This is a genomic window from Pseudomonas sp. BBP2017, assembly GCF_003024385.1.
Lineage (GTDB): Bacteria > Pseudomonadota > Gammaproteobacteria > Pseudomonadales > Pseudomonadaceae > Aquipseudomonas.
The window spans coordinates 115344-171711 of record NZ_PVZN01000007.1 but is presented as its reverse complement, the minus strand read 5'-3'; the positions used below and the strand labels follow the sequence as shown (position 1 = coordinate 171711).

56 protein-coding genes and 2 pseudogenes (2 of these 58 only partly in view) are annotated in these 56368 nt (G+C 60.1%); 38 read left to right on the top strand and 20 right to left on the bottom strand.

Annotated elements, in window-relative coordinates; genetic code table 11:
• A protein-coding gene (gene nhaA / locus C6382_RS11765) for a Na+/H+ antiporter NhaA (protein WP_107024649.1) crosses the window boundary here: on the top strand, nucleotides 1–1124 show its 3' portion. Its footprint begins 55 nt before the window's first position; only the last 1124 of its 1179 coding nucleotides appear in the window; its start codon lies off the left edge, out of view; its stop codon occupies nucleotides 1122–1124.
• Nucleotides 1125–1192: 68 nt separating this feature from the next.
• Here nhaA and C6382_RS11760 read toward each other — a convergent pair whose 3' ends face one another.
• Nucleotides 1193–1657 carry a glycine zipper 2TM domain-containing protein gene (locus tag C6382_RS11760; RefSeq protein ID WP_107024648.1) on the bottom strand — a complete coding sequence of 155 codons (465 nt, stop codon included), beginning with the start codon at nucleotides 1655–1657 and terminating at the stop codon, nucleotides 1193–1195.
• Nucleotides 1658–1802: 145 nt separating this feature from the next.
• Here C6382_RS11760 and C6382_RS11755 point away from each other — a divergent pair, with 145 nt between their 5' ends.
• Nucleotides 1803–2039: a hypothetical protein gene (locus C6382_RS11755; RefSeq protein ID WP_107024647.1), complete on the top strand. Its 237-nt coding sequence runs from the start codon at nucleotides 1803–1805 to the stop codon at nucleotides 2037–2039.
• Here C6382_RS11755 and pdxH read toward each other — a convergent pair.
• From pdxH to dinG, 5 genes are all read right to left on the bottom strand, one after another.
• Entirely contained in the window at nucleotides 2036–2683 is a 648-nt protein-coding gene (gene pdxH / locus C6382_RS11750; protein ID WP_107024646.1) for a pyridoxamine 5'-phosphate oxidase, read from the bottom strand. The two genes, C6382_RS11755 and pdxH, sit on opposite strands and share 4 nt — an antisense overlap.
• A gap of 18 nt (nucleotides 2684–2701) precedes the next feature.
• The gene (locus C6382_RS11745) at nucleotides 2702–3673 is read right to left on the bottom strand and encodes an OmpA family protein (RefSeq protein ID WP_107024645.1); all 972 of its coding nucleotides are present in this window, start codon (nucleotides 3671–3673) and stop codon (nucleotides 2702–2704) included.
• A 99-nt stretch (nucleotides 3674–3772) separates the two neighbouring features.
• Nucleotides 3773–4918 (bottom strand): serine hydrolase domain-containing protein, encoded by a 1146-nt coding sequence (locus C6382_RS11740; protein ID WP_107024644.1) that lies wholly within the window; start codon nucleotides 4916–4918, stop codon nucleotides 3773–3775.
• A gap of 138 nt (nucleotides 4919–5056) precedes the next feature.
• Nucleotides 5057–7312 (bottom strand): beta-agarase, encoded by a 2256-nt coding sequence (locus C6382_RS11735; RefSeq protein WP_107024643.1) that lies wholly within the window; start codon nucleotides 7310–7312, stop codon nucleotides 5057–5059.
• 80 nt (nucleotides 7313–7392) lie between these two features.
• A complete protein-coding gene (dinG, locus tag C6382_RS11730) occupies nucleotides 7393–9537 on the bottom strand; it encodes an ATP-dependent DNA helicase DinG (RefSeq protein WP_107024642.1) in 2145 nt (714 codons plus the stop codon).
• Nucleotides 9538–9634: 97 nt separating this feature from the next.
• Here dinG and C6382_RS11725 point away from each other — a divergent pair, with 97 nt between their 5' ends.
• The gene (locus C6382_RS11725; protein WP_107024641.1) at nucleotides 9635–10099 is read left to right on the top strand and encodes a CopD family protein; all 465 of its coding nucleotides are present in this window, start codon (nucleotides 9635–9637) and stop codon (nucleotides 10097–10099) included.
• A gap of 59 nt (nucleotides 10100–10158) precedes the next feature.
• Here the strand turns inward: C6382_RS11725 and C6382_RS11720 are convergent, their stop codons facing one another.
• The 3 genes from C6382_RS11720 to C6382_RS11710 form a co-directional block, all read right to left on the bottom strand.
• Nucleotides 10159–10434: a DUF1145 domain-containing protein gene (locus tag C6382_RS11720; protein WP_107024640.1), complete on the bottom strand. Its 276-nt coding sequence runs from the start codon at nucleotides 10432–10434 to the stop codon at nucleotides 10159–10161.
• Between the two features lie 94 nt (nucleotides 10435–10528).
• Nucleotides 10529–11239, bottom strand: coding sequence for an OmpA family protein (locus C6382_RS11715; RefSeq protein WP_107024639.1), 711 nt, complete (start codon nucleotides 11237–11239; stop codon nucleotides 10529–10531).
• Between the two features lie 90 nt (nucleotides 11240–11329).
• Entirely contained in the window at nucleotides 11330–12016 is a 687-nt protein-coding gene (locus C6382_RS11710) for an OmpA family protein (protein WP_107024638.1), read from the bottom strand.
• A gap of 160 nt (nucleotides 12017–12176) precedes the next feature.
• On the opposite strand from C6382_RS11710, the gene C6382_RS11705 reads away from it, so the two are divergent.
• The 8 genes and pseudogenes from C6382_RS11705 to C6382_RS11670 all read left to right on the top strand — a co-directional run bounded on the left by C6382_RS11705 (nucleotide 12177) and on the right by C6382_RS11670 (nucleotide 20287).
• The gene (locus tag C6382_RS11705; RefSeq protein ID WP_107024637.1) at nucleotides 12177–12671 is read left to right on the top strand and encodes a DUF6231 family protein; all 495 of its coding nucleotides are present in this window, start codon (nucleotides 12177–12179) and stop codon (nucleotides 12669–12671) included.
• A 4-nt stretch (nucleotides 12672–12675) separates the two neighbouring features.
• Nucleotides 12676–13152, top strand: a complete 477-nt coding sequence (locus C6382_RS11700) for a YchJ family protein (RefSeq protein WP_107024636.1) — start codon at nucleotides 12676–12678, stop codon at nucleotides 13150–13152.
• A 5-nt stretch (nucleotides 13153–13157) separates the two neighbouring features.
• Nucleotides 13158–13628, top strand: a complete 471-nt coding sequence (locus tag C6382_RS11695; protein ID WP_107024635.1) for an LEA type 2 family protein — start codon at nucleotides 13158–13160, stop codon at nucleotides 13626–13628.
• Nucleotides 13629–13634: 6 nt separating this feature from the next.
• Nucleotides 13635–13835, top strand: coding sequence for an SEC-C metal-binding domain-containing protein (locus C6382_RS11690; RefSeq protein ID WP_107024634.1), 201 nt, complete (start codon nucleotides 13635–13637; stop codon nucleotides 13833–13835).
• Nucleotides 13836–13945: 110 nt separating this feature from the next.
• Entirely contained in the window at nucleotides 13946–16387 is a 2442-nt protein-coding gene (locus C6382_RS11685; RefSeq protein WP_107024633.1) for a penicillin acylase family protein, read from the top strand.
• A gap of 186 nt (nucleotides 16388–16573) precedes the next feature.
• Nucleotides 16574–18622 carry a c-type cytochrome gene (locus tag C6382_RS11680; protein WP_107024632.1) on the top strand — a complete coding sequence of 683 codons (2049 nt, stop codon included), beginning with the start codon at nucleotides 16574–16576 and terminating at the stop codon, nucleotides 18620–18622.
• Nucleotides 18623–18696: 74 nt separating this feature from the next.
• A pseudogene (locus tag C6382_RS11675) lies at nucleotides 18697–19164 on the top strand (ABC transporter permease subunit); the annotation flags it as partial.
• A 7-nt stretch (nucleotides 19165–19171) separates the two neighbouring features.
• Entirely contained in the window at nucleotides 19172–20287 is a 1116-nt protein-coding gene (locus C6382_RS11670) for a succinylglutamate desuccinylase/aspartoacylase family protein (RefSeq protein ID WP_107024631.1), read from the top strand.
• A 111-nt stretch (nucleotides 20288–20398) separates the two neighbouring features.
• Here C6382_RS11670 and C6382_RS11660 read toward each other — a convergent pair whose 3' ends face one another.
• Together C6382_RS11660 and dcd are read right to left on the bottom strand one after the other, a co-directional pair.
• Entirely contained in the window at nucleotides 20399–20632 is a 234-nt protein-coding gene (locus C6382_RS11660; RefSeq protein WP_107024630.1) for a hypothetical protein, read from the bottom strand.
• Between the two features lie 99 nt (nucleotides 20633–20731).
• Nucleotides 20732–21298, bottom strand: a complete 567-nt coding sequence (gene dcd, locus C6382_RS11655) for a dCTP deaminase (protein WP_028943496.1) — start codon at nucleotides 21296–21298, stop codon at nucleotides 20732–20734.
• 350 nt (nucleotides 21299–21648) lie between these two features.
• Here dcd and C6382_RS11650 point away from each other — a divergent pair, with 350 nt between their 5' ends.
• A complete protein-coding gene (locus tag C6382_RS11650) occupies nucleotides 21649–21858 on the top strand; it encodes a cold-shock protein (protein ID WP_010221054.1) in 210 nt (69 codons plus the stop codon).
• A 136-nt stretch (nucleotides 21859–21994) separates the two neighbouring features.
• On the opposite strand, the gene apbC is transcribed toward C6382_RS11650, so the two are convergent.
• Nucleotides 21995–23089: an iron-sulfur cluster carrier protein ApbC gene (apbC, locus tag C6382_RS11645; RefSeq protein ID WP_107024629.1), complete on the bottom strand. Its 1095-nt coding sequence runs from the start codon at nucleotides 23087–23089 to the stop codon at nucleotides 21995–21997.
• 154 nt (nucleotides 23090–23243) lie between these two features.
• On the opposite strand from apbC, the gene metG reads away from it, so the two are divergent.
• From metG to C6382_RS24145, 8 genes and pseudogenes are all read left to right on the top strand, one after another.
• Complete coding sequence (gene metG, locus C6382_RS11640) at nucleotides 23244–25283, top strand: methionine--tRNA ligase (RefSeq protein WP_107024628.1); 2040 nt, start codon at nucleotides 23244–23246, stop codon at nucleotides 25281–25283.
• 91 nt (nucleotides 25284–25374) lie between these two features.
• A complete protein-coding gene (locus tag C6382_RS11635; RefSeq protein WP_107024627.1) occupies nucleotides 25375–25956 on the top strand; it encodes an Rnf-Nqr domain containing protein in 582 nt (193 codons plus the stop codon).
• Nucleotides 25953–26798 (top strand): annotated as a pseudogene (gene rsxB / locus C6382_RS11630) (electron transport complex subunit RsxB); the annotation flags it as partial. The gene C6382_RS11635 and the pseudogene rsxB, both read left to right, overlap by 4 nt.
• Nucleotides 26794–27780, top strand: a complete 987-nt coding sequence (locus C6382_RS11625) for an RnfABCDGE type electron transport complex subunit D (protein ID WP_107024625.1) — start codon at nucleotides 26794–26796, stop codon at nucleotides 27778–27780. The pseudogene rsxB and the gene C6382_RS11625, both read left to right, overlap by 5 nt.
• Nucleotides 27777–28394: an RnfABCDGE type electron transport complex subunit G gene (locus tag C6382_RS11620; RefSeq protein ID WP_107024624.1), complete on the top strand. Its 618-nt coding sequence runs from the start codon at nucleotides 27777–27779 to the stop codon at nucleotides 28392–28394. Before C6382_RS11625 ends, C6382_RS11620 begins: the two co-directional genes overlap by 4 nt.
• Nucleotides 28387–28911 carry an Rnf-Nqr domain containing protein gene (locus C6382_RS11615; RefSeq protein WP_107024623.1) on the top strand — a complete coding sequence of 175 codons (525 nt, stop codon included), beginning with the start codon at nucleotides 28387–28389 and terminating at the stop codon, nucleotides 28909–28911. The genes C6382_RS11620 and C6382_RS11615 overlap by 8 nt, the downstream gene beginning before the upstream one ends.
• 4 nt (nucleotides 28912–28915) lie before the next feature.
• On the top strand, nucleotides 28916–29554 hold the full coding sequence (nth, locus tag C6382_RS11610; protein WP_107024622.1) for an endonuclease III: 639 nt from the start codon (nucleotides 28916–28918) through the stop codon (nucleotides 29552–29554).
• Nucleotides 29555–29659: 105 nt separating this feature from the next.
• Nucleotides 29660–29836: a PA3496 family putative envelope integrity protein gene (locus C6382_RS24145; protein WP_038607792.1), complete on the top strand. Its 177-nt coding sequence runs from the start codon at nucleotides 29660–29662 to the stop codon at nucleotides 29834–29836.
• A 95-nt stretch (nucleotides 29837–29931) separates the two neighbouring features.
• Here the strand turns inward: C6382_RS24145 and C6382_RS11605 are convergent, their stop codons facing one another.
• Nucleotides 29932–30558 (bottom strand): response regulator transcription factor, encoded by a 627-nt coding sequence (locus C6382_RS11605; RefSeq protein WP_107024621.1) that lies wholly within the window; start codon nucleotides 30556–30558, stop codon nucleotides 29932–29934.
• Between the two features lie 427 nt (nucleotides 30559–30985).
• Between C6382_RS11605 and C6382_RS24355 the strand changes: the two genes are divergently transcribed.
• Nucleotides 30986–31540: a hypothetical protein gene (locus C6382_RS24355; RefSeq protein WP_256589076.1), complete on the top strand. Its 555-nt coding sequence runs from the start codon at nucleotides 30986–30988 to the stop codon at nucleotides 31538–31540.
• A gap of 44 nt (nucleotides 31541–31584) precedes the next feature.
• On the opposite strand, the gene C6382_RS11595 is transcribed toward C6382_RS24355, so the two are convergent.
• Entirely contained in the window at nucleotides 31585–32802 is a 1218-nt protein-coding gene (locus C6382_RS11595) for an argininosuccinate synthase (protein ID WP_107024620.1), read from the bottom strand.
• A gap of 129 nt (nucleotides 32803–32931) precedes the next feature.
• Nucleotides 32932–33873, bottom strand: a complete 942-nt coding sequence (locus C6382_RS11590) for an OmpA family protein (protein WP_107024619.1) — start codon at nucleotides 33871–33873, stop codon at nucleotides 32932–32934.
• A gap of 130 nt (nucleotides 33874–34003) precedes the next feature.
• Between C6382_RS11590 and pyrC the strand changes: the two genes are divergently transcribed.
• Nucleotides 34004–35050, top strand: a complete 1047-nt coding sequence (gene pyrC / locus C6382_RS11585; RefSeq protein WP_107024618.1) for a dihydroorotase — start codon at nucleotides 34004–34006, stop codon at nucleotides 35048–35050.
• Entirely contained in the window at nucleotides 35047–35715 is a 669-nt protein-coding gene (gene rnt / locus C6382_RS11580) for a ribonuclease T (RefSeq protein ID WP_107024617.1), read from the top strand. The genes pyrC and rnt overlap by 4 nt, the downstream gene beginning before the upstream one ends.
• 60 nt (nucleotides 35716–35775) lie before the next feature.
• Here rnt and C6382_RS11575 read toward each other — a convergent pair whose 3' ends face one another.
• Nucleotides 35776–36378, bottom strand: coding sequence for a peroxiredoxin (locus C6382_RS11575; RefSeq protein WP_107024616.1), 603 nt, complete (start codon nucleotides 36376–36378; stop codon nucleotides 35776–35778).
• A 233-nt stretch (nucleotides 36379–36611) separates the two neighbouring features.
• Between C6382_RS11575 and C6382_RS11570 the strand changes: the two genes are divergently transcribed.
• Complete coding sequence (locus tag C6382_RS11570) at nucleotides 36612–36830, top strand: bacterioferritin-associated ferredoxin (RefSeq protein ID WP_107024615.1); 219 nt, start codon at nucleotides 36612–36614, stop codon at nucleotides 36828–36830.
• Between the two features lie 199 nt (nucleotides 36831–37029).
• Nucleotides 37030–37500 carry a bacterioferritin gene (gene bfr, locus C6382_RS11565; RefSeq protein ID WP_107024614.1) on the top strand — a complete coding sequence of 157 codons (471 nt, stop codon included), beginning with the start codon at nucleotides 37030–37032 and terminating at the stop codon, nucleotides 37498–37500.
• A gap of 67 nt (nucleotides 37501–37567) precedes the next feature.
• Here the strand turns inward: bfr and grxD are convergent, their stop codons facing one another.
• Both grxD and C6382_RS11555 read right to left on the bottom strand, forming a co-directional pair.
• A complete protein-coding gene (gene grxD, locus C6382_RS11560; RefSeq protein ID WP_028943477.1) occupies nucleotides 37568–37903 on the bottom strand; it encodes a Grx4 family monothiol glutaredoxin in 336 nt (111 codons plus the stop codon).
• Between the two features lie 92 nt (nucleotides 37904–37995).
• The gene (locus tag C6382_RS11555; protein ID WP_107024613.1) at nucleotides 37996–40104 is read right to left on the bottom strand and encodes a molybdopterin oxidoreductase family protein; all 2109 of its coding nucleotides are present in this window, start codon (nucleotides 40102–40104) and stop codon (nucleotides 37996–37998) included.
• A 366-nt stretch (nucleotides 40105–40470) separates the two neighbouring features.
• Between C6382_RS11555 and argF the strand changes: the two genes are divergently transcribed.
• Nucleotides 40471–41391, top strand: coding sequence for an ornithine carbamoyltransferase (gene argF / locus C6382_RS11550; RefSeq protein WP_107024612.1), 921 nt, complete (start codon nucleotides 40471–40473; stop codon nucleotides 41389–41391).
• Entirely contained in the window at nucleotides 41388–42497 is a 1110-nt protein-coding gene (locus tag C6382_RS11545) for an ABC transporter ATP-binding protein (protein ID WP_107024611.1), read from the top strand. Before argF ends, C6382_RS11545 begins: the two co-directional genes overlap by 4 nt.
• 78 nt (nucleotides 42498–42575) lie before the next feature.
• Here C6382_RS11545 and C6382_RS11540 read toward each other — a convergent pair whose 3' ends face one another.
• Together C6382_RS11540 and ybaK are read right to left on the bottom strand one after the other, a co-directional pair.
• Complete coding sequence (locus tag C6382_RS11540) at nucleotides 42576–43355, bottom strand: PhzF family phenazine biosynthesis protein (RefSeq protein WP_107024610.1); 780 nt, start codon at nucleotides 43353–43355, stop codon at nucleotides 42576–42578.
• Between the two features lie 93 nt (nucleotides 43356–43448).
• A complete protein-coding gene (gene ybaK / locus C6382_RS11535; RefSeq protein WP_107024609.1) occupies nucleotides 43449–43919 on the bottom strand; it encodes a Cys-tRNA(Pro) deacylase in 471 nt (156 codons plus the stop codon).
• 326 nt (nucleotides 43920–44245) lie between these two features.
• Between ybaK and C6382_RS11530 the strand changes: the two genes are divergently transcribed.
• From C6382_RS11530 to C6382_RS11480, 11 genes are all read left to right on the top strand, one after another.
• The gene (locus C6382_RS11530) at nucleotides 44246–45097 is read left to right on the top strand and encodes an MIP/aquaporin family protein (protein WP_107024608.1); all 852 of its coding nucleotides are present in this window, start codon (nucleotides 44246–44248) and stop codon (nucleotides 45095–45097) included.
• Nucleotides 45098–45163: 66 nt separating this feature from the next.
• Entirely contained in the window at nucleotides 45164–46663 is a 1500-nt protein-coding gene (glpK, locus tag C6382_RS11525) for a glycerol kinase GlpK (protein WP_107024607.1), read from the top strand.
• 134 nt (nucleotides 46664–46797) lie between these two features.
• A complete protein-coding gene (locus C6382_RS11520; RefSeq protein WP_107024606.1) occupies nucleotides 46798–47553 on the top strand; it encodes a DeoR/GlpR family transcriptional regulator in 756 nt (251 codons plus the stop codon).
• 141 nt (nucleotides 47554–47694) lie between these two features.
• Nucleotides 47695–49275 carry a glycerol-3-phosphate dehydrogenase gene (gene glpD, locus C6382_RS11515; protein WP_371919605.1) on the top strand — a complete coding sequence of 527 codons (1581 nt, stop codon included), beginning with the start codon at nucleotides 47695–47697 and terminating at the stop codon, nucleotides 49273–49275.
• 326 nt (nucleotides 49276–49601) lie between these two features.
• Nucleotides 49602–50534 carry a glutamate/aspartate ABC transporter substrate-binding protein gene (locus C6382_RS11510; protein ID WP_107024605.1) on the top strand — a complete coding sequence of 311 codons (933 nt, stop codon included), beginning with the start codon at nucleotides 49602–49604 and terminating at the stop codon, nucleotides 50532–50534.
• A gap of 99 nt (nucleotides 50535–50633) precedes the next feature.
• Nucleotides 50634–51380 carry an amino acid ABC transporter permease gene (locus tag C6382_RS11505; protein ID WP_045185713.1) on the top strand — a complete coding sequence of 249 codons (747 nt, stop codon included), beginning with the start codon at nucleotides 50634–50636 and terminating at the stop codon, nucleotides 51378–51380.
• A complete protein-coding gene (locus C6382_RS11500; RefSeq protein WP_178082767.1) occupies nucleotides 51377–52045 on the top strand; it encodes an amino acid ABC transporter permease in 669 nt (222 codons plus the stop codon). The genes C6382_RS11505 and C6382_RS11500 overlap by 4 nt, the downstream gene beginning before the upstream one ends.
• A complete protein-coding gene (locus C6382_RS11495) occupies nucleotides 52042–52776 on the top strand; it encodes an amino acid ABC transporter ATP-binding protein (RefSeq protein WP_107024603.1) in 735 nt (244 codons plus the stop codon). The genes C6382_RS11500 and C6382_RS11495 overlap by 4 nt, the downstream gene beginning before the upstream one ends.
• Before the next feature lie 69 nt (nucleotides 52777–52845).
• Entirely contained in the window at nucleotides 52846–54753 is a 1908-nt protein-coding gene (locus tag C6382_RS11490; RefSeq protein ID WP_107024602.1) for an ATP-binding protein, read from the top strand.
• Nucleotides 54750–56075 (top strand): sigma-54 dependent transcriptional regulator, encoded by a 1326-nt coding sequence (locus C6382_RS11485; RefSeq protein ID WP_107024601.1) that lies wholly within the window; start codon nucleotides 54750–54752, stop codon nucleotides 56073–56075. The genes C6382_RS11490 and C6382_RS11485 overlap by 4 nt, the downstream gene beginning before the upstream one ends.
• 33 nt (nucleotides 56076–56108) lie before the next feature.
• Nucleotides 56109–56368, top strand: the 5' portion of a protein-coding gene (locus tag C6382_RS11480) for a GlpM family protein (RefSeq protein ID WP_167335138.1). It continues 67 nt past the right edge of the window; only the first 260 of its 327 coding nucleotides appear in the window; its start codon is at nucleotides 56109–56111; its stop codon lies beyond the right edge, outside the window.

Genomic DNA, 56368 nt, shown 5'->3' with positions numbered 1-56368 from the left:
TGCTGATTGCCGCAGCCGCCCTGGCCCTGATCATCAACAACTCGTCGTTGTCGTACCTGTACAACGGCCTGCTGGAAGTGCCAGTGGTCGCCCAGATTGGCGCGCTGAAAATTGCCAAACCCCTGCTGCTGTGGATCAACGACGGCCTGATGGCCCTGTTCTTCCTGCTGATTGGCCTTGAGGTCAAGCGCGAGATAATCGACGGGCATTTGTCCAAACCCTCGCAGATTGTCTTGCCAGGTGCTGCTGCCATCGGCGGCATGGTGGTACCGGCGCTGATCTACTGGTTCCTGAACAAGGACGACCCCGCCGCCGTTGCCGGCTGGGCCATCCCCATGGCCACCGACATCGCCTTTGCCCTGGGCGTATTGGCGCTGCTGGGCAAGCGCGTGCCGGTGTCACTCAAGTTGTTCCTGATGACTCTGGCGATCATTGATGACCTGGGTGCAATCATCGTTATTGCGCTGTTCTACTCGGGCGAGCTATCGAGCCTGTCGCTGATGCTGGCCGGCGCCTGCTTGCTGGCGCTGATCGCGATGAATCGGCTCGGGGTGGTCAAACTCGGGCCGTACATGGTGATCGGCTTGATCCTCTGGGTCTGCGTACTCAAGAGCGGTGTCCATGCCACCCTCGCCGGGGTCACCCTGGCCCTGTGCATTCCATTGCGTACACGCAACGCTGAACCTTCTCCGCTGCTGACGCTGGAGCATGCCCTGCATCCCTGGGTGGCTTACGGCATCCTGCCGTTGTTCGCGTTCGCCAACGCCGGGGTTTCGCTGGCCGGGGTCAGCCTGGAAAGCTTCACCCACTACGTGCCCATGGGGATTGCCATCGGCTTGTTGCTGGGCAAGACCGTAGGAGTGTTCGGCCTCACCTGGATCGCGGTCAAGCTGGGCATGGCCACCTTGCCTGGCGGGGCAAACTGGGGCCAGGTGCTGGGGGTGGCCATCCTTTGCGGCATCGGCTTTACCATGAGCCTGTTCGTCGGCTCGCTGGCCTTTGTTCCGGGCAGCAGCGAGTACGCCGGCATGGACCGTATGGGTATTCTTACCGGGTCCATCCTCGCCGCCCTGATCGGCTACGGCGTCACTGCACTGGCGAGCCGCAAGGCCGCCACCGCCTGACCCGGCCCAGGCAATAAAAAACCCCGACTGGCACTGCCGAGTCGGGGTTTTCTTTTATAGGTGAAGTATCAGTGGCTGACCCGGCTGGTACCGTCGACAGTCATGATCCGGACACGCTCACCAACGCGGAAAATCTCGTTTTCCTGGACTGCCTGTACATAGGCACGCATGCTGCCATCGTCTTCACGCACGGTGATCTCTACGCCCTGGGTACGGGTCAGGCCTTCTTCAGCGGCAGAACCCGCCAGACCACCGGCCACGGCACCAATGACCGCGGCAACAATGCTGCCACGTCCACCGCCGATGGCACTACCCGCTACACCACCGACAATGGCGCCAGCACCACCACCGATAGGCGTTTTGGTGCCTTCGATTTTCACCGGCCGCAGCGATTCGATGGTCCCCATGCGCACGGTTTGCACACGGCGAGCTTCATCGCGCGAGTAGGAGTCACCGGTCAGGCTCGAGGCACAACCGGTGAGCAGCAGCGACATAGTGGTGAAGCTGGCAACCAGCAAAACAGATTTACGCATAGGACGACCTCCATAAGACAGGTGTTCATTAGACTCCGCGCATTGACGACTGTCACGACCGATGCGGGGTAAAATTGCTTCCATTCAGCTTCCATACAGCCTGTGTCACCGATGCAGCCTGAAAACCTTTAGCGCAAGGATAGACATGGATTACTTCATCGTCGTCATCACGACTCTGGCAGGCCTGTATTTTCACTGGTGGCTGTACGTGCGCATCCGCCGCTGGGTGGACCGCGACCTGGCGCTGTCAATGGCGGGTACGGACGAAGGCAAGAAAGCCTACATGCTTGAATGCCTGGACAACGCCAAGGCACAGAAGATCAAACGCGCCGAGCTGGCGACCTGGCTGGAACGCGAGGCCGCCGCTTACCGCGCCGATTAGGGCGCCAGGCGCTCGCGCAGCCAGTTGCCTTGTTGCAGGCGGTAGTTGAGACGGTCGTGCAGGCGGCTGGCACGCCCTTGCCAGAACTCGATACGCTCTGGCAGCAAACGGTAACCGCCCCAGTGTTCCGGACAATGCGGCTGGGTATCGCTGAATCGCTGTTCGGTGGCCTTGACCAACCCTTCAAGCTCCGCGCGATCAGCAATTACCCGGCTCTGCGGCGAAGCCCAGGCCCCCAGGCGGCTGCCCAACGGGCGCACCTGGTAATACTCGTCCGACTCTGCCGGCGTGACCTTGACCACCTTGCCTTCGATCCGCACCTGACGTTCCAGGGCCGGCCAGAAGAACGTCATGGCCGCGAACGGATTGGCCTGCAGCTGCTGGCCCTTGGCGCTGTCATAGTTGGTGAAGAAGGTAAAACCCTGATCATCCAAACCTTTGAGCAGCAGGATCCGGCAATGCGGATGGCCATCGGCGTCTACCGTCGCCAGGGTCATGGCGTTGGCTTCCACCGGCGGCTGTTCGGTTTTCACCGCGTCGTCGAACCATTGGCGAAACAACGCGAACGGCTGGTCCGGGGCCTGGGCTTCCGCCAGGCCATCACGGGTGTAATCGCGGCGCATATCGGCCAGGGTCTTGGTCATTGCTGCGTTCCTTGACGATCAGTTGGTCTTCGCAGGGCTGGTGTTGGTGGCCACTTTCTTGGCAGCAGGCGCAGGCTTTTTAGCTGCGGGTTTGGCTGCAGGGGCTTTTTTCTTGGCCGCTGTGGTTTTCGCCGGAGCGGCTTTTTTACTGGTACTGGCTTTTTTCACCGGGGCCTTGGCAGCAGACTTTACCGCCGCCTTGACCGGCGCCTTGGCATCCTGCACCGCTACCAGCTCGGCCGGGCTCGGTGTCGGCTGCTTGTACTTGGCAAGCAGGGCGACCATGGTGTTTTGCGGGGTCAGAACCAGCTCCACCCGACGATTCAGGGCACGGCCTTGCAGGCTGTCGTTGGCTGCACGCGGCATTTGCGAACCCATGCCACGCAGCATCAGGCGATCACGTTCCAGCCCACTGAGGCGGAAGATCGCTGCCACCGACTGGGCACGCTCCTGGCTGAGCTTCTGGTTACCGGCGGCGGCACCGCTGGTATCGGCATGGCCCAGGACCAAAACAGCTGTCTGCTTGTCAGTTTCAATCGCTTTGGCCACACGGGTGATGGGGCCGAGGGTGACCGGCAGCAGCATGGCCGGACGATCCGGGTTGTAGGCGCTGTCCACCGGTACGGTGACGACCAGCACGTCTTCACGACGCTCCAGTTCGAACTTGCTGTCCTTGATCGCTTCACGCAGGCGCGGTTCGTAACTGTCCAGCCAGGCTTGGGTGGCCTTGTGGTCAATCTTCGGCACGGCCGCAACTTTGGCCTTGTCGCTGTCACTGAACGGCCACCACCAGCGGCTGCTGCTCTCGGACTTGGCATTGGCTTTGGCGACTTTCTCGACAACCACTTCCTTCACTTCCTGGTTGGCCACCTTGTCCGAGCCGAAGGGCCACCAGTCGATGCCACTGTCGGCCGCCCCTTTCTGGGAGTGCTGTGCGCAACCGGTCATGGCCAGGCACAGGGCGATAGCTAAGGTTTTATGTGAAGACATCAGTGATACACCATGAAAATGAGAGAAATTCCGCCCAATTGCGCTAGTCGTTGGAATCCAGAATAGACAAAGGGTTCAGGTAACATCGGGGTCAGCCGATCAAAGGCAGGTTGCCAGGACCCGCACCAGCTTCTGGGCTCGCGGGTCCATCAACACATAAGGGCCCAGGGTATTGGTGACAAAACCAAAGGCCACATCGTACTCCGGATCGGCAAAGCCGACAGATCCTCCGGCGCCCGGATGACCAAAAGCCTTGCTGCCCAGGCCAAAGGTGGCATTGGCCACGCTCGGTTGGTCGAGCATGCAACCCAGGCCAAACCGGGTCTGGGTCAGCAACGTCTTGTCCTGGCCCAGGCTGTGCTCACGGGTAAGCTCATCGAGCAGCTCCGACTCCAGCAGGCTGCCATCGAGCACACCGGCATAAAAACCGGCCAGGCTCCGGGCATTGCCATGGCCATTGGCCGCCGGCTGCTGCATCCGCCGCCACTCCGGCTTGTTGGTACTGGTGAGCATCCCTGGAGGATTGGTAAACGCGCGAGTGGACAGCGCCTGAGGCTCACGCATGGTCACCTGAAGCAGGCGCTGGGCGGCCTCGTCCCCCATATTGCCCTTGCCTCGGGCGATATGCGCGACCCGGTAAAACTGATCGTCAGCCATACCGATGTGAAAATCCAGCCCCAGGGGGCGGGCAGTACGGGCAACGATCGACTCGCCAGGGCTGCGACCGTCGGCACGTCGAATCAACTCACCGATCAACCATCCATAGGTGATAGCCGCATAGCCATGTGCCGTGCCGGGTGTCCACCAGGGCGCTTCGCCAGCCAGCGCCTGGACCATGGTTTGCCAGTCGTAAAAAGCCTCTGCGGGCATCAACTCGCGAAGTGCGGGCACCCCGGCGCGGTGGCTGAGCAACTGGCGCAGGGTAATTGCCTGCTTGTCAGCCTGGGCAAATTCCGGCCAATAACGTGTGACGGGGACATCCAGGGCCAACTTGCCCTCACCCACCAGTTGCAAGGCGGTCACGGCGGTGAACATCTTGGTACAGGAGAACAGGTTGGCGATGGTATCGCTGTGCCAGGCCTCGGTACCGTCCTTGTCGGCGGTACCGGACCAGAGGTCAACCACAGTCTCTCCGCCGACCTGAATACACAGCGCCGCACCACGCTCCTGAGGATCGTCGAACAGCGCTGCAAAGGCCTCGCGCACGGCTTCGAACTTAAGCTCGTAATGACCCTGAATCTGCACTCAGCCGCTCCCCGCACTTACTGCTATCGAAAATGGCGTGCATTGTTTCAGCCTGCGACGGTTTTGGGAACAGACAGCGGTCAGGCTGTCATCCAGCGGCCCGACGCAATTATCCTGCGCCTGGCCGCCACACCTTGGTTACTGGGCTGTTGAGGTCTTTTCGCTGACAAGTGTCTTGCCGATCTGTTCCTGTGCTTGCAGATTGCTCTTACGCACACTGTCGACAAACCCCTGGAATGGCACGTCGGTAATACCCACCAGCCCGAAGTGACCGTTCTCGCCATCGAGCAAGCGACCGCTGGCAGGCTGGTCCAGGTACTGGAACCAGTGCACGCCGACAATCGATGGCTCAGCCAGCGCTGCCTTGACGAAAGCGGCATAGGCCGGGCCGCGTCCTTCTTCCTTGGCCACTTCCATCGGCCCCGACCAGAACGGCCCGCGGTCACGTGAGCCGAACTGGAACTCCGACACCAGCACCGGCTTGTCCAAGGCAGTGAGCTGACTGAAGTCGTAACCGTCCTGGGGTTTGGGCGTATAGAAGTTGAAACTCAGGACATCACAGAACTCGGCACAGGCCGCCACTGCTTCAGGGGTGCTGACAGCGTAACGGCCGCCCAGCAACAAGTGATTGGGTGCATGCCACTTGAGCGAATCCGCGATGGTCTTGAAGTAGGTTTCGGCAAAGACCTTCTGGAAGTACTTGAAGTCGGCTTCGATCTCCGGATGTTCCGCACTTGGCAGCGGCGGCTCGAATCCAGGATCTTCCATCAACTCCCAGGCGGGCAGATCGATCCCCCAGGCTTTGGACAGCCCGGCCTGGTTGCGGTATTTGTCGCGCAACTGCTTGAGGAACGCACGCTTGGCCGGCACGTCTGTGGTCTGGCGCAAGGTGCCATAAGCCAGGGCGTAACGGGCCTTGGGGTCATTCCCCGGGGCAGCCCAGGCCAGTTCATTGTCAGCAAAATAGCCGATCAGCCAGGGATCGTCACGATGGTCACGGGCAGCGATGGCCACGGCCCGCTCGGTGGCCATGGCAAAGCGCGGGTCGAACGGGTCGGGCATTCGCCCCCACCAGTCCATCCCTGTACTGATGCTGGTGTAGTCGCCGACGATCGACAACGGCAAGGTGTAAGGCAGGCGGTTGGCCTGTCCCAAAGCAGGTTCACTCCAGTTACCCAGGGTATTGAAGCCCCAGGCCTGCAGACGGTCGAGGGTGTGCCCCTGCCAACGCTGCAAATCGACAACGGCTGTCGGGCACTCCACTGCCACGGTGGTGTCGCTCGCAGCAACCGGAGTGCAGGGTTTGCCATGGCTACGCTCAAGGTTGGCGGCGTAGAAGTCGAACCAGCGCCCCTGATTGAAATGACGACCGCTGGACGAGCCGTTACCGTCGTTATTGTTGCCCTCGCCATAGAACTGCGCCAGTGGCTCGCCCGCTTGCGGCAACGTGGTAAACATCGACTCGCGCCCGGCTACGTAGGTGCGACCACCGTCGATTGCCACGGTGTTGACGCCCAACGAGTAGAACGGATGGCCTTCAGGGGTGACCAGATACCAGCGCCCGTCACGTTTCTCGGTACGGAAAAAGCCCTTGGCCTCGAAACCCAGGCCCGTGGTCACACCACCGAACTTGTCGCGCGGCAACTTACTGCGCTCAACCAACCAGCCCTTGAGCTGCTGCTGTTCACGGGTCGCGGCAGCCTTGAGCTGATCATCACTGACTATCTTTTCAGGCCAGCGGCCACGTGTAGATTGACCATAGCCATCGATCAAACCGGTATACACGGCCTTTTGCAGCTGGTCGTCATCCTGGATGCCAATGCGTTCAATCAACAGACTCTGGGCGACATCGGGCTTGTTCATCGACAAGGTCACCGACACCACCTGCTTCAGGTCCAGCGCCCCGCGGCTGCTGGTCAACACCCAACGCTGGCCTTCATGCATCCAGGGCATCGGTGGCCCGGCACGCATGCCCTGGCTCAGTGGCGAGCTGGCCGTGAGTGGCACCAGCACCGTCTGTGCCGGCCCTGCAGGCAGGTCGATATGGCTGGTGAGGGTCTTGCCGTCACTGCTTAATACCGTGACATCCACGGTCAACGGCCAGTCCATGCCGCTTTGCAAGCGCAAGGTCATGGCCGTGGCCGCCGACCAGTCCCAGGCACCGGTTTGCGGGCTCAGCCGCAGACTGGGGTGTTGTACCGGGTTGAACACCACACGACGCAAGACCTCGCCTTCGGCCGTCTGCTCTGCATTGTATTGCGGCAAACTGGCATCTTCGGTCACCACGTTGACCACGGCGGTCGGGCGCACGAAGCTGAACAGCGTCTGTTGCCCGGCAAGCAGCGGGGTGCTGAACAACAGTGCGAAGACAGCAGGCAAGGTACGGCGAATCATAGGGCTGGCGCTCTCCTTGAGGGCCCTTGCGGGCCTTGAATGAGACATAGACAACACCCCGGAGCATTGATCCCCGGGAGTCAGGAAATTTCCCGTCGAAACGGCGGCAAGGCATTGAGAATAGCCTTACCGTAGCGCTGGGTGACCACACGGCGATCCAGCAGGGTGATGGTGCCGCGGTCCTCTTCGGTACGCAGCAGGCGGCCGCAGGCCTGGATCAGGCGCAGCGAAGCGTCTGGCACCGCGATTTCCATGAACGGGTTACCGCCGCGCGCTTCGATCCATTCGGCCAGTGCCGCCTCGACCGGATCATCCGGTACCGCGAAGGGGATCTTGGCGATTACCACGTGCTCACAATAGGCACCCGGCAAGTCGACGCCTTCGGCAAAGCTCGCCAGGCCGAACAGGACACTGGAATCACCGCCATCGACGCGCGCCTTGTGTTTGTTCAGGGTCTCCTGCTTGGACAGGTTGCCCTGGATGAACACCTGCTTGCGCCAGTCGCGATCCAGGCCATCGAACACGTCCTGCATCTGTTTGCGCGAAGAGAACAGCACCAGCGAACCACGCGACCCCTCAACCAGCTCCGGCAGATCACGAATGATCGCTGCTGTGTGTGCTGCGGCATCCCGGGGGTCGGCGCGCAGGTCCGGCACCCGTAGCACACCGGCATCGACATGATGGAAAGGGCTGGGCACGACACAGGTGAGCGCATCCTTGGGCAAACCGGCGCGCATGCGGAAGCGATCGAACTTGCCCAGTGCGGTCAGGGTTGCCGAGGTAACCAGCGCACCATGGGCAACGTTCCACAGATTGCGCCGCAGCATTTCAGCCGCGAGGATCGGGCTGGCGTTGACCTCGATGTCGAACAACGCGCCGCTCTCGGCCAGGGTCAGCCAGCGCGCCATGGGCGGGCTGTCTTCCGGGTCTTCAGCGGTGAAAGCGGTCCACAGTTCCCAGTTGCCCTGGGCGCGCATCAACAGGCTGCCGAACAAGGGGTACCACTCTTCGGCCTGATGGCTGGCAATACCGATATTGACCTCGGCATCCATACCTTCTTTAAGCAATTCGGTCAGACGGGTGAACAGATCGGTCAGGCGTGAGAAGCCCTTCTTCAACTCGATCCCCATCTCGCGCATGTGCTCAGGCACCACGCCGCCTTCGAAGCGGTGACGCGGCCGCTCGCGGCCTTCCATGTCTTCACCGGGACGGAAATCGGCCACCTGCTCACAGGCGCTGAACATGAACTGTTGCTGGGCCTTGATCTCCCGCGCCAGCTCCGGCACCTGCTCGATCAGCTTGCCCAGGTCGCCCGGCAAAGGATGCTGGGCCAACAGTTTGGTCAGGTTCTTGGCCGTTTGCTCAAGCCAGTCAGCGGTGGAGCGCAGGCGGGTGTAGTGCGCAAAATGGCCGATGGCCTTGTCGGGCAGGTGATGGCCTTCGTCGAAGACATAGATGGTGTCGCGCGGATCAGGCAACACCGCACCTCCGCCCAGAGCCAGGTCGGCCAGGACCATATCGTGGTTGGTGACGATGACATCGACCTTACCCATGCCCTCACGGGCCTTGTAGAAGGTGCACTGGCCAAAGTTCGGGCAATGACGACCGGTACATTGGCTATGGTCGGTGGTCAAGCGTGCCCAGTCCTGGTCTTCCAGGGCCTGGGGCCAGCTGTCACGGTCGCCGTCCCAACGGTTGCCGGCAAGCTTCTCGATCATGCTGGTGAACAGTTTCTGGCTGGCTTCGTCGACCTCGATCTTGAAGCCCTCCTCCTCGAACAACTGCGCGGTGGCCGATTGTGCGTGGCCTTCCTGCAGCAACAGGTCGAGCTTGGACAGGCACAAATAGCGACCACGCCCTTTGGCCAGGGCGAAGCTGAAGTTCAGGCCGCTGTTGCGCATCAGGTCGGGCAGGTCCTTGAAGACGATCTGCTCCTGCAGGGCTACCGTTGCGGTGGCGATCACCAGACGCTTGCCAGCGGCCTTGGCAGCGGGGATCGAGGCCAGGCTATAGGCAACCGTCTTGCCGGTACCGGTACCAGCCTCGACCGCCACTACGGCAGGCTCACCGGCGCGTCGGCCTTCATCATCGCAGTCGATATCGCCAAGCACCTTGGCCACTTCGGCGATCATCAGGCGCTGGCCGTAGCGAGGCTTGAGGCTCTTGGCTTCGAGAAAACGCGAATAGGCGCCCTGAATCGTGGTTTTGAGTTCGTTGCTGATCATGGTGTCGGGGCGCCCGAAGGGCTGGATAAATTTTCAGTGTTTCGATTGGGTCGCTATCATACCCCGCTATTGCCCTTTGCGCCGAATGGAGATCCCGATGAGCACCTTTGCCCTTCCTTATAGCCTGCATGTCCTGGCCGCCCTGGTATGGGTCGGCGGGATGTTCTTCGCCTGGCTGATCTTGCGGCCTGCGGCGGTTGCAGCCCTTCAAGGACCTGACCGCCTGCGCCTCTGGGTAGAAGTGTTTCAGCGTTTTTTCGTCTGGGTCTGGGTAGCGATCGCGGTCCTGGCGATCAGCGGCATAGGCATGCTGCACCTGCGTTTTGCCGGCTTCGACGCAGCGCCACGCTATGTGCAAGTGATGATGGGGGGTGCCATTGCGATGATCGCGCTGTTCATTCGTGTCCAGTCGTTGCTGCTGCCGGAGTTGCGAAAAGCGGTGCACGCGCAAGACTGGCCAACGGGCGCGGTGGTGCTGGGCAAAATTCGCCGCTTGGTAGGTATCAACCTGCTGCTTGGCGTTGCAGTAGTACTGGTGGCGAGTACACGTCTGCTGATGTGACGCAGGACCGGTGGGAGCGGCGGTGCGACGATTCTACTTGCCGCGCCAACAAGACTAACTTACGCATGGCTAGTCTCCTGACGGGGCGCCGGAATCGACAGGACATGAAAGATACCGACCAGCAGAATTTGCAAGCGGTCAAACCAGCGATGGCTGCGCCCACGCAGGCAGCCATTGAAAAACAGTACTTCCAGCAGGTGCAGCCCGAACAACGCAGCGCCGGCCATACCGATCAATCGATTGAAGGGGAACTCCTGGGGAATCAGCAGATTCACCAGCACCACCCACCAGAACACTACCGTCAGGACTTTGCCCAGCCCCAGTAAGCCCTTCATTCGCGTCTCCTGCTGGTATTTTTTTAGGCGATGCCCATCACCTGGCATCGCCTGCAACAGTAACGGCTGGCACAGCCACGCACCAGCGGCAGGATCAATTGAGGTGCAGTTCTACCCTGCGGTTCTGCGCGCGCCCGGCGTCAGTCTCATTGTCAGCAATCGGCTCGCTTTCACCGCGGCCCTGACTGGTCACTTTCGAGGGTGCCAGACCCTGGCTGATCAGGTACTCGGCGACGCTGCTGGCACGCCGTTCGGAAAGCGACTGGTTATAGGCATCAGAGCCTTGGCTGTCGGTATGACCGATCACCTTGAGGCTGACTACACCGGGTGCATTGAGCTTACTCATCAGCGATTGCAACTGGCTGTGGGCGTTGCTGCTCAGTTCGGCGGAGTCGTAGGCGAACATCACCGAGCCCTGGTCATTGAGGGTTATGACTTCAGGTTCGACCGCTGCCTTTTCGGTCACTGGAAACTGCGGGAGTGGACAACCGGTGTCGCTGACCGGCGTGTTGGCGGGGGTGTCTGGACAGCGATCGCGACGATCGAACACGCCATCTTCGTCCTTGTCCCCATCCTGGGCATAACAGATCAGGCCGCCGGCAATGGCCCCGGCAGCACCGGCACCGGCCGCCCAGGCAGAACTTTCGATAGCCCCCAGTCCACCACCCAGCAAACCACCCAGCAGGCTACAGATTGGCCAGGTCCTTTGGTTGAGTGGTGCGCTGCCATCGCTGTGGGTGGCGCAACCGCTGAGCAGGCTTGCAGTCACCAGCACCGGCACTGCGGCCTTGGAGAAAACACTCATGGGAATTGCTCCTGTGTCACCGGCGTCTACCGGTCACACAGGAGTAAAGACTGGCCTGCGGCACTTCTCAAGCCGCAGGCCAGTTGCGCTTCAGCGCTGGATACGAATCTCCACACGGCGGTTCATTGCCCGACCGTCAGCGGTCGCATTGTCGGCTTCCGGCTGCGACTCACCTGCGCCCTGCACCGAGACGAAACTGGCTTGCGGCACTCCGCTGCTGACCAGATAGTCGGTGACCGACTGGGCACGTTGCTCCGAGAGTTGCTGGTTATAGTCATCGCGACCGACGCTATCGGTGTGGCCAGTGACACTCAGTCTGGCAGTCGGCGCCTCGTTTTTCAGGCGGGTCGCGATGGTGTCCAGGCGTTCCTTGTCAGCTGGCGTCAACCGGGCAGAGTCGAACTCGAAGCGAACATCGCGGATGACGATGACCTCTTCCTTGACCACGACTGCTTCTTCGACCACAGGCGCTGGCGGGCAGCCATTGGCATCGACCTGTACGCCACGCGGAGTACCCGGACACTTGTCGCGGCTGTCCAGCACGCCGTCACCATCTTCATCGCCATCGCCGTGGGCCCAGCAGTAGCCAGCCGCCATACCGGCGCCAAGCAATGCACCCCAGCCAGCCCAGCTCGAACTTTCTATGGCGCCCAATGCTGCGCCGCCTACACCCCCGACGGCAGCACATGTCGGCCAGTCAGTTTTTTGCAAACCTGCGCAACCAGTTAAGACGCTGGTTAGCAGAACCAAAGGTAATGCTGTGCGTACTATGCTCATTTTGTTGCGTCTCCTAGGGGGAATCGGTTTAAAACCGATGCTATGGGAGTAAAGACCGCGCAAACCGACTTCGCCAGCAATAAGCCATGATGCGGCGGTCAGCCACTATGCTTGACGGCCCGAGATCGTTAGTCTTGACGCATCTGACCGAGGATTCCCGATGCTTGACGGACTTTCCCAACGAACCCCACAGCAAGCCCTGGCGGCGCTGCTTGAACGCCATTCACCGCAACGTCTGCTGCTGGTCGGCACATGTTTTCCAGCCCTGCAAGCCTTTGCCCAGGCGCATCCGCAGGTCGAAATTGCCCAGGCCCAACCGGGTCCTTTGCCAGAGCATCTGGCCGCTCAGCGCTTCGACCTGGCCTTGCTGGTCGACTGCCTGGAACATCTGCCCAAACGCCAAGGCCTGGAATTGCTCGGTGGCATCCGCAATCTCAATGCCAGCCGCGTGGCGGTGCTGGCCGACCTGAGTGCCTGCGGTTGGCAAGACACCGATTTCTTTGCCCTGGCCCTGCAAGCCAACGAAAAGTTTCAGCGTGATGACCAGGTACTGAGCCTGTTCACTTATGATCTACGTGAATACAAACAGGTCCCGGACTGGCTCAATGCCAAGTTCTGGGCCAACCCGCAAAATTTTGGCAAGTACTGGTGGTGAAACAATGAGTGTCTCGGTTTGTCCCTGCGGCAGCGGTAATCTGCTCGACGCCTGTTGCGGACACTATCATGCCGGGCATCCGGCCCCCGATGCGCAGACGCTGATGCGTTCGCGCTACAGTGCCTACGTGCTGGGGCTGATCGATTACCTGGTGAACACCACCCTGCCCGTGCAGCAGGACGGCCTTGACCGCGCCGCGATTGCCGCCTGGAGCGCGCAAAGCACCTGGCTGGGCCTTGAAGTGGAAAGCGCCGAAGTATTCGGCGGCAAGCCTGAACATGCCTTCGTCACCTTCACTGCCCGCTGGCACGATAATGACGGCGAACATAGCCATCGCGAGCGTTCGGCCTTTGTGCAGAATGACGGGCGCTGGTATTTCATCGATCCGACAGTCGCCCTGAAAGCCGGACGCAACGACGCCTGCCCTTGCGCCAGCGGGCAGAAATTCAAGAAGTGCTGCGCCAGTTACCTGGGGAGCTAACGCCAATGACCCGTCTGTTGCTGTTCAGCTTTCTGATATTGCAACTGACTGGGTGTGCCAGTTGGCTGGACAGTGACTACCGTGATCCCGAGGTTCACCTGGTCAAGGTCGAAGCGGTCAATGTGCGCTTGCTGGAACAAGAATTCCTCCTTCATATACGCGTCGACAACCCTAATGACGGACGCCTGTTCATCCGCTACCTGGCTTACTCCGTGCGCCTGAACGACCTGTTACTGGCCGAGGGTGAGGAAAGCCTGTGGCGCAGTGTCGGCGGACATGCCCGGCGAACCTTCAAGATCCCTGTGCGCACCAACCTCTGGCAACAGCTCAAACCCTTGGCCAAAATGCTCCGAAACACTGATCAGCCCTTGCGTTACCGCCTCGATGGCGAGCTCAACAGCGGATTAATCTTCGCCCGCGACCTGCACTTATCACGCAGTGGTGAGATAATTCCCGGCGATCTTTTACCGGAGTAACCCGCAATGAACCAACAACCCCATGTCCATGGCCCTGACTGCAACCACGATCATGATCATCACGACCATGACCACGGCCATGTTCACGGTCCGCACTGCAGCCACGGCCACCAGGAACCGGTACGCAACGCCCTGAAGGACGTCGGCCGTAACGACCCGTGCCCATGCGGCAGCAACAAGAAATTCAAGAAGTGCCACGGGGCCTGATAGTGGCCTTTGAACAGCCTGAAAAATAAAGGCTGTGCCCCGCTTGCATGGCGTGGTCGGGCTCACTAACGTAGCGCCTTTTAGACGCCACGCCCTGCAGGAGCCCGACCATGGCCGCGCCAGCCTTCCCCCCTTTCCTCCCCCGGTTCGGCGTAGCCGCAGCGATGTTCGGCGTGCTTGCCCTGGGCGGCTGCCAGATGGGCGGCTATCGCGACAGCGTGCCACCGGCCAGTGGCGTACAACCCCTTAAAGGCCTGGCCCAGAACGTATCAGTGCGACGCAATGCCCTGGGCATGCCGTTGATCGAAAGCAGCAACTTCCACGACGCCCTGTTCGCACTGGGCTATGTGCATGCTGGTGACCGCATTGGGCAAATGGTCGGCATGCGCTTGTTGGCCCAGGGTCGCCTGGCCGAGATTGCCGGCCCTGATGTGCTGGAAGTCGACCGGTTGATGCGTGGCGCCCACCTGAAACAGACCGCCAACCAGCTCTACGCCGATGCCTCGCCACGACTCAAACGCTTCTTTGAAGTCTATGCCCGTGGCGTCAACGCCTACCTGTTCCGTTACCGCGACCGACTCCCGGCGCCGTTGGCGCAAAGCGGCTACCGCCCGGAATACTGGAAGCCTGAAGACTCGGCACTGATCTTCTGTCTGTACAACTTCAGCCAGTCAGTCAACCTGCAGGAAGAGCTCGCCGCCTTGACCTTGGCGCAGAAAGTCGGCAGCGACAAACTGCCGTGGTTGTTGCCCAGCTACCCTGACGAACCCTTGCCGATGGCCGAAGCCGACAAGCTCAAAGGCCTGAGCCTGGGCAATGCGTTGACCGGGCTGGCGCCGCTGAGCGCCGCCAGCGAGCAGTTGGCTGCCCTCAACCTGCTGGGCACGGCCGGCTCCAGCAACTGGGCGATTGCCCCGCAACGCAGCCGTAGTGGCAAGAGCCTGCTGGCCAGCGACACCCTGGGGGCCTGGGCAATGACGCCGGTGCAGATCCGTGCGCCTAAGTACCAGGCCGCTGGCGTAACCATTGCTGGCTTGCCACTGCTGCTCTCCGGGCACAACGGCAAGCTGGCCTGGAGTACCAGCGCGGTCATGGCCGATAACCAGGACCTATACCTGGAGCGCCTCAAGCGCGAAGGCAGCCGCTTGATGTATCAGGCCGATGGTAAATGGCTGCCAGCCCTGGCGCGCAACGAAACCTTCTTCATCAAGGGCCAGCGCCCACGGCGCGAAACCCTGTACGACACCCGTCATGGCACGCTGCTCGGCCAGGCGCAGAACGCCAGCCTGGGTCTGGCCCTGCAACTGCCACAGCTCAAGGGCGACCAGAGCCTGGATGCATTTTTCAACCTGTCACGGGCGCAGAGCGTCGAGCGTGCCTTCGATAACACCCGCGAGATCGGTGCCGCAGCGCTGAACTTCGTCTTCGCCGACGCCAGCAACATCGGCTGGCAGGTCAGCGGGCGCTTCCCCAACCGTCGCGAAGGCCAGGGGCTGCTGCCCTCGCCGGGCTGGGACGGGCGCTATGACTGGGATGGCTATGCCGACCCGATGCTCCACCCTTACGATCAGGATCCGCTCCAGGGCTGGCTTGGCAATGCCAACCAGCGCAGCGTGCCCAAAGGTTACGGCATGCAATTGTCCAACAGCTGGTACTACCCCGAGCGCGCCGAACGCCTGGGGCAACTGGCCGCTAACGGCAAGCATGACAGCCGCAGCCTGATCACCATGCAAAACGACCAGACCACCCTGTTCGCTGCCAAGCTCAAGCAGATGTTTGAAGCGCCCGGCATGGCGCAGCCGCTGAAACAGGCGATCGATGCCCTGCCCGGCGATCAGCGCAGCAAGGCCCGTGAAGCCTATACCCGCCTGATGGCCTTCGACGGTCGCCTGAGCACCACCTCGGCCGACGCCGCGCTGTATGAACTGTTCCTGCAAGAAAGCGCGAAACAGACGTTCCTCGATGAGCTCGGCCCGGAGTCTTCGGCAACCTGGCAGGCCTTCGTCGGTAATGCGCGGTTGTCCTACTCGGCTCAGGCCGACCATTTGCTCGGCCGTGAAGACAGCCCGTTCTGGAATGACCAGCGCACCCCGCAGCAAGAAGACAAACCAGCGATCCTCGCCCGCAGCCTGGCCGCAGCGATCACTGCCGGTGAAACACAACTGGGCAATGACCGTCGCGCCTGGCAATGGGGCAAGCTGCACCAGTACCGCTGGCCGACACCGACCTTCCATGGTCTGGGAGACGCCGTGAATCGTGGCTCACAGGCCATTGGTGGTGACCACAGCACCCTGAACCTTGCACCGTACGCCTGGGGCAAAGATTTCAACGCCCAGCTGGCGCCGTCGCTGCGTATGGTGGTGGATTTCGGCCAGGTCGAACCGCTGCAACTGCAGAGCAGCAGCGGCCAGTCAGGTAACCCGGCCAGCCCACACTTTGCCAATGGTCTGGATGCCTGGTTCAAGGGCCGTTACATGAGTTTGCCGCTGCAACCGCAAAACTTCGACCGCGCCTATGGCAGCAAGCGCCTGACGCTGGTGCCGGGCAAGTAATCCCCTCGCGCCTCGCAGCCGGTGCAATGCCGGCTGCGCTGATCCATATCAACTGTACCCGCCAGCAAATCCTCTACAACAACACTGGGACGAGCCTCGTTCCCAGTGCTGCCTGATGAATCATAAAAACGATTGCACACCTGCGCCCCAGGGACCACCCAGGCCGGGTGACTAAAGGAATATGCAATGGCTTCCGTACTCTCACGCCTGGCCCTGTGCGCCACGACGCTGCTGTTGATACCCGCCCTTCACGCCAGTGAGCCAGACACGGCAGCGGCTGAACCCGCCGACAAGGCACTGCTCGAACGTGGCCGATACGTTGCCCTGCTCGGTGACTGCATCGCTTGTCACACCGCCCCGCAAGGCCCGCTCATGGCCGGTGGGCTTGAGCTGAAAACGCCTATGGGCACAATTTATTCAAGCAACATCACCCCGGACCCTGACACCGGTATCGGGCGTTACAGCTTCGAGCAGTTCGACAAGGCCATGCGCGAAGGGGTGAGTGCCGACGGCACCCATCTGTATCCCGCGATGCCCTACCCGTCCTACGCCAAGATCAGCGAAGAGGACATGCAGGCGCTGTACGCTTACCTGATGCAAGAAGTGGAGCCGATCAGCCAGTCCAATAAGGCCGCCGACATGAGCTGGCCATTCAACATGCGCTGGGGGCTGGCGTTGTGGAACTGGGCATTTGTCGACAATCAACCGTTCGAAGCCGACCCGGACCGCGATCCGCTGATCAATCGCGGCGCCTACCTGGTGCAGAGTCTGGGCCATTGTGGTGCCTGCCATACCCCGCGCGGCATCGCCTTTCAGGAAAAGGCCATGGATGACGCCGACAGCAGCGGCAAGCACTTCCTCGCAGGGGAAACCGTCGAGCACTGGCGCGCCCTGAGTCTGCGCAATCTGTGGACGGTGCCAGACACTGTGCAACTGCTCAAAACCGGGCAAAACCGCTTCGCCACGGTCTCCGGAAACATGGCTGAGGTGATTCACCACAGCACCCAGCACTTCAGCGATGCCGATTTGACAGCCATTGCCAGCTACCTCAAATCCCTGCCCCCGGGCGATAACGACCTGCCCATGCCTGCCGTTGCACTGATTCCAACCACGCCGCCGGCCGATCTGTTCAGCAGCCGTGGTGGCCTGGGTTACACCCAGTTCTGCAGCGATTGCCACCGCCCCGATGGCGCGGGTGTGCCAGGCATGTTCCCGCCACTGGCCGGCAACCCGAGCATTGCTTCCAACGACCCGACGTCCCTGCTGCACATCACCCTGACTGGCTGGAAGACCGCACAGACCAGCACCCATTCGCGGGTCTACACCATGCCCGGTTTCGCCCGCTTATCGGATCAGGAAATCGCCGATATCCTCAGTTTCGTACGCAGCCGCTGGGGCAACGACAGCTCGCTTATCACCTCAGAGCAGGTGAAAAAGCTACGCGCCCAACTCAACCCGCAAACCACCGATTCGACTGCCTTTGAGACCCCGCGCCTGGCCGACCTGCTCGCCGCCGCCAACGCCGACCAGGTCATCCGCGGCATGCGCCTGCATCTGCAGACCAAGGAACTGCTGCCGGACAATGTCGGCAATGCGCTGAACTGCACCAGTTGTCACCTCAACGCCGGCACCGTGGCCGATGGTTCGCCCTTTGTTGGCGTGTCGGCGTTTTTCCCCGGGTACGCGCCGCGCGCTGGCAAGGTCATTACCCTGGAAGAGCGCATCAACGGCTGTTTCCGTCGCTCCATGAACGGCAAACCGATTCCGCCACAATCAGCCGACATGCAGGCCATGGTCGCCTACTTCGAGTGGATGAAGAACAACACCCAGCCCGGCGACAAAGTGGCCGGGCGCGGTGTTGGCAAGATTGATCCTGCGATCAAGCCCAACCTGAACAATGGCCAGCAGGTCTACATCAAACAGTGCGCGGTGTGTCACGGCGCCGATGGCGAAGGTCTGGAGCGCGCGGATGGCAGCCTGGTGTTTCCGCCACTGTGGGGCGAGCAGTCGTTCAATATCGGCGCCGGCATGGCACGCACCTACACGGCTGCCGCATTCGTCAAACGCAACATGCCAATCGGCTTTCATGAGCACTTTCCACTGGGCCAGGGCGGCTTGAGTGACCAGGAAGCAGTGGATGTCGCCGCCTGGTTTTCCCAGCAACCACGACCGGACTTCCCAGACAAGGTCAAGGACTGGCCCAACGGCGGCAAACCGCTGGATGCACGCTACTGACTTCGCAGGACAAGCCCACTCCTGCGAAGTCACTAGCGCCTCGAACATTGCCCTGCGCTGGCTGGAGCGGCGCTATAACATCGGCACCCGGGGTGCGAGAGCAATCGCTGCTCGACAGTTTTTTTCGGGGCGCGATGAACTGCACGCTCCTGGCCTTCTCCCTGAACACCTGTGCCAATACCACGGAGATCTTCGCAGGAGCGATCCGCAGCATGAACCATGGCGAGGTGGAGACAACCAAGACCTATGGCCTGCGCGGTTGGAAACTTTATGCTTATATCATCATGCCGTCGGCGCTTCGCCGCTCGTTGCCCTACTACAGCAACGAAGTGATCCTGATGCTGCACTCCACCACCGTTGCCTTTACCGCAACCATGCCGGATGTGCTCAAGGTCGCCCGCGACGCCAACTCGGCCACGTTTCTGACCTTCCAGTCGTTCGGTATCGCCGCACTGATCTACCTGTGCATGACCTTCGTACTGGTTGGCCTGTTGCGCCTCGCCGAACGGCGCTGGCTGGCTTTTCTAAGACCGACTCACTAGGACGGATATGCATCACTCGACCCACGACATTCTGGCACCGGTTCCAGGGATCGCCCGCCAGATTCACAGCTTCCATTTCGGCCCGCGGGGTGCTGGCAAGATCTACATCCAGGCCTCGCTGCACGCCGACGAATTGCCCGGCATGCTGGTGGCCTGGCACCTCAAACAACGCTTGGGCGACCTCGAAGCCCGGGGTTTGCTGCGCCGCGAGATCGTACTGGTGCCGATCGCCAACCCGGTCGGTCTGGAACAGGTGCTGATGGACATGCCGCTGGGCCGCTTTGAGCTGCAGAGTGGCGAGAATTTCAATCGTAACTTCGTCGACCTGAGCGACAAGATCGGCGATCAGATCGAAGCGCACTTGAGCCAGGATCCGGCGCACAACGTTGCCCTGATCCGCGAATGCCTGCGCCGTGCCCTGGATGCCCACCCGGCACATACACCGCTGCAGTCGCAACGCCTGACCCTGCAGCGACTGGCCTGCGATGCCGAGATGGTGCTGGACCTGCATTGCGACTTCGAGGCCGTCGCCCACCTGTACACCACCCCCGAAGCCTGGCCGCAGGTCGAGCCGTTGTCGCGCTACCTGGGTGCCCAGGCCAGCCTGCTGGCCACCGATTCGGGCGGGCAATCCTTCGACGAGTGCTTCACCCTGGTCTGGTGGCAGCTGCAGCAGCGTTTCGGCAAACAGTTCCCGATCCCGCAAGGCAGTTTCTCGGTCACCGTCGAGTTGCGCGGTCAGGGCGATGTCAGCCACCCGCTGGCAGAACAGGATTGCGCGGCGATTCTCGATTATCTGACGCAATACGGCGCCATCGAAGGCCAAGCGAGCGCCCTTCCACCACTGTCGTATCCGGCAACCCCGCTGGCAGGTGTCGAGCCTGTAACCACGCCGTTGGGCGGCCTGCTGGTATTCCACGTCAAGCCGGGCCAGTACCTGGAGGCTGGCCAGTTGATCGCCGAGGTCATCGACCCGCTCAACGACCGGGTGACTGCGGTGCACAACGTCCAGCCCGGCCTTATGTATGCCCGTTCGCTACGGCGCATGGCCACGGCGGGCATGGTCATTGCTCATGTGGCCGGCCACCAGCCCTACCGCAGCGGCTACCTGTTAGCGCCTTGAATAATCGTGATCCAGGGCCTGGTGGAAGAGCAGGAGCCACCCGCCGAGGTACTCGGAAATCCGAAAAGCGATCGCCTGCGTCAGTTTTTGAGCGGTAACCTGAAGTACACCTCAGGCGACGGGCGCGGGTGGTGGTTCGTCAGGCAACGTTGGCTCACCCGGTTCCATCGGATGGTTTTCGTCGGGTGACGGCTGGTCGGGGGTGTCCGGGTCGGGCTGACCGGGTACACCGCCTGCCTGGGCAATATGCGGATGCGGATGGGCCAGCAGTGACCAGGCCATCACTCCGACGTGATTAGGCTGTAAAACAGCCAGTTTGGCACTGATGGCCGGATCGAGTTTCATGAGCGGCTCCTCGGCGAAGTCCGCCAGGCCTGTTGCCTGGCGAAACAGTTCATCTCATTAGAGTCTGCCAGCCGCCGGGAATTCCCGCGCCTTTTCGGATCAGGTGCGTGGCAGGGTGACGCCGCGCTGGCCCTGGTATTTACCACCACGGTCCTTGTACGACACTTCGCACTCTTCATCGGACTCCAGAAAGAGCATCTGCGCCACGCCTTCATTGGCGTAGATTTTCGCCGGCAAGGTGGTGGTGTTGGAGAACTCCAGGGTCACGTGGCCTTCCCACTCAGGTTCCAGCGGGGTGACGTTGACGATGATGCCGCAACGGGCGTAGGTGCTTTTACCCAGGCAGATGGTCAGCACGTTACGCGGAATCCGGAAGTACTCCACGGTGCGGGCCAGGGCGAAAGAGTTCGGCGGGATGATGCAAACGTCGCTCTTGACGTCGACAAAGCTGCCGGCGTCGAAGTTTTTCGGATCGACGGTCGCCGAGTTGATGTTGGTAAACACCTTGAACTCGTCGGCGCAGCGTACGTCGTAGCCGTAGCTGGAGACACCGAAGGAGATCAGCCGGTTGTCGCTCTCACCGCGCACCTGGCGTTCGACGAACGGCTCGATCATGCCGTGTTCCTGCGCCATGCGGCGAATCCACTTGTCCGATTTGATGCTCATGGCGGGTGTCCTGAAGTAACGAGGTGAAGAAATTCTGTGGCGCATCTTACCGGGCCCGGCGCCCGGTTCAAAGTTTCATCCAACGCCAAGCGTCGAATCCCCGTGCCCCGGGGCCTTCAGGGAGGCATGCAGCACCGTCAGTCATGATTTGTGCGAAAGCTGAACAAGACCATTGGCACGTTCTGGAAAAAGGGTTATGGTGACGCCACTGTGCTGCACGTGTCACTGAGAATATCTACCTGATGCAAGATTTCGATCAACCCATCTTCATGAATTTTCTGCCTCTTTGCACTCAGTCTCGGCCAGGGCGTTTCCTGAGTCGTAGTTAACTTTGTCCAAGGAGACAGACCATGTCCAATCGCCAAACCGGTACCGTTAAGTGGTTCAACGATGAAAAAGGCTTCGGCTTCATCACCCCACAATCCGGTGACGACCTGTTCGTACACTTCAAAGCCATCAAGGCTGACGGCTTCAAGAGCCTGAAAGAAGGCCAAGCGGTCTCTTTCATCGCTACCCGCGGTCAGAAAGGCATGCAGGCTGAAGAAGTAGAAGTTATCTAACTTCCGCTTTACAGCTTGAAAAAGCCCCGCCCTTAACAGGCGGGGCTTTTTTTTGCCCTGATTTTGAGCTTATCGCAGGGCAAGCCCGCTCCCGCAATCCTCTGTGGGAGCGGGCTTGCCCCGCGATAATTGCAGCTTAATCTTCGCTGATGGTGATGTTAGGCATTGCAGGCGCCACCGCCTCCTGCAACACGATCCTCGCTCCCACCTGACGAGCCAGCTCCTGATAGATCATGGCAATCTGGCTCTCCGGCTCGGCAATCGTCGTCGGCTTACCACTGTCGGCCTGCTCGCGAATCAGCATCGACAGCGGCAGTGAGGCCAGCAGTTCCACGCCATACTGACTGGCCAGTTTCTCACCGCCACCTTCGCCAAACAGATGTTCGGCATGGCCACAGTTAGAGCAGATATGCACGGCCATGTTCTCGACCACGCCCAATACCGGGATATTGACCTTGCGGAACATCTCCACGCCTTTCTTGGCGTCGATCAGCGCCAGGTCCTGCGGGGTGGTGACGATCACTGAACCTGCCACCGGCACTTTCTGCGCCAGGGTCAGTTGAATGTCACCGGTGCCTGGCGGCATGTCGATGACCAGATAATCCAGGTTGTCCCAGGCTGTCTGGGTGACCAATTGCAGCAACGCCCCGGAAACCATCGGCCCACGCCAGACCATCGGCGTGTTGTCATCGGTCAGAAAGGCCATCGACATGACTTCGACACCGTGAGCCTTGAGCGGCACGAACCACTTCTGCTCGCGGACCTGCGGACGGGTGCGTTCTGGAATACCAAACATCACGCCTTGGCTTGGGCCATAGATGTCGGCATCGAGAATCCCCACCCGCGCGCCTTCACGGGCCAGGGCCAGGGCCAGGTTGGCAGCGGTCGTGGACTTGCCCACGCCGCCTTTACCCGAGGCCACGGCAATGATGTTCTTGACGTTGGCCAGGCCCGGGATCTGCGCCTGAGACTTGTGCGCGGTGATCACACAGTTGATTTCAACCTGTGCCGAGGCGACACCCTCGATACCTTCAATAGCCGTTTGCAGGACCTGGGCCCAGCCATTTTTGAACAGACCGGCGGCATACCCCAGTTGCAGCCGGACGCTGACCCGCTCGCCCTGGATATCGATGGCCTGGACGCAGCCGGCGCTGACCGGATCCTGGTTCAGATAAGGGTCGGTGTACTGGCGAAGAACGGCTTCGACGGCTGCGCGAGTGACGGCACTCATGGAGACTCCCGTTAAAAAGACTGAGTAAAACAGACCACTATGCTAACCCGCGAAACATCCACAGACGTCCATGGGGTGAAATAAATTTCCCGGCGTTTTATAGTGGCCGATCACCGTTTCATCTCAAGTAGCCGAAAAAAGTAGCCGAGCCCCCATGTCCGAGCCACGTCAGATTCTCGTCACCAGCGCCCTGCCCTATGCCAATGGTTCCATTCACCTTGGCCATATGCTCGAGTACATCCAGACAGACATGTGGGTGCGCTACCAGAAACATCGCGGCAACCAATGTGTGTATGTCTGCGCCGACGACGCCCACGGTTCGGCCATCATGCTGCGCGCCGAAAAGGAAGGCATCACCCCCGAGCAACTGATTGCCGCCGTTCAGGCTGAGCACAGTGGAGACTTCGCCGACTTCCTGGTGGATTTCGACAACTTCCACTCGACCCACGCCGAAGAAAACCGCGAGCTGTCGAGCCAGATCTACCTCAAGCTGCGTGAGGCCGGGCATATTGCCACCCGCTCGATCACCCAGTATTTCGACCCGGACAAGAAAATGTTCCTGGCCGACCGTTTCATCAAAGGCACCTGCCCCAAGTGCGCCGCTGAAGACCAGTATGGCGACAACTGTGAAAAGTGCGGCGCCACCTATGCCCCGACCGAGCTGAAGAACCCCAAGTCGGCGATTTCCGGCGCCACGCCGGTGCTCAAGGACTCCCAGCACTTCTTCTTCAAGCTCCCCGATTTCCAGGCCATGCTCCAGCAGTGGACCCGTAGCGGCACCCTGCAGGACGCCGTGGCCAACAAGATCGCCGAGTGGCTGGATGCCGGTCTGCAGGAATGGGACATCTCCCGTGACGCACCGTATTTCGGTTTCGAAATCCCGGACGAGCCCGGCAAATATTTCTATGTCTGGCTGGACGCACCGATCGGCTACATGGCCAGCTTCAAGAACCTCTGCGCCCGTCGTCCCGAGCTTGACTTCGACGCGTTCTGGAACAAGGACTCCAAGGCCGAGCTGTACCATTTCATCGGCAAGGACATCGTCAACTTCCACGCCCTGTTCTGGCCTGCCATGCTCGAAGGCGCCGGCTACCGCAAACCTACCGGCATCAACGTGCACGGTTATCTGACCGTCAACGGCTCAAAGATGTCCAAGTCGCGCGGTACCTTCATCAAGGCCCGTACCTACCTGGACCATCTGGCACCGGAATACCTGCGTTACTACTACGCCTCCAAGCTCAGCCGCGGCGTCGATGACCTCGACCTGAACCTGGAAGACTTCGTGCAGAAGGTCAACTCCGACCTGGTCGGCAAGGTTGTCAACATTGCCAGCCGTTGCGCCGGTTTCATTCAAAAGGGCAATGACGGCGTAATGGTGTCCGGCGATGCCGCGCCAGAGCTGACCGAAGCCTTCCTGGCCGCTGCGCCGAGCATCGCCGAGGCCTATGAAGCGCGCGACTTCGCCCGTGCCATGCGTGAAATCATGGCCCTGGCCGACCGCGCCAACGCCTGGATCGCCGACAAGGCACCCTGGTCCCTGGCCAAACAGGAAGGCAAGCAGGACGAAGTCCAGGCCATCTGTGCCCAGGGCATCAACCTGTTCCGCCAGCTGGTGATCTTCCTCAAGCCGGTACTGCCTTTGCTGGCTGCCGATGCCGAGGCGTTCCTCAACGTCGCGCCGCTGACCTGGGACGATCATCAGACCCGCCTGAGCAACCACCAGCTGAACCCGTTCAAGGCACTGATGAGCCGTATCGACCCGGCCAAGGTCGAAGCCATGACGGCCGCCAGCAAGGAAGACCTGGCGGCCAGTCAGACTTCCGTTGTTACCGGCAATGGCGAACTGAGCAAAGACCCGCTGTCGGCCGAGATTGACTTCGACACCTTTGCTGCCGTCGACCTGCGTGTAGCCCTGATTCTCAAGGCCGAAGCCGTGGAAGGCGCCGACAAGCTGCTGCGCCTGACCCTGGACATCGGTGACGAGCAGCGCAATGTGTTCTCCGGCATCAAGTCGGCGTACCCGGATCCGGCCAAGCTCGAAGGCCGCCTGACCATGATGATCGCCAACCTCAAGCCGCGCAAAATGCGCTTCGGCATCTCCGAAGGCATGGTCATGGCAGCAGGCCCCGGCGGTGAAGAAATCTACCTGCTCAGCCCTGACAGCGGCGCCAAGCCCGGTCAGCGCATCAAGTAAGGCCCAGCGCCCCGGACGATTGCGTCCGGGGCGTTCTCATCCTCGCGTCATTGCCGGATAATGGCGAACAGCCCTGGCAATGTGCACCCCCATGAGCGAATTCATCCTGGCCCTGATCAGCGCCGCGCTGGTCAACAACCTGGTCCTGCATCAAGGGCTGGCCATCGACCCGGCCTTGCAACCTTCTGCTGGCCACGACCGCCGTCGACTGCACGCCCTGGGGCTGGCAACGCTGGCGTTACTGGTGCTGGCCGCCACGTTGGGACAGCTGCTTGATCATTACCTCCTGCAACCCTTGCAGCTTGACTATCTACGCCTGTTCGTCCTGTTACCCCTGTGCGTGTTGCTGATCGAACCGCTGCTCGGGTTGTTGTCTCGAGCCTTGCCAAGCCTGCCCTTCAACGGGCTGCTGCCGTTGCTGCTGGGTAACGTGGCACTGCTAGGCTTGAGCCTGCAGGTCATTGAAGGCGCCTACGGCGCACTGCAGACCCTGGCCTGGAGCCTGGGCGGTGGCCTGGGGTTCTGGCTGGCTTTGGGTCTGTTCGCCGACCTGCGTCAACGCAGTGACAACGAAGCGATGCCCGAGAGCTTTCGCGGCCTGCCTGCTGAGTTGATCGGCGCGGGAGTGATGGCCTTGGCGTTTCTCGGCTTCAACGGATTATTTACATCATGAGTCTAATTCAACGCATCGACGCCCTGCTGCCGCAAACCCAATGCGGCAAATGCGGTCACCCTGGCTGCAAGCCCTATGCAGAGGGCTTGGCCAAGGGCGAAGCGATCAATAAATGCCCGCCAGGCGGCAACGAAACCATCGCCGCCCTGGCCAATCTGCTGCAGGTGCCGATCATAGCCCTGGACCCTGAGCGTGGTAGCGCGCCGCCCCAGGTCGCCTTTATCCGCGAAGCCGAATGCATTGGCTGCACCAAATGCATCCAGGCCTGCCCGGTGGATGCCATTGTCGGTGCAGCCAAATTGATGCACACCGTGATCAGTGCTGAATGCACGGGCTGCGACCTGTGCGTGGCACCCTGCCCGGTAGATTGCATCGACCTGCTGCCCCTGAGCGCAACCAGCAACATCATCCCGATTGTCGGCGGAATGGCCCAGGACGCCGAGGCCCTAGCGGCCCGCAGCGCCAAACGCAATCATGCCCGCCGTCGCTTTGAATTGCGTAACAGCCGCCTGCAGCGCGAAGAAGCGCGTAAGCAAGCCGAACGTGCGGCCCGCAGCCAACGTCCCACCACCAGCAACATCCCGGAGCAAGCCGTAACCAGCGATGACCCGATCAAAGCGGCCATCGAGCGGGTCAAGGCACAGAAAGCCGCCGCGGCCGATGCCGCCCTGAAAAAAGCCAAGATTACCGCCGCCATGAGCCGGGCACAGCTGAACAAAGCCAGAAGCGCCTTCGGTGAGACACCCAATGCTACTCAGCTGGCGCAGTTGGCCGAGCTGGAGCAAGAGGCCGAACAGGCCCAGGCGCAACTACTGGCGTTGCAAGCGGCCACCGCCCATGCCGGCCGTTGACAGCAGCGAACGCCTGCGCAGCGCCATGCTATTGGTGCTGCTGGCATGCCTGCCTGGGGTGCTGACGCTGCTCTGGCAGCATGGCTGGGGAATGCTGTTCAATCTGTTGTTGTGCGCAAGCTCAGCCCTGGCGAGCGAAGCGCTGCTGCTCAAATTACAGCAACGCCCGGTTCTGCCGTCACTCTTTGATGGCAGCGCCCTGGTCAGCGCAACCCTGCTTGCTGCTGCCTTGCCTGCCTACGCCCCCTGGTGGGTACCAGTTATCGCCACGGTCAGCGCCATCACCCTTGGCAAACAACTGTATGGCGGCGTCGGCAAGAACCCGTTCAACCCGGCCATGCTCGGTTATGCCGTGGTCTTGCTGGCCTTCCCGCTGCACATGACCCAGTGGCCCGGCGCGCAATTGCTGGATCTGGGGAGCAGCCTGCAGCATGTGTTTGCTTTCAGTACCGACGAGCAACCCGATGCCTGGGCCCAAGCCACTCTTCTCGATGGCCTGCGCAACAACCGCAGCCTGACCCTCGACGAATTGTTCAGCACGCATCCAGGATTTGGTCATTTCGGCGGAGCAGGCAGCGAAACGGTTAACCTGGCCTTCCTGCTTGGCGGCTTGCTGCTGCTGCAACGCAAGGTCTTCAGCTGGCATGCCCCTGTCGGCTTGCTGGCAAGTCTGTTGGTGATCAGCCTGTTATTCTGGAGTGGATCCGGCTCGGACTCCAATGGCTCACCACTGCTGCATTTGTTCAGCGGTTCGACCATGCTGGCCGCATTCTTTATTGCGACAGAACCGGTTTCCGGCCCCAGGTCACCAGAGGCACGCTTGCTGTTTGGCATAGGCATGGGCTTATTGATTTACCTGATCCGCACATGGGGCAGCTACCCCGATGGCACCGCTTTCGCGGTACTGCTGATGAACCTCTTTGTACCGGCGCTGGAGCGCTGTGCCGAACGTCGTCAAGCGGTGCCATCATGAACCGCTCGTCGATACGCAGCGCCATACTGCTGTTGCTCATAGCCTTGTTGAGTTTGGGCAGCAGCATGATCTGGCAGCACTTCAGTGCCCGGGATATCGCCCTGGCTGAGCAGAAACTCAAGGCGCAGACATGGCTTAGTGTCCTGCCAGAAAAGACCTATGACAACCAGCCATTGCAGACACCCCTGGCGTTAAGCACCCCCAGCCTCGCCCACAGCCGGCTGCTGGCAGGCTATCGTGCCACCCTTGCCGGTCGCCCCAGCGCGGTGGTGCTGCACAGTCAGGTCCAGGGTTATGCAGGCCAGATCGAGCTGCTGATCGCCATCGACACGCAAGGCCGTCTGATCGCCAGCAAGGTTCTACGCCAACAGGAAACGCCTGGGCTGGGGGCCAAGCTGGTAGAGCCGGGTAACCCATGGCTACAAAGCTTCATCGGTACCAGTCGGCAAACCACAGCTGATGCTGCATGGGCTCTCAAGCGTGACAGCGGTCAGTTTGATCAACTGGCAGGCGCCACGGTGACTTCACGCGCAGTGATCCATGCTGTGCATGACGCCCTGCGCTACTTCGACGAACATCGCCAGCGCTTACTTGAGGCAGGCAGCAATGAATAGGCAATGGCTGGCCGCCGTGAGCCTGGCCCCCTTGCTGGGTATCACCCAGACGCTGCTCAACGCTTGTGCCATCGCCGGCTTCAGCGTGTTACTGATTGCCCTGCATCACTTGGCAATGGGCCCATTACACCGCTGGCTCACGGCCCGCGGCAGAATGCTCGCCAGCGTGCTGCTGGCTGCGGCGCTGGTCACCTGCCTGGAGTTGAGTCTGCGCGCCTGGGCCCTACCCCTGCATCAGGCGCTGAGCCCCTACCCGGCATTGATCGCCGTGCAATGCCTGATGTTCGAATACGCTCAGGGCGAGAACCGTCGCTGGCGCGACATCGCCCGGTTGCTAAGCGCATTCGCCGCCCTGTGTATCGCCTTGGGGCTTTGCCGCGAGTTGTTGACGGTATGGGCGGGACTGCGCCTGGCGGCCCTGCTGCCCGGGGCATTTTTTCTGTTGGGCCTGTTGCTGGCCCTGTACAACAGGGTTTGCCTGCGGCGAGCCCCCTCACGTCGTCAAGGAAAGCGTTGACCCCATGAATGCCGCCAAACGCCTGGAGATATTTCGCAGGCTGCATGAAGACAATCCTGAGCCCAAGACCGAACTGGCTTACACCTCCCCCTTCGAGTTGCTGATTTCGGTCATTCTTTCGGCCCAAGCCACCGATGTCAGCGTGAACAAGGCGACTGCCAAGTTGTACCCGGTCGCCAATACCCCGGAAGCCATCTATGCCCTTGGCGTTGACGGGCTGTCGCAATACATCAAGACCATCGGCCTGTACAACAGCAAAGCCCGCAACGTGATCGAAACCTGCCGCTTGCTGATAGAACAGCATGGCAGCCAGGTACCAGAAACTCGCGAGGCGCTTGAAGCATTGCCTGGCGTGGGTCGCAAGACCGCCAACGTGGTCCTCAACACCGCATTCCGGCAACTGGCAATGGCGGTGGACACGCATATTTTCAGGGTCAGCAACCGCACCGGGATTGCTCCGGGCAAGACAGTACTTGAGGTTGAGAAGGCGTTGATGAAGTTCGTGCCCAAGGCCTACCTGCTCGATGCCCACCACTGGCTGATCCTGCACGGGCGCTATGTGTGCCTGGCACGCAAACCCCGTTGTGGAAGTTGCCGGATCGAAGACCTGTGTGAATACAAGCAGAAAACCTCCGACGATTGAGCAGATAGTAAAAACTGCGCCAGATCGATTGAAAAAATCTTTTGTACCGGCTCGGAAATTCTCGCTATAAGGTGCGCCAATGGCCCTCTTGGCTTGGAGTGACTTATGAGCACCGATAAAGAAGACCTGGTTGTTGATGACGACATTGCCACTGAAGACGCAGAGGAAGATGTTCCGGCTGAAGTGGCAAAGACAAACTTGAGCAAGCGCCGAACCATCGATAACCTGCTGGAAGAACGTCGCCTGCAGAAACAACTGGCCGATTACGACTTCGACCTCTGACGCCTCGACTGCGCAAGCCAGGTAGCCCTTGGCTGCTGAGTACCGGCCTCACTAACAAAGCCTCCTCAGCGGAGGCTTTGTTGCTTCTGACGATATCAAGCCAGACCGTTGCGCTGGGCCAGTTCGATCAAGTCAACCAATGACCGGGCGTTGAGCTTGAGCAGCAGTCGGGTCTTGTAGGTACTGACGGTCTTGTTGCTCAGAAACATACTATCTGCAATTTCCTTGTTGGTCCTGCCGCGCGCCAGTTGTTGCAGGACCATCATCTCCCGCCCCGACAGGCGCTCGACCATGTCGGCCTCGCTGGCGCCACCCAGGTTGGTACGCACCGAATGCAGCGCTTGATTGGGGAAGTAACTGTAGCCGGACAGCACGGCCTTGATTGCACTGAGCAGTTCAGTGAGGTCCTGCTGTTTGCAGACATAGCCGGCGGCCCCCGCCTGCATACAGCGCATCGAAAAGTGCCCAGGTGCCTGCGAGGTCAGAACCAGTACCCTGGCCCCCGGACAGGTGAGCGTAAGCCGGGTAATAACTTCAAGGCCGTCGAGCCTGGGGATGCCGATGTCCAGAATGACGATATCCGGATCATGCTCTCGTGCCAGTTGTAACGCGTCCACGCCATTATCCGTCTCTGCGATAACTTCATAGCCATGCCGCTCCATCAGCATACGTACAGCCAGGCGGATGACCGGGTGGTCATCCACGATCAGCACTTTATTCATGGGCAGATCCAATTGTTCGCTGTTCGATTTTTTGAGTCCGCACAATAGCCTAGTTACGCGACATATTGTATTGCGGCACCCACGAGCAAATGCACACAAAGATAAAACCTACACACATAGAGGATTAGTCCTACAAAAAACCTGAAACTGCCCACCCTCACGCTTACACCAGCGCCTTCGAACGAAACAGAGTCAACCTCTAAAACAAAAATAACACCAGACCACATAAGTAACTCAACCAACAGCACCTTAATACTTGAAGGAAAAATCCTATAACCCTTATATATATTTACCGACAACTATAAGATTCGATACAAGATACGAGGCAACAGCTTCCCCGCTCAGAAATCCCGCCCGGTGCCAACCCGGCGTGTTATTCAGACTAATAGCCACTCGACTGGGTGATAGCGAAAGTGAGGACACGGCAATGAGCAACGCAGAGCCGAAAAGCCCATTGACCATCATTGCTATATTCGCCGGAATTATCGAAGCCTCGGCACTGGCTTCGCTGCCTTTTCTCAGTGAAGACAGCCAGACCACCTACACATGGTTTCTGGTAGGTTTTCCGTTTTTTCTGACAGTCTTGTTCTTCCTTACACTCAACTTCAACTACAAATCTTTATATTCACTGCCAGTACAGGAATCCACCGACGTCTCTACTGCCCCCACTTCAGCGCAACTAACCACTGCAGTGGAATCAATGATTAACGACGTAATACAGGTACCCGCTGAATTACCGATAAGCAATGAAGCTATCAACCTCGCAGCGGACAACGGCACTGCCCATGTTCCTGGTAATCCGCCACAGATTGCACAGGCATCCGTGACCATTACCATAAGCGGAACATGTGCGAGTCAATTGCTCGAACACTTTGCCATGCTGGCATTGGACCAGACCCACCCACTGTGCAACAACTGGACACTAATCAACCTGGAGACAGGTATCCAGACAACCCTGGCAACACAGTCGATCAACAACTAAAAAAAAACCCCGGACCAGGCCGGGGTTTTCATTCAAGGCGCCGTTCAGATCAGCGAACGACCCTTGTTTGCAGCAATGCGCATACGTAGGGCGTTGAGCTTGATGAAGCCCGCTGCATCGGCCTGGTTGTAAGCACCGCCATCTTCCTCGAAGGTTGCGATATTGGCGTCGAACAGCGAGTCATCGGACTTACGGCCAGTGACGATCACGTTGCCCTTGTACAGTTTCAGGCGCACGACACCGTTCACATTGACCTGGGAGGCGTCGATCATCTGCTGCAGCATCAGACGCTCCGGGCTCCACCAGTAGCCGGTGTAGATCAGGCTGGCGTACTTGACCATCAGCTCGTCTTTCAGGTGCGCGACTTCGCGATCCAGGGTGATCGACTCGATCGCCCGGTGGGCGCGCAGCATGATGGTGCCGCCCGGGGTCTCGTAGCAGCCACGGGACTTCATGCCGACATAACGGTTCTCGACGATGTCCAGACGACCAATGCCGTTCTCGCCGCCAATGCGGTTGAGAGTGGCCAATACGGTAGCCGGCGACATTTCAACGCCGTCCAGGGCGACGATGTCACCGTTGCGGTAGGTCAGTTCCAGGTAGGTAGGAACGTCCGGCGCGGCTTCCGGCGACTTGGTCCACTTCCACATGTCTTCTTCGTGTTCGGTCCAGGTATCCTCCAGCACGCCACCTTCATAGGAGATGTGCAGCAGGTTGGCGTCCATCGAATAAGGCGATTTCTTCTTGCCGTGACGCTCGATCTGGATACCGTGCTTCTCGGCATAGTCCATGAGTTTTTCGCGGGACAACAGGTCCCACTCACGCCATGGCGCGATAACCTTGACGCCCGGCTTGAGTGCGTAGGCACCCAGTTCGAAGCGCACCTGGTCGTTGCCCTTGCCGGTAGCACCATGGGAGATGGCGTCGGCACCGGTTTCATTGGCGATTTCGATCAAGCGCTTGGCGATCAGCGGACGAGCGATGGAAGTACCCAGCAGGTACTCGCCTTCGTAAACGGTGTTGGCGCGGAACATCGGGAATACGAAGTCGCGCACGAACTCTTCGCGCAGGTCATCGATGTAGATTTCTTTCACGCCCATGGCCTGAGCCTTGGCGCGGGCCGGTTCGACCTCCTCGCCCTGCCCCAGATCGGCGGTGAAAGTCACCACTTCACAGTTGTAGGTATCCTGCAGCCACTTGAGAATCACCGAAGTATCAAGGCCGCCGGAATACGCCAGTACGACCTTTTTTACGTCCGCCATGCCATCACTCCACGGGGTTGTACGGAAAGCCGTTGATTCTACCGGCCTCGCGACAAAAATTACAGTGGGGCGACAGCTTGTGACGACAAAGCGACAAGAACTGTCGAGAGCGCGACGGACGGTCGCAGCTCAGGACTTGACTGACGGTTTGCTGGTATCCGCTTGCACCGCAGGGGCTGCCGGTGTTTCTGGTGCTTTCTCTACTGCAGTTTCAACCGGCGTTACACGATCGAGCTGGATATTCACCCGGCGATTGCGGGCGCGATTGGCGGCCGAGTTGTTGGCGGCCAGTGGATAGCGCTCACCGTGGAAGCGCACGCTGATCTGATCCTCAGCAATGCCATGCGCCTTGAAGTACTCCATTACCGCCAGGGCCCGGCGTCGGGACAGATCACGATTGGTCAGACGGTTGCCGCTGTTGTCGGAGTGACCATCAAGCTCAATACGGTTGACTGTCGGATCGGCCTTGAGAAATTCCAGGATCACGTCCAGACGCGCCTTGGCGTTGGTGTCCAGCTCAATACCGCCACCCGGGAAACCGACCCGTGCCTGGCGCACCTGGTCGTAGTTCATTGGCAGCAGCTTGGCGGCGCAGACCTGGTAATCACTATAGGCCTTACTGAATTTTACCGGCAACAGGCGCACTTCCATCGCTCGTCCTGCTTCGCTGGCATAGTTGCGAACCACGGTACTGCGGCCGTCGAGCAGACCGTTAATCAGACGACTGGCCTGCCCTTGGGAGCTGGTAAACAGCACGCCGCTACGGGCCATGCGCACCGAGCCCAGGTTGATATCGCCACGGCCTGGCTGCCACGGTGCTGCGGCAGCAAGCAAGGTCGCAGCGCCTGTGCCCAGAACATTACTGCTCGATCGCAATTGGAAGGTCGCCTGTTCACCGGCACGGCGCACGAACTCACCGCTGCCGAAATCGGCAACCGGCTGGACCAGGCGACATTCGAACTGATCGCCTTCGACCTTCCACTCAATATTCTCCAGACGAGTCTGGAAAGTGAGTGCTGTTGCCGGCAAGCAGGCAAACACGCTGAGCAGGGCTAGATAACGCTGGCGCACGGGCGGCTCCACAGATTTTCACGGTATACCCGCAGGCTATCGGTCAGGTGTGGCAAAACTTGATAGCGAGTGCTCGGACCCGGCTTTTCCGGTAGCATTCATCTTGAGTTCGACCCGCCTGGAATCCCCAATGTCCGACCGCCTGACCCTCCTGCGTCCCGATGACTGGCACATCCATCTTCGTGATGGTGCCGTCTTGCCCCACACCGTTGGCGACGTTGCGCGCACCTTTGCTCGCGCAATCATCATGCCCAACCTGGTACCACCTGTGCGCAACGCCGACGAAGCTGGCGCCTATCGCGAGCGCATCCTGGCCGCTCGTCCGGCCGGTAGCCGCTTCGAGCCGCTGATGGTGCTGTACCTCACTGACCGTACCCAACCCGAAGAAATCCGCGCAGCCAAGGCCACAGGTTTCGTGCATGCCGCCAAGCTCTATCCGGCCGGCGCGACGACCAACTCCGATTCCGGCGTCACCAGCATCGACAACATTTTCCCGGCGCTTGAAGCGATGGCCGAAATTGGCATGCCACTGCTGGTGCACGGTGAAGTGACGCGTAGCGAGATCGACGTGTTCGACCGCGAGAAGCTGTTCATCGACGAGCACCTGCGCCGTGTCGTCGAGCGCTTCCCGACCCTGAAAGTGGTCTTCGAGCACATCACCACCAGCGATGCCGTGCAGTTCGTCAACGAGGCCCCGGCCAACGTCGGCGCGACCATCACCGCCCAGCACTTGCTGTACAACCGCAACCACATGCTGGTTGGCGGTATTCGTCCGCACTTCTATTGCCTGCCGATCCTCAAGCGCAACACCCACCAGGTGGCCTTGCTGGACGCTGCCACCAGCGGCAGCAGCAAATTCTTCCTCGGCACCGACTCGGCACCCCACGCCCGTCACGCCAAGGAAGCCGCCTGTGGTTGCGCCGGTTGCTACACCGCTTATGCCGCGATTGAGATGTATGCCGAAGCGTTTGAGCAGCGCAACGCGCTGGACAAGCTCGAAGGTTTTGCCAGCAAGCACGGCCCTGACTTCTATGGGCTGCCGCGCAACACCGAGACCATTACCCTGGTTCGCGACAGCTGGACTGCCCCAAGCAGCTTGCCGTTTGGCGAGCAGACCGTTATCCCGCTGCGCGCCGGTGAGCAACTGCGCTGGCGCCTGCTGGAGGAAACTGCGTGAGTGAAGATCTGTACGACGACCAGGACGGTCCAAGCGGTGGCCCACGCCACCCGATGGCTGAACGTTTTCGTGGCTACCTGCCGGTTGTAGTGGATGTCGAAACCGGTGGTTTCAACAGCGCCACCGATGCCCTGCTGGAAATTGCCGCAGTGACCATCGGCATGGATGAAAAAGGCTTCCTGTTCCCGGAGCACACCTACTTCTTCCGGGTCGAGCCCTTCGAAGGCGCCAACATCGAGCAGGCTGCCCTGGAGTTCACCGGGATCAAGCTGGATCACCCACTGCGCATGGCTGTCAGCGAAGAGTCGGCCCTGACCGATATTTTCCGTGGCGTGCGCAAGGCGCTGAAGGCCAATGGCTGCAAGCGGGCGATCCTGGTTGGCCACAACAGCAGCTTTGACCTGGGCTTCCTCAACGCCGCTGTGGCGCGCCACGACATGAAACGCAACCCGTTTCATCCGTTCTCCAGCTTCGATACGGCAACCCTGGCCGGTCTTGCCTATGGTCAGACTGTACTGGCTCGCGCCTGCCAAAGCGCCGACATCGACTTCGACGGCCGTGAAGCACACTCGGCCCGCTACGACACCGAGAAGACTGCCGAGCTGTTCTGCGGCATCGTCAACCGCTGGAAGGAGATGGGCGGCTGGCACGACTTCAACGACTGAAGCCTTGCTGAACCCACAAAAAAACCGGCCATCAAGGCCGGTTTTTTTTATCGCACGCTATTACAGCTTGCCAGCGTTCTCGCTCAGGTAAGCAGCAACGCCTTCAGGCGAAGCGGTCATGCCTTTGTCGCCTTTTTTCCAGTTGGCAGGGCAGACTTCACCGTGCTCTTCGTGGAATTGCAGGGCGTCGACCAGACGCAGCAGTTCGTCCATGTTACGGCCCAGTGGCAGGTCGTTGACGATCTGCGAACGGACAACACCCTTGTCATCGATCAGGAACGCGCCACGGAAAGCCACGCCGCCTTCGGATTCAACGTCGTAGGCCTTGGCGATGTCGTGCTTCATGTCAGCTGCCATGATGTACTGCACCTGACCGATGCCACCGGCATTGATCGGGGTGTTGCGCCAGGCGTTGTGGGTGAAGTGCGAGTCGATCGACACAGCGATCACTTCAACATTGCGGTCGCGGAATTCAGCCATGCGGTGATCCAGAGCGATCAGCTCGGACGGGCAGACGAAGGTAAAGTCCAGCGGGTAGAAGAACACCAGGCCGTACTTGCCTTTGATGGCCGAAGCCAGGTTGAAGCTGTCGACGATTTCGCCATTGCCCAGTACGGCTGGAACAGTAAAGTCCGGGGCAGTTTTGCCAACGAGTACGCTCATTCGATATCTCCTGATGGTTTGAAACAGCTGTGCAAGCTGGCGTAAGCCGCCTGACAGAGCAAAGGTCGGCCATGATACACCGCCTGACGCTACTCGCCGAATTTCAGGCCCTGCACCTTCGAAAGCGGCCGTTGGTCGCTCTAGCCCAATGTCTGGGAAAATGAGCTTTGACAAGCATTCTCATTAACATTAAGCTTCTTCGCATTGAGCCTTTACCAGCGATGGTCTGCCCTATGTATGTGTGTCTTTGTGTTGGTGTAACCGACGGACAGATCCGCGATGCGATCTATGAAGGATGCTGCAGCTACAAGGAAGTCAGAACCGCCACCAACGTGGCGAGCCAGTGTGGCAAATGTGCCTGCCTGGCCAAACAGGTTGTACGTGAAACCCTGACCGAACTGCAGGTCAGCCAGGCTGCCTTGCCCTACGCTGTGGAGTTTACTGCAGCGTAAAAACAGCTGATTCCAAGAACCGGACCTCGTGTCCGGTTTTTTTATGCCTGTAATTCAATAAGTTAGGGGTAAAACGCGGAACACAAACATTCTTATTCCGATTAATTTTCATTTATTATTCAATAACTTAGGTTTGACAGTCGAAGTTACGGAGCTCAAACTCTTGCTTATAGGCACACTTATAGGGCAGGACCCCATCATGAAAGGCGACGTTAGCGTCATCCAGCATCTCAACAAGATCCTCGGAAACGAGCTGGTCGCAATCAACCAATACTTCCTGCATGCGCGCATGTATGAAGACTGGGGTCTGGATAAGCTCGGCAAGCACGAGTACAAGGAATCCATCGATGAAATGAAGCACGCTGACAAACTGATCAAGCGTATTCTGTTTCTCGAAGGCATCCCCAACGTCCAGGACCTGGGTAAGCTGCTGATTGGTGAACACACCAAAGAAATGCTCGAATGCGACCTGAAAATCGAGCAGAACGGTCTGACCGACCTCAAGGCTGCTATCGCCCACTGTGAAACCGTTGGCGACTTCGGCAGCCGTGAGCTGCTTGAAGACATCCTCGAGTCCGAGGAAGAGCATATCGACTGGCTGGAAACCCAGCTGAGCCTGATCGACAAGGTCGGTCTGGAAAACTACCTGCAGTCGCAGATGGGCGAGTAATTTCGCCTGCCCCGCTGCAAACGAAAAAGCCCCGCATTGCGGGGCTTTTTGTTAACCAAACCTGTAATCAGGCCTTGGCCGCCTCAGCCTTGGCTGCAGCTTCCTTGATCAGGGTCTGCAGTTCGCCGTTGGCAAACATTTCAGCCATGATATCGGAGCCGCCAACCAGCTCACCGGCAACCCACAGCTGTGGGAAAGTCGGCCAGTTGGCATATTTTGGCAGGTTGGCGCGGATTTCCGGATTCTGCAGGATATCCACGTAAGCGAATTTCTCGCCACAACCCATCACGGCTTGCGCCGCCTTGGCCGAAAAGCCGCACTGCGGGGCATTCGGCGAGCCTTTCATGTAAAGCAGAATGGTGTTGTTGGCAATCTGCTCTTTGATTGTTTCAATGATATCCATGAAGCACCTCGCGGCTGAACTTTCCGACCTGGTTGTCGGCACGGTGACGCATTGTATCGGAAAGCCGAGCTTGACGCTCGGCCTTGCCGATATCAGGCGGCAACCACCTGCACCGGCACGCCATTGAGCGCTGCATTGCCCGAGAGCGCATCCACTTGGCGCTCGTCAGTCAGATCGTTAGCACTGGCACCAGACTGACTGCAGGCAACATCCATGCGCACGCCTGCACGGGCATGGCCAAAGCCATGAGGCAGGCTGACCACCCCGGGCATCAGGTCGCGACATGCCTGCACCTCAACCTCAATGCTGCCGACCCGCGAACTGACCCTGACCCGCTGCCCATCCTGCAACTGCCGACCCGCCAGGTCATCCGGGTGCATGAGCAACTGATGACGCGGTTTGCCCTTCACCAGTCGGTGATAGTTGTGCATCCAGGAGTTATTGCTGCGTACATGTCGGCGACCGATCAGCAGTAGTTGCCCAGGTTCGGCAGGCTGCTGAGCGACGAATCGCTGCAAATCGCCAAGAATCTGCGCAGGTGCTGCCTGGATGCGCTGGTTGGCGGTTTTCAGACGGCCAGCGAGGTTCGGTTGCAACGGCCCCAGGTCAATGCCATGTGGGTACTGAGCCAACGTCTCTATCGACAGATTGAAAGGCGAACTCTCGCCATAAGGCCCGTGCCGCAAGGCGCTGTCGATCATCTGTGCCGGCGGCACAGTGGGCTTCAACGGCTTGTCACTGAGTGCGGCATAGGCCTTGGCCAGGCCCACGAAGATCTCCCAGTCATGCAGCGCTCCGTGCGGTTTGGGCAGTATCGCCCGGTTGAACCGGCTGACATTGCGTACAGCCAACAGGTTGAAGGTGGTGTCGTAGTGATCGTTCTCCAGCGCTGTGGTGGACGGCAGGATCAGGTCGGCGTAACGCGTGGTTTCGTTGATGTAGAGGTCGATGCTGAGCATGAACTCAAGCCCGTCCAGCGCACGCTCCAGCTGCCGGCCGTTGGGCGTGGACAACACCGGGTTGCCGGCCACGGTCACCAGGGCGCGCACCTGCCCTTCCCCTTCGCACAGCATCTCTTCGGCCAGCGCCACCACCGGCAGCTCACCGCCGTACTCCGGCAAACCGGAGACCCGACTTTGCCAGGCATTGAAATGCCCACCTGCGGTGTTCGCAACCAGATCCACTGCCGGCTGTGTACACAAGGCACCGCCAACCGAGTCGAGGTTGCCACTGACCAGATTGATCAGTTGCACCAGCCAATGGCAAAGCGTACCGAAAGCCTGGGTCGAAACGCCCATACGCCCGTAACACACGGCTTTGTCGGCAGCAGCGAAGTCTCGTGCCAACTGCCGGATCAGCAGCGCATCGACGCCACACAGAGGCGCCATCAATTCAGCGGTGAACGGCGCTATGGCAACTCGCACCTCGTCCAGGCCATCGACCGGCAATACCGGAGCACGCTCCAGGCCTTCGGCAAACAAGGTGTTGAGCATGGCGCACAGCAGTGCGGCGTCTCCTCCTGGGCGGACAAACACATGCTGGTCAGCCATGGCCGCGGTTTCACTGCGCCGCGGATCGACCACTACGAGTTTGCCGCCCCGGGCCTGAATTGCCTTAAGGCGCTTTTCGACATCCGGCACGGTCATGATGCTGCCGTTGGAGGCCAACGGATTGCCACCAAGGATCAGCATGAAATCGGTGTGATCGATGTCCGGAATCGGTAACAGCAGGCCATGGCCATACATCAGGTAGCTGGTCAGATGGTGCGGCAACTGGTCGACGGAAGTGGCAGAAAAACGATTGCGGGTCTTGAGCAAGCCGAGGAAGTAGTTGCTGTGGGTCATCAAGCCATAGTTATGCACGCTGGGGTTGCCTTGATAGACCGCCACGGCGTTCTGTCCATGGGCCTGCTGGACGGCCCAGAGCTTTTGCGCGGCCAGCGCGAAGGCCTCGTCCCAGCCAATCACCTGCCAGGTGTCGCCTACCCGCTTGTGCGGCGCGCGCAGACGGTCAGGGTCATTCTGGATGTCTTGCAGGGCCACGGCTTTGGGGCAGATGTGTCCACGGCTGAAGCTGTCCAGGGGATCCCCCTTGATCGAACTGATCCGTGGCGCAGCACCAGGCTCCTGAGTAGTTTCAATGGTCAAGCCACAGATGGCTTCACACAGGTGACAGGCACGGTGATGCAAGGTCTTGTTCATGGCCACCTCTTGCGGGTGTCTGGTAATCCGCCTGACTATGGGCCTGAGCGTACCTGACGGCCAGCGAGTTTTGCCCTGTGAATCTACCGGCATCAGGCACAGCGATTCGCTCGGGTGTTTGCCAAGGCGTCAGCAGGCAGTGTAAAACCCTTGTGTAGCAAACAAAAAAAACGGCCCGCCAATGGGTTACGACACTGCATGCACTGCACACAGTGAACGCCCCACTTGGTATGACGCGACATTTAATTATAGTATTGCGTCTCCCCTTATTTCGTCGCCCCGTGCGGCTTTCGCCGCAGGTCACATCCGTTGTTTCTGAAAACCGGCATTGTTGATCTGCGGTCTGTTGCAAAAAGGTAGTCAACCATGAACGCTAGGCACTTTCTCTCCCTGATGGATTTCACACCCGACGAACTGCTCAGTGTGATCCGTCGAGGTATCGAGCTGAAGGACCTGCGTAACCGCGGCGTACTGTTCGAACCCCTGAAAAACCGCGTACTGGGGATGATCTTCGAGAAATCCTCGACCCGTACCCGGTTGTCGTTCGAAGCCGGCATGATCCAGCTCGGCGGCCAGGCCATCTTCCTGTCCCCGCGTGACACCCAACTGGGCCGTGGCGAACCGATCGGCGACTGCGCCATCGTCATGTCGCGCATGCTCGATGCGGTGATGATCCGTACTTTTGCCCACAGTACCCTGACCGAGTTCGCTGCCAATTCCCGTGTGCCGGTAATCAATGGCCTGTCGGACGACCTGCACCCGTGCCAGTTGCTGGCCGACATGCAAACCTTCCTTGAACATCGCGGTGCGATCCAGGGCAAGACCGTGGCCTGGATCGGTGACGGCAACAACATGTGCAACAGCTATATAGAAGCAGCGACCCAGTTCGACTTCCAGCTGCGCATCGCCTGCCCGGCCGAATTCGAGCCCAACCCAGAGTTCCTGGCCAAGGCCGGTGACCGCGTGCAGATCTTCCGTGAACCCAAGGATGCCGTGCAGGGTGCACACCTGGTGAGCACCGATGTCTGGACTTCCATGGGGCAGGAAGAGGAAACTGCTCGACGTCTGGCCTTGTTCGCGCCTTACCAGGTAACCCGCGAACTGCTCGACCTGGCAGCACCCGATGCCCTGTTCATGCACTGCCTGCCCGCCCACCGTGGCGAGGAGATCAGTCTCGACCTGCTCGACGACCCACGTTCGGTTGCTTGGGATCAGGCTGAAAACCGTCTGCATGCACAGAAGGCGCTTCTCGAATTTCTTGTTGAACCGGCCTATCACCACGCATGAGTCAACCTTTACTGCTTAACCTGCGCAACCTCGCCTGCGGCTATGGCGAGCAACGCATCGTCCAGAACCTCAACCTGCACCTCAACGCTGGCGATATCGGTTGCCTGCTAGGCTCGTCGGGGTGCGGCAAGACCACCACCTTGCGTGCCATCGCCGGTTTCGAGCCGGTGCATGAAGGTGAGATCCAGCTGGCGGGCGAGGTCATCTCCAGGGCCGGCTTTACCCTGGCCCCGGAGAAACGCAGGATCGGCATGGTGTTCCAGGACTATGCCCTGTTCCCGCACCTGACGGTCGCCGAGAACATTGCATTCGGTATCGGCAAGCACCCACAGCAGCCACAGGTCGTGGCGGAAATGCTCGAACTGGTCAAGCTTGGCGGACTCGACAAACGCTACCCGCACGAGCTTTCCGGCGGCCAGCAACAGCGCGTGGCCCTGGCCCGTGCATTGGCGCCCGAGCCGCAGTTACTGTTGCTCGACGAGCCTTTCTCCAACCTCGACGTGGAGCTGCGCCGGCGCCTCAGCCATGAGGTTCGTGACATTCTCAAGAGCCGTGGCACCAGTGCCATTCTGGTCACTCACGACCAGGAAGAAGCCTTTGCCGTCAGTGATCACGTCGGCGTCTTCAAGGAAGGTCGTCTGGAGCAGTGGGATACTCCCTACAACCTCTATCACGAACCCCTGACACCCTTCGTCGCCAGCTTCATTGGCCAGGGCTACTTCATTCGTGGCCAGCTGACCAGCCCGGAGTCGGTGCAAACCGAACTGGGCGAGCTGCGTGGCAACCGTGCCTATACCTTCACCCCTGGCAGCGCGGTTGATGTGCTATTGCGTCCAGACGATATCATTCATGCGCCGCACAGCGCCCTCAAGGCGCTGATCACCGGCAAGAGTTTCCTCGGCGCCTCGACCCTCTATCGCCTGCAACTGCCGACCGGCAGCCAGCTTGAAGCGATTTTCCCTAGCCATATCGATCTTCAGGTCGGGGCCGAGGTGGGTATTGAAGTGGCCGCAGATCATCTGGTGCTGTTTGCCGTACCGGGTAGCGTGGCGGCGCAGTTGCCGGTGCCAGAGAATGGTGTTCGGCGCTATAGCTCAGCGGTCTGATACCAGCCATCGCGGGGCAAGCCCGCTCCCACCGGTCCATCGAAATCCCGGTGGGAGCGGGCCTGCCCCGCGATGCTTTTACAGGCTCAACGTACCGCTAGCGACACGCCGGGCATAACCACCAATTTTCACCCGATCGCCCTCCAGCCGGCAGAACAGCTCCCCACCGCGACTGGAACACTGAAAGGCGTTCAGCTCAGTTTTACCCAAGCGTTCAGCCCAATAAGGGATCAGACTGCAGTGGGTCGAACCGGTCACCGGATCCTCGGGGATGCCGATCCCCGGAGCAAAATAACGCGAGACAAAGTCATGCTCCTCGCCCGGTGCCGTGACGATTACCCCCAATCCAGGTAATTGCGCCAGTGCAGCCATGTCCGGAGTGCAGTTGCGTACCGCTTGCTCAGATTCCAGCACCACCAACAACTCCTTGGTCTGCAGCACCTCCAGCACCGGGCAACCTAAAGCCTCGGCAACCGGCAATGACTGACTTACCGGTTGCGGATCGATGCGTGGAAAGTCCAGCAGCAATCGCCCTTGTTCACGGCTAACGCTCAAGGGCCCGGACTGACTCTGGAACAGCAGACGCTCGCTCGGTACTTTGTAAACCTCCAGCAGCACATGGGCGCTGGCCAAGGTTGCGTGACCACACAAGGGGACTTCGGTCGCCGGGGTAAACCAGCGAATCTGCCACTGCGCGCCATCCGCTACCACAAAGGCGGTTTCGGCAAGGTTGTGCTCAGCGGCGATCTGCTGCATCAGCTCATCGCTGAGCCAATGCTCGAGACGGTAGACCATGGCCGGATTGCCGGCAAAGGGACGCTCACTGAAGGCGTCGACCTGATGAAATTCCAGCTGCATACAGCGACTCTCTCTGTTCTGGGGCAGTGAGCATGCCCGTTACCAGGCAGTGACTAACAGAGACAGAGTCGTCGGATTTTCAGCATACAGTTGTCAGTCGCGAGCGATGGCGGCAAATTTGGCTTGTGTGTGCTCAGCCAGCACCGCCGCCGCCAGTTCCACTTCCAGCCCACGCCGCCCGGCACTGACGAAAATCGTTTCAAAAGTTTGAGCCGACTGATCAATAAAAGTGCGTAAGCGCTTCTTCTGCCCCAGCGGGCTGATCCCACCCAATAGGTAGCCTGTAGAACGCTGGGCGGCTGCCGGATCAGCCATCTCGCACTTCTTCACCCCTGCCGCGTGGGCAAGGCCCTTCAGATCGAGACTACCGATCACTGGGACCACCGCCACCAGTAACTCACCCTTTTCACTGCTTGCCAGCAAGGTCTTGAACACCCGCACCGGCTCAAGATTGAGCTTCTCCGCAGCTTCAAGCCCGTAGGACGCAGCTTTGGGATCATGTTCATAACTGTGAGTGTGATGTTCGGCGCGAACCTTTTTCAGCAGATCCAGGGCGGGGGTCATGCAGGACTCCAAACAAAAAGTGAATACCATTTCGCTGGCTACTTTAGGACAAAACCACCACCCCAACCACTGCATCGGTCTCTCGCCTCAGCCCTTCTCTGCCGCAAAGTTCAGCCTCATCACCAAGACAAATAGTCAGTTTGTGAACGACGGTTCACTTTCGACCTTTGACATATGCGTTTCTTGTCTATATTTTTTCGATTATGAATATATCAATGCACCGATCAGGTGCATTCTTTACCGTCTGCCTGACCGAAATGGGGATTTCTGTCGGGCTTTTGTCGAGCGCCCACTGCGCCTCACAACAACAAAAACCGAGGTAACGAATGACGACAGCTCTGCGACAACCCACCTTATCCAGCCAATGCATGGCCGAGTTTCTCGGCACCGCTCTGCTGATCTTTTTCGGTACCGGCTGCGTGGCTGCGCTCAAAGTCGCGGGTGCCAGCTTCGGCCTATGGGAAATCAGCATCATCTGGGGCGTCGGCGTGAGCATGGCGATCTACCTGACCGCCGGGGTATCCGGCGCTCACCTGAACCCTGCAGTGAGCATCGCCTTGTGGCTGTTCGCCGGATTCGAAAAGCACAAACTACCGTTCTACATCGTCGCCCAGATCGCCGGGGCCTTCTGTGGTGCCGCGCTGGTCTATACGCTGTACAGCAACCTGTTCTTCGATTACGAACAAAGCCATGCAATGGTTCGCGGCAGCCAGGCCAGCCTTGAGCTGGCTTCGGTATTCTCGACCTATCCACACCCGGCGCTGTCCACCGGCCAGGCATTTCTGGTCGAGGTGATCATCACCGCCGTCCTGATGGCGGTGATCATGGCCCTGACCGACGACAGCAATGGCCTGCCACGCGGCGCCATGGCTCCGTTGCTGATCGGTCTGCTGATTGCTGTGATTGGCAGCGCCATGGGACCGCTGACCGGCTTTGCGATGAACCCGGCCCGTGACCTGGGGCCAAAGCTGATGACATTCCTCGCTGGATGGGGCGAAGTCGCCTTCACTGGCGGTCGTGACATTCCCTATTTCCTGATTCCGATTTTTGCGCCGATCATAGGAGCGAGCCTTGGTGCCGCCCTGTACCGCGCTGTGATCGCCCGCAACCTGCCGGTTGCCGAGAGCGAGAGCGCCCAGACCGACGCCAACCCTCAGGGCAAGACCCAGGCATCCTGATGCCAGACTGGCGAGCCAGGCTCGCCCTGCCCTGATAACCACCCTATTAAGTGCAAGGCCAACGACATGACAGACACCCAGAACAAGCACTACATCATTGCCCTTGACCAGGGCACGACCAGTTCGCGGGCTATCATTTTCGACCGCGATGCCAACGTGGTAGGCACCTCGCAGCGTGAATTCGCACAACATTACCCGCAAGCGGGCTGGGTCGAGCACGACCCCATGGAAATCTTCGCCACCCAGAGCGCGACCATGGTCGAAGCCCTCGCCCAGGCCGGCCTGAGCCATGACCAGGTGGCCGCCATCGGCATCACCAACCAGCGTGAAACCACCGTAGTCTGGGACAAGGAAACCGGCCGCCCAGTGTACAACGCCATCGTCTGGCAATGCCGCCGCAGCACCGAGATCTGCGAACAGCTCAAGCGCGACGGCCTGCAAGAGTACATCCGCGAAACCACCGGTCTGGTCACCGACCCGTACTTCTCCGGCACCAAGCTCAAGTGGATCCTCGACAACGTCGAAGGCGCCCGCGAGCGCGCCGAGCGCGGCGATCTGTTGTTCGGCACCGTCGACAGCTGGCTGATCTGGAAATTCTCTGGCGGCAAGGTGCACGTCACCGACTACACCAACGCCTCGCGGACCATGCTCTTCAACATCCACACCCTGGAGTGGGATGAGAAGATGCTTGAGGTGCTGAACATTCCTCGGCAGATGCTGCCCGAGGTGCGCAGCTCCTCTGAAGTCTACGGCCGCACCAAGAGTGGTATCGCCATCGCCGGTATCGCTGGCGATCAGCAAGCGGCGTTGTTCGGTCAGATGTGCGTAGAACCGGGCCAGGCCAAGAACACCTACGGCACCGGCTGCTTCTTGCTGATGAACACTGGCGACAAGGCAGTCAAATCCTCCCACGGTCTGCTCACCACCATCGCCTGCGGTCCTCGTGGCGAAGTGGCCTACGCCCTGGAAGGCGCCGTGTTCAATGGCGGATCCACTGTGCAATGGCTGCGTGACGAACTGAAAATCGTCAATGACGCCCATGACACCGAATATTTCGCCAGCAAGGTCAAGGACAGCAACGGTGTGTACCTGGTGCCGGCCTTCACCGGCCTGGGCGCGCCGTACTGGGATCCTTATGCCCGTGGCGCGCTGTTCGGCCTGACCCGTGGGGTCAAAGTCGACCACATCATCCGCGCCGCACTGGAATCGATCGCCTTTCAGACCCGTGATGTCCTCGACGCCATGCAACAGGATTGCGGCCAGCGCCTGAGCGAACTGCGTGTGGATGGTGGCGCAGTGGCCAACAACTTCCTCATGCAGTTCCAGGCCGACATCCTCGGCACCTGTGTCGAACGCCCGCAAATGCGCGAAACCACCGCCCTCGGCGCCGCCTACCTGGCGGGTCTGGCGTGTGGTTTCTGGAGCGGCCTGGATGAGCTGCGCGGCAAGGCGATCATCGAGCGCGAGTTCCGCCCGCAGCTGGATGAAGCGGCCAAAGAGAAGCTGTATGCCGGCTGGTTGAAGGCAGTGGATCGCACGCGGGATTGGGAGCCGCACGAAGAGTAAAACATCGCGGGGCAAGCCCGCTCCCAAAGGGGATCATCAACATCCGGTGGGAGCGGGCTTGCCCCGCGATTGCTTCAGGCGGCAGGTCTCCGGCATCATGGCGCAATTTGCCCGGCAGCCCATAAGGACCGCCCATGAACCTGCCTCCTCGCCAACAACAAATCCTCGAACTGGTCCGTGAACGCGGCTACGTCAGTATCGAAGAAATGGCGCAAATATTCGTTGTCACCCCGCAAACCATCCGCCGTGATATCAACCAGCTGGCGGAGGTCAATCTGCTGCGCCGCTACCACGGTGGCGCCGCCTATGACTCCAGCATCGAGAACACCGCCTACGCCATGCGCGCCGATCAGATGCGCGACGAGAAGCAACGGATTGCCGAAGCCATCGCAGCACAGATTCCCGACCATGCTTCGTTGTTCATCAACATCGGTACCACCACCGAATCCATTGCCCGCGCCCTGCTCAATCACAACCACCTGAAGATCATCACCAACAACCTTCATGTGGCCTCGATTCTCAGCGCCAAGGATGACTTCGAAGTGCTGCTGGCCGGTGGCAACGTGCGCCGTGACGGCGGAGTGGTGGGTCAGGCCAGTGTCGACTTCATCAACCAGTTCAAGGTCGATTTCGCTCTGGTCGGTATCAGCGGTATCGACGAAGACGGCAGCTTGCTCGACTTCGACTATCAGGAAGTTCGGGTCTCCCAGGCGATCATTGCCAATGCCCGTCAGGTAATCCTCGCCGCCGACTCCAGCAAGTTCGGGCGTAACGCCATGGTGCGCCTGGGCTCGATCAGCCTGATCGATTGCCTGGTCACCGACCAGGCACCGGTGCCAGCCCTCACCCAGTTGCTCAATCAGTACAAGATTCGTCTGGAAGTGGTCTGACGCTGTCACAGCTGCCACCGCAACGGTGGCAGCGGAAATGTTCGTTATTTTTCATTTAATTACCATCCGATCAGTATTTTCTATGGAAAGCGACTGGCAGGCGGCATTCTGTTGCGCTAGTATTTTCGAAAATGAACATAAATGTTCAAATTCGATGCTGTAAAGTCTTTGAGGAAGCCGCCCGTGCCGCAATCCAGCTTGTCATCGCCCACCCTTGCCGATATCTATGACCTCGCCGTAATCGGCGGTGGCATCAATGGCGTGGGTATCGCCGCCGATGCGGCCGGACGCGGCTTGTCGGTGTTCCTCTGTGAAAAAGACGACTTGGCCAGCCACACCTCTTCGGCCAGCAGCAAGCTGATTCATGGCGGCCTGCGCTACCTGGAACACTACGAATTCCGCCTGGTGCGTGAAGCCCTGGCCGAGCGTGAAGTCTTGCTGGCCAAGGCCCCGCACATCGTCAAACCAATGCGCTTCGTCCTCCCGCATCGCCCGCACCTGCGTCCGGCCTGGATGATCCGTGCCGGCCTGTTCCTTTACGATCACCTGGGCAAACGCAAGCAGCTCGGCGCCTCGCGCAGCCTGCGCTTCGGTCCGGGCAACCCGCTCAAACCGGCGATTACCCGCGGTTTCGAATACGCCGACTGCGCCGTGGACGATGCCCGCCTGGTAGTACTCAACGCCATGGCTGCCCGCGAGCACGGGGCAGACATCCGCACCCGTACTCGTTGTGTCAGCGCACAGCGTGTCGATGGTGTATGGAATGTACTGCTGGAACACGCTGACGGCAGCCAGCAGTCGATCAAGGCCCGTGCCCTGGTCAATGCGGCCGGTCCCTGGGTGGCTAAATTCATTCAGGATGACCTCAAGCTCGACGCGCCGTATGGCATTCGCCTGATCCAGGGCAGCCACCTGATCGTGCCGAAACTGTACGACGGCGAGCATGCCTACATCCTGCAGAACGAAGACCAGCGGATCGTGTTCGCCATTCCGTATCTGCAGCGCTTCACCCTGATCGGTACCACTGACCGCGAATATTCCGGCGACCCGGCCAACGTCGCGATCACTGAGGGCGAGACCGACTACTTGCTCAAAGTGGTCAACGAGCACTTCAACCATCAGCTCAGCCGCGCCGATATCCTGCACACCTACGCCGGTGTGCGCCCGCTGTGCAACGACGAATCCGATAACCCCTCGGCAGTGACCCGCGACTACACCCTGGCGCTCTCCTCCAGCACGGACCAAGCGCCGTTGCTGTCGGTGTTCGGCGGCAAGCTGACCACCTACCGCAAACTGGCCGAATCGGCCATGGCCCAGCTCGCGCCGTTCTTCACCCAGATGCGCGGCAGCTGGACAGCCAGCGCAACGCTACCGGGCGGCGAAGACATGACCACCCCGCAAGCCTTGACCGATGCCATCCTGACTCGTTGTGGCTGGCTGCCGACAGACATCGCCAAGCGCTGGGCCCTCACTTATGGCAGCCGCGTCTGGCGCCTGCTCGAAGGCGTACAGAGTCCTGCGGACCTGGGCGACGCCATTGGTGGTGGCTTGTTCACCCGCGAGGTGGATTACCTGTGCAGCGAAGAGTGGGCTGTCAGTGCCGATGACATCCTCTGGCGCCGCAGCAAGCTGGGCTTGTTCACCACCGCTATGGAACAGCAGGCACTGCGGGACTACCTTCAGCGCCTGGAATTGAATCGCGCGCGCGTTCAGGCGGCCTGACAACCTATGTGAGCAACTGCCCCGCGAAGCGATGTGACTGCCAAGACGCAATCGCGGGACAAGCCCGCTCCCATCTTGCAACATCTATTCGGATTTCCGAACAGAACCCCCCATCATATTCGGCCACCCGGACGAATTACCCTGCCAGTAAAGCGTCAAAAAAATTTAATCCCCAGCCTTTTCAAGACGTTATGATCAAAGTCAGGGCTTGGCACGAGTCATGCTCTACACTCAGTACCCGAATGCGCAACGCTTCATTGCAGTGTTCGCTGAACGAAAGAGCCGGCCAACGGCTCCATAAAAAAAACAACGTCGAGGAAATTTTGATGCGTATCGTTCCCCACCTGTTGGGCGCAGCCATCACGGCCGCTTTGATCAGCATGCCAGTCACCGCCGCAGAGCTGACCGGCACCCTGAAGAAAATCAAGGACTCGGGCACCATTACCCTGGGGCACCGCGACGCTTCCATCCCGTTCTCCTACATCGCCGACGCTTCGGGTAAACCCGTCGGTTATTCCCATGACATCCAGCTGGCCATCGTCGAGTCCCTGAAAAAGGACCTGGACGTGCCGAACCTGAACGTCAAATACAACCTGGTCACTTCCCAGACCCGTATCCCGCTGGTGCAGAACGGCACCGTTGACGTCGAATGTGGCTCGACCACCAACAACGTCGAGCGCCAGCAGCAAGTGGCCTTCTCGGTCGGTATCTTTGAAGTGGGCACGCGCCTGCTGACCAAAGCCGAAGACGGCAAGCCTGAGAACGCCAAGTACAAGGATTTCCCGGACCTGGCTGGCAAAAACGTGGTAACCACCGCCGGTACCACCTCCGAGCGCATCCTCAAGTCGATGAACGCCGACAAGCAGATGAAGATGAACGTCATCTCGGCCAAGGACCACGGCGAATCCTTCCAGATGCTCGAATCCGGCCGCGCCGTAGCCTTCATGATGGACGACGCGCTGCTCGCCGGCGAAATGGCCAAGGCCAAGAACCCGAAAGGCTGGGCGATCGTCGGTACCCCGCAGTCCTATGAAATCTACGGCTGCATGGTCCGCAAGGATGACGCGCCGTTCAAGGCCGCCGTCGACAAGGCCATCGTGGCGCTCTACAAGTCGGGCGAGATCAACAAGATCTACGACAAGTGGTTCAACCAGCCTGTCCCGCCAAAAGGCCTGAACCTGATGTTCCCGATGAGCGACGAGCTCAAGGCGCTGATCGCCAATCCTACCGACAAAGCTGCAGACGAAAAGAAGTCCTGATCCCCAGCTAGTTAGTGTCTAACCTTTCATCCGAGGACGCCTTGCGCCCTCGGATGCTCGAAGGTGCCCGTGAAACAACTGATCTGAGGGGAGATCCCGATGAATTACAACTGGGACTGGGGCGTATTCTTCAAGTCCACCGGCGTGGGTAGCGAAACCTATCTGGACTGGTACATCACCGGCCTGGGCTGGACCATCGCCATTGCCATCGCCGCCTGGATCATCGCATTGCTGCTGGGTTCGGTACTCGGCGTTATGCGTACTGTCCCGAACCGTCTGGTATCGGGTATTGCCACGTGCTACGTGGAACTGTTTCGTAACGTGCCGCTGCTGGTGCAGCTGTTCATCTGGTACTTCCTGGTGCCCGACCTGCTGCCTGAGGGCTTGCAGGAATGGTTCAAACAGGATCTGAACCCCACCACTTCGGCACTGATCAGCGTGGTCATCTGCCTGGGCCTGTTCACCGCCGCGCGGGTTTGCGAACAAGTGCGCACCGGTATCCAGGCGCTGCCGCGTGGCCAGGAAGCCGCCGCCCGCGCCATGGGTTTCAGCCTGCCGCAGATTTACTGGAACGTGCTGCTGCCGCAAGCCTACCGGATCATCATTCCGCCGCTTACCTCGGAATTCTTGAACGTGTTCAAGAACTCCTCAGTGGCCTCGCTGATCGGCCTGATGGAGCTGCTGGCACAGACCAAACAGACCGCCGAGTTCTCGGCCAACCTGTTTGAAGCCTTCACCCTGGCAACCTTGATCTACTTCACCCTGAACATGGGCCTGATGCTGCTGATGCGCATGATCGAGAAGAAAGTCGCGGTGCCCGGCCTGATCTCCGTGGGGGGTAAATAATGGACTTCAGTGGAATCATCCCTGCCCTGCCGGGCCTGTGGAACGGCATGGTCATGACCTTGCAACTGATGGTCATGGGCGTGGTCGGCGGCATCGTGCTCGGAACTATCCTGGCGTTGATGCGACTGTCGTCGAACAAGCTGCTGGCGAATATCGCTGGCGTCTACGTCAACTACTTCCGTTCCATCCCGCTGCTGCTGGTGATCACCTGGTTCTACCTGGCGGTGCCTTTCGTGCTGCGCTGGATCACTGGCGAAGACACGCCGATCGGTGCCTTCACCTCCTGCGTCGTGGCGTTCATGATGTTCGAGGCGGCGTACTTTTGTGAAATCGTCCGCGCCGGTGTGCAGTCGATCTCCAAGGGCCAGATGGGCGCGGCACAAGCCCTGGGCATGACCTACGGCCAGACCATGCGTCTGATCATCCTGCCCCAGGCGTTTCGCAAGATGACCCCGCTGCTGTTGCAGCAGAGCATCATCCTGTTCCAGGACACCTCGCTGGTCTACACCGTCGGCCTGGTCGACTTCCTCAACTCGGCACGTGCCAGTGGCGACATCATCGGGCGCTCCAACGAGTTCCTGGTCTTCGCCGGCGTTGTCTACTTTGTCATCAGCTTCTCCGCTTCCTTCCTGGTCAAGCGTCTGCAGAAAAGGATAACCGTATGATTTCCATCAAGAACGTCAACAAGTGGTACGGCGACTTCCAGGTTCTGACCGACTGCAACACCGAGGTCAAGAAAGGCGAAGTGGTGGTGGTTTGCGGCCCGTCCGGGTCGGGCAAGTCGACCCTGATCAAATGCGTCAACGCCCTGGAACCCTTTCAGAAGGGTGACATCATCGTCGACGGCACCTCGATCGCCGATCCCAAGACCAACCTGCCCAAACTGCGCTCGCGGGTCGGCATGGTGTTCCAGCACTTCGAGCTGTTCCCGCACCTGACCATCACCGAGAACCTGACCATTGCCCAGCGCAAGGTCCTCGGTCGCAGCGAAGCGGAAGCGACCAAGAAAGGCCTGGCGCTGCTTGAGCGCGTCGGCCTCAGCAGCCAGGCGAAAAAGCACCCCGGTCAGCTCTCTGGTGGCCAGCAACAACGTGTGGCGATTGCCCGCGCCCTGGCCATGGACCCGATCGTCATGCTGTTCGACGAACCGACCTCGGCACTGGACCCAGAAATGGTCAGTGAAGTACTGGACGTCATGGTCCAGTTGGCCCATGAAGGCATGACCATGATGTGCGTAACCCATGAAATGGGCTTTGCTCGCAAGGTCGCCAACCGGGTCATCTTCATGGACAAGGGCAACATCATCGAGGACTGCACCAAAGAGGAATTCTTCGGTGAGCAGAACGCTCGAGATGAGCGTACCCAGCACTTCCTCAGCAAAATCCTGCAACACTGAGGTGATGATCAGCCCCCTCTGTCCGGTGTACGCCGGGCAGAGGATGCTGGTCGTACCAAAGCCACTGTGATGAAATGCGATCCCACGCTCTTTCGCCCAGCCAAGCCTGCCCTTGCCGTGAAACCCCGTTTGATCCGCCAACTGCTGATGCCACCTTTGATCATCCTGCTGATGATCGGCCTGGGTGTGGCTGGCTTCATGATCAGCGAGCACAACGGCATCCGCACCTTGAGCGAATCCGGCGAGCGCCAGCTTGAGCTGCACGCACGCGGCGTCGAGAGTGAAATCAGCAAGTACACCTACCTGCCCAGCCTGCTGGAACTGGAAAACAGTGTCTCCAGCCTGCTGACCGAACCCGACGGCGAACATCGCCAGACGGTCAATGAATACCTCGAAGGCCTGAACCGGCGCAGCCGCAGCCGGGCGATCTTTGTCCTCGATACCACTGGCCGGGTCCAGGCCACCAGCAACTGGCGCGATGTCGACAGTTTCCTCGGTGAAGACCTGTCGTTCCGTGCCTATTTCCAGCACGCCGTTCGCGGTCAGCCGGGACGTTTCTATGGTATCGGCAGTACCACCGGCGAGCCGGGCTACTACCTGGCCCATGGCCTGGAAGGACACGGCAAGATCATTGGCGTGGCGGTGATCAAGGTGCGCCTGGAAAGCATGGAAGAACGCTGGCAACGGGCACGCCTGGAAGCCTTTGTCAGCGACGAGAATGGCATCATCATCCTCTCCAGCGATCCGGCGCGACGGCTCAAGTCGGTGCGCCCACTGACCCCGGAAACCAAGGAGCAACTCGCACGCAGCCTGCAGTACTACTGGTGGCCGCTCAACGAGCTGCAACCCTTGTCGCGGGAAACACTTGCCGACGGCGTCGAAAAACTCAGCTTCCCGGCCAACGCCGAGCTGGGCGACGGTCGCCGCGAAGTCGCCTACCTGGCCCAGACCCGGCGCCTGCACGATACGCCGTGGCATTTCACCCTGCTCACGCCACTGCAAGACCTGCGCCGCGAGTCGATCATCCAGGGCGTCCTGGTCGCCGTGGCTTTTGCCCTGCTGGCCATTGTGCTGATTGCCTGGAACGAGCGGCGCAAGGTCATCGCCACCCGCCTGGCCGCCCGTGAGGCACTCGAAGAAGCCAACAGTCAGCTGGAACGCAAGATCACCGAGCGTACAGCCGATTTGCGTGCCAGCAACGAACGCCTCAAGGGGCAGATCCGTGAGCGCCGGCAAGCCGAGCAGACCCTGCGCCATGCCCAGGACGAACTGGTTCAGGCCGGAAAACTTGCGGCCATCGGCCAGATGTCCACCAGCATCGCCCATGAACTGAACCAACCGCTGGCGGCGCTGCGTACGCTGTCGGGCAACACCGTGCGCTTTCTCGAGCGCGGCGCCCTGGAAACCGCCAGCACCAACCTGCGTACCATGAACGAGCTGATCGACCGCATGGGCCGGATCACCGCGAGCTTGCGCTCCTTTGCCCGACGCGGTGACGACAGCGGCCAGGCCTCGCTGGCCAAGGCGGTGGATGCCAGTCTGCAAGTGCTGAGCAACCGTATCGCTGGCTGCCACCTGAAACTGAACAACCAGTTCGACGACCAGCAACTGGCGATCGATCAGACCCGCCTGGAACAGATCCTGGTCAACCTGATCGGCAACGCCCTCGACGCCATGGCCGCGCAACCGCTGCCCGAGCTGTGGCTGGAAGGCCAGCGGCAAGGCGACAAGTATCGCCTGCGGGTGCGCGACAATGGCCATGGCATCGATGATGAGGCCCGCAAGCACCTGTTCGAACCGTTTTTCACCACCAAGCCGGGAGAGCATGGCCTGGGCCTGGGCCTGACCCTTTCCGCCAGCCTCGCCGCCGCAGCCAAGGGCAGCCTGAGTGTCGAGCACCCCGCCAGTGGCGGCACGGCGTTCGTCCTCGCCCTGCCCTTGGTCAATGCCCCTACAGAATCTGCCGAGTCCCTATGAACCAAGCGCCCCTTACCGTCCTGATCGTCGAAGACGACCCGCATGTGCTGCTCGGCTGCCAGCAGGCCCTGGCGCTGGAAGACATCGCCTGTGAAGGTGTTGGCAGCGCCGAAGAAGCCCTGCAACGCATCGGTGATGACTTCGCCGGGATCGTGGTCAGCGACATTCGCTTGCCTGGCATCGATGGCCTGGAGTTGCTGAGTCGGCTCAAGGCCCGTGACAGCAGCCTGCCCGTGGTGCTGATCACCGGCCATGGCGATATCGACATGGCCGTCGGCGCCATGCGCAACGGCGCCTACGACTTCATGGAAAAACCTTTCGCCCCGGAACGCCTGGTCGAAGTGGTGCGCCGCGCCCTGGAACAACGCGGGCTGTCGCGAGAGGTGTTCGCCTTGCGCCGGCAGCTGGCCGAGCAAAGCACCCTGGAAGGCCGGATCATCGGCCGTTCGCCAGTGATGCAGAACCTGCGTGAACTGATCGCCAACGTCGCCGACACTTCGGCCAACGTCCTGATCGAAGGCGAGACCGGGACCGGTAAAGAGCTGGTTGCCCGCTGTCTGCACGACTTCAGCCGCCGCCAGGGCCAACCCTTCGTCGCCTTGAACTGTGGCGGCCTGCCTGAGAACCTGTTCGAAAGCGAAATCTTCGGCCACGAGGCCAACGCCTTTACCGGCGCGGGCAAGCGTCGCATCGGCAAGATCGAGCATGCCAATGGCGGCACGCTGTTCCTCGACGAAGTCGAAAGCATGCCGATCAACCTGCAGATCAAACTGCTGCGTGTGTTACAGGAGCGGACCCTCGAGCGTCTGGGTTCGAACCAGAGCATTGCCGTGGATTGCCGGGTGATTGCCGCGACCAAGTCCGACCTCGACGCCCTCGGCAAGAGCGGGCAGTTCCGCAGTGACCTGTACTACCGCCTCAACGTTGTCACCCTGGAACTGCCACCGCTGCGCGAACGTCGTGAAGACATCCTGCAACTGTTCGAACACTTTCTGCAGCTGTCGTCATTGCGCTTCGATCGCGAAGTCCCGCAACTGGACAGCCAGACCCTGTCACGCCTGATGGCCCACGACTGGCCGGGCAACGTACGTGAACTGCGCAACGTTGCCGAGCGCTATGCCCTGGGCCTGCCAACCTTCAAGAAAACCGGCGCCAGCGCCAATCAGGGCCTGGGCTTTGCCGAGGCGGTCGAGGCCTTCGAGCGCAACCTGCTCAGCGAGGCCTTGCAACGCACCGGCGGCAACCTCAGCCAGGCCAGCCAGGAGCTGGGCATGGCCAAGACCACCCTGTTCGACAAAGTGAAGAAATATGGCCTGGGTTGACCGGCCGACAACACGAGAAAGCACGTGGACCTGATACTCAAAGCCTGCCTCGGCGCGGCCGTGGTGGTGATTCTTGCCGCGCTGGCGAAAACCCGTAACTACTACATCGCCGGGCTGGTCCCGCTGTTTCCGACCTTCGCCCTGATTGCCCACTACATCGTCGGCAAAGGCCGCTCACTGGAGGACTTGAAGACCACCATCCTGTTCGGCATGTGGTCGATCATCCCCTACTTTGTCTACCTGGCGGCCCTGTATGTACTGGTGGACCGCATGCGCCTGGAGCTGTCGCTGGC

Bases quoted from the DNA above. Each gene is read 5' to 3' on its own strand.
- C6382_RS11760 (WP_107024648.1), bottom strand. From the start codon at position 1,657: ATGCGTAAATCTGTTTTGCTGGTTGCCAGCTTCACCACTATGTCGCTG.
- C6382_RS11755 (WP_107024647.1), top strand. From the start codon at position 1,803: ATGGATTACTTCATCGTCGTCATCACGACTCTGGCAGGCCTGTATTTT.
- pdxH (WP_107024646.1), bottom strand. From the start codon at position 2,683: ATGACCAAGACCCTGGCCGATATGCGCCGCGATTACACCCGTGATGGC.
- C6382_RS11745 (WP_107024645.1), bottom strand. From the start codon at position 3,673: ATGTCTTCACATAAAACCTTAGCTATCGCCCTGTGCCTGGCCATGACC.
- C6382_RS11735 (WP_107024643.1), bottom strand. From the start codon at position 7,312: ATGATTCGCCGTACCTTGCCTGCTGTCTTCGCACTGTTGTTCAGCACC.
- dinG (WP_107024642.1), bottom strand. From the start codon at position 9,537: ATGATCAGCAACGAACTCAAAACCACGATTCAGGGCGCCTATTCGCGT.
- C6382_RS11725 (WP_107024641.1), top strand. From the start codon at position 9,635: ATGAGCACCTTTGCCCTTCCTTATAGCCTGCATGTCCTGGCCGCCCTG.
- C6382_RS11720 (WP_107024640.1), bottom strand. From the start codon at position 10,434: ATGAAGGGCTTACTGGGGCTGGGCAAAGTCCTGACGGTAGTGTTCTGG.
- C6382_RS11715 (WP_107024639.1), bottom strand. From the start codon at position 11,239: ATGAGTGTTTTCTCCAAGGCCGCAGTGCCGGTGCTGGTGACTGCAAGC.
- C6382_RS11710 (WP_107024638.1), bottom strand. From the start codon at position 12,016: ATGAGCATAGTACGCACAGCATTACCTTTGGTTCTGCTAACCAGCGTC.
- C6382_RS11705 (WP_107024637.1), top strand. From the start codon at position 12,177: ATGCTTGACGGACTTTCCCAACGAACCCCACAGCAAGCCCTGGCGGCG.
- C6382_RS11700 (WP_107024636.1), top strand. From the start codon at position 12,676: ATGAGTGTCTCGGTTTGTCCCTGCGGCAGCGGTAATCTGCTCGACGCC.
- C6382_RS11695 (WP_107024635.1), top strand. From the start codon at position 13,158: ATGACCCGTCTGTTGCTGTTCAGCTTTCTGATATTGCAACTGACTGGG.
- C6382_RS11690 (WP_107024634.1), top strand. From the start codon at position 13,635: ATGAACCAACAACCCCATGTCCATGGCCCTGACTGCAACCACGATCAT.
- C6382_RS11685 (WP_107024633.1), top strand. From the start codon at position 13,946: ATGGCCGCGCCAGCCTTCCCCCCTTTCCTCCCCCGGTTCGGCGTAGCC.
- C6382_RS11680 (WP_107024632.1), top strand. From the start codon at position 16,574: ATGGCTTCCGTACTCTCACGCCTGGCCCTGTGCGCCACGACGCTGCTG.
- C6382_RS11670 (WP_107024631.1), top strand. From the start codon at position 19,172: ATGCATCACTCGACCCACGACATTCTGGCACCGGTTCCAGGGATCGCC.
- C6382_RS11660 (WP_107024630.1), bottom strand. From the start codon at position 20,632: ATGAAACTCGATCCGGCCATCAGTGCCAAACTGGCTGTTTTACAGCCT.
- dcd (WP_028943496.1), bottom strand. From the start codon at position 21,298: ATGAGCATCAAATCGGACAAGTGGATTCGCCGCATGGCGCAGGAACAC.
- C6382_RS11650 (WP_010221054.1), top strand. From the start codon at position 21,649: ATGTCCAATCGCCAAACCGGTACCGTTAAGTGGTTCAACGATGAAAAA.
- apbC (WP_107024629.1), bottom strand. From the start codon at position 23,089: ATGAGTGCCGTCACTCGCGCAGCCGTCGAAGCCGTTCTTCGCCAGTAC.
- metG (WP_107024628.1), top strand. From the start codon at position 23,244: ATGTCCGAGCCACGTCAGATTCTCGTCACCAGCGCCCTGCCCTATGCC.
- C6382_RS11635 (WP_107024627.1), top strand. From the start codon at position 25,375: ATGAGCGAATTCATCCTGGCCCTGATCAGCGCCGCGCTGGTCAACAAC.
- C6382_RS11625 (WP_107024625.1), top strand. From the start codon at position 26,794: ATGCCGGCCGTTGACAGCAGCGAACGCCTGCGCAGCGCCATGCTATTG.
- C6382_RS11620 (WP_107024624.1), top strand. From the start codon at position 27,777: ATGAACCGCTCGTCGATACGCAGCGCCATACTGCTGTTGCTCATAGCC.
- C6382_RS11615 (WP_107024623.1), top strand. From the start codon at position 28,387: ATGAATAGGCAATGGCTGGCCGCCGTGAGCCTGGCCCCCTTGCTGGGT.
- nth (WP_107024622.1), top strand. From the start codon at position 28,916: ATGAATGCCGCCAAACGCCTGGAGATATTTCGCAGGCTGCATGAAGAC.
- C6382_RS24145 (WP_038607792.1), top strand. From the start codon at position 29,660: ATGAGCACCGATAAAGAAGACCTGGTTGTTGATGACGACATTGCCACT.
- C6382_RS11605 (WP_107024621.1), bottom strand. From the start codon at position 30,558: ATGAATAAAGTGCTGATCGTGGATGACCACCCGGTCATCCGCCTGGCT.
- C6382_RS24355 (WP_256589076.1), top strand. From the start codon at position 30,986: ATGAGCAACGCAGAGCCGAAAAGCCCATTGACCATCATTGCTATATTC.
- C6382_RS11595 (WP_107024620.1), bottom strand. From the start codon at position 32,802: ATGGCGGACGTAAAAAAGGTCGTACTGGCGTATTCCGGCGGCCTTGAT.
- pyrC (WP_107024618.1), top strand. From the start codon at position 34,004: ATGTCCGACCGCCTGACCCTCCTGCGTCCCGATGACTGGCACATCCAT.
- C6382_RS11575 (WP_107024616.1), bottom strand. From the start codon at position 36,378: ATGAGCGTACTCGTTGGCAAAACTGCCCCGGACTTTACTGTTCCAGCC.
- C6382_RS11570 (WP_107024615.1), top strand. From the start codon at position 36,612: ATGTATGTGTGTCTTTGTGTTGGTGTAACCGACGGACAGATCCGCGAT.
- bfr (WP_107024614.1), top strand. From the start codon at position 37,030: ATGAAAGGCGACGTTAGCGTCATCCAGCATCTCAACAAGATCCTCGGA.
- grxD (WP_028943477.1), bottom strand. From the start codon at position 37,903: ATGGATATCATTGAAACAATCAAAGAGCAGATTGCCAACAACACCATT.
- C6382_RS11555 (WP_107024613.1), bottom strand. From the start codon at position 40,104: ATGAACAAGACCTTGCATCACCGTGCCTGTCACCTGTGTGAAGCCATC.
- argF (WP_107024612.1), top strand. From the start codon at position 40,471: ATGAACGCTAGGCACTTTCTCTCCCTGATGGATTTCACACCCGACGAA.
- C6382_RS11545 (WP_107024611.1), top strand. From the start codon at position 41,388: ATGAGTCAACCTTTACTGCTTAACCTGCGCAACCTCGCCTGCGGCTAT.
- C6382_RS11540 (WP_107024610.1), bottom strand. From the start codon at position 43,355: ATGCAGCTGGAATTTCATCAGGTCGACGCCTTCAGTGAGCGTCCCTTT.
- ybaK (WP_107024609.1), bottom strand. From the start codon at position 43,919: ATGACCCCCGCCCTGGATCTGCTGAAAAAGGTTCGCGCCGAACATCAC.
- C6382_RS11530 (WP_107024608.1), top strand. From the start codon at position 44,246: ATGACGACAGCTCTGCGACAACCCACCTTATCCAGCCAATGCATGGCC.
- glpK (WP_107024607.1), top strand. From the start codon at position 45,164: ATGACAGACACCCAGAACAAGCACTACATCATTGCCCTTGACCAGGGC.
- C6382_RS11520 (WP_107024606.1), top strand. From the start codon at position 46,798: ATGAACCTGCCTCCTCGCCAACAACAAATCCTCGAACTGGTCCGTGAA.
- glpD (WP_371919605.1), top strand. From the start codon at position 47,695: ATGTTCAAATTCGATGCTGTAAAGTCTTTGAGGAAGCCGCCCGTGCCG.
- C6382_RS11510 (WP_107024605.1), top strand. From the start codon at position 49,602: ATGCGTATCGTTCCCCACCTGTTGGGCGCAGCCATCACGGCCGCTTTG.
- C6382_RS11505 (WP_045185713.1), top strand. From the start codon at position 50,634: ATGAATTACAACTGGGACTGGGGCGTATTCTTCAAGTCCACCGGCGTG.
- C6382_RS11495 (WP_107024603.1), top strand. From the start codon at position 52,042: ATGATTTCCATCAAGAACGTCAACAAGTGGTACGGCGACTTCCAGGTT.
- C6382_RS11490 (WP_107024602.1), top strand. From the start codon at position 52,846: ATGAAATGCGATCCCACGCTCTTTCGCCCAGCCAAGCCTGCCCTTGCC.
- C6382_RS11485 (WP_107024601.1), top strand. From the start codon at position 54,750: ATGAACCAAGCGCCCCTTACCGTCCTGATCGTCGAAGACGACCCGCAT.